Genomic DNA, 56,750 nt, shown 5'->3' on the forward strand with positions numbered 1-56,750 from the left:
CTGGCTGCGCAGGATCTCGCGGGTCGGCGGGGCGATCTCGCCCTCGGACAGGATGCCCGTGGCCACCTGGTAGAGCAGCGGCTGGAACAGGTGGTGGGTGGTCTTGGCCACCATGGTGACGTCGGCGTCGGCGCGCTTGAGGGCCTTGGTGCCGAAGAGACCACCGAAGCCGGAGCCGATCACCACCACCTGGTGGCGCGCGGAGGCGGCGGGAGTGTTGCTCGGGGTCGTGGACGACATCTGGCGCTCCATCAGGAAGGGGACTGCCTGTCGGTACCCATTCTCGCCCGTGTCGCCGTACGGCGACCAATGGACGGGCGCGTCTGCTGCATCACAGGCCATCCGGTGACAGAATCTTCACTCGCTCGTGTTTGCCCCGGACTCGGTCGGGTACACCAGCCCGGAATGGCCTGCGACGGGCCCTTCCGCTCCTCGCCCCGACCGCTTCTCGCCAGACGTCCGGAGACCATCCCGTGCCGCTGAACAGGCCCGCCCTCGCGCTGGGTGCCGGTCCGCGTGGCGTCCAGGACGCCCGGCGGTGGGTCGTCGGGACGTTCCTCGACATCGGGCGCGACGACCTCGTCGAGTGCGCCGAGATGGCGGTCTCCGAGCTCGTCACCAACGCGCTGCTGCACGGGACGCCCCCCATCCAGGTCCGGATCCGCGGCACGCAGGAGCACCCCCGGGTCGAGGTGAGCGACGGGTCCCAGGAGCCGCCGGCCATGCCGTCCGCGAGCCTCGACCTCGACGCCATCGACGACTTCGACCTCGACGGGCTCGACGACCTGCTCCTCACGTTCGGCCGTGGGCTCAGCATCGTCGCCCGCGCGTCCGACGCCTGGGGTGCCGACATCGAGGACGACGGCAAGACGGTCTGGTTCACCCCGGCGGCCGAGTTCTCCGACGACGCAGGCTCCGAGGGCCTGGTCACCGGCGCCCCCGGTGACACGACCGGCGAGCACCCGGCCGACCCGACCAGGTTCCACCTGCTCGGCGTCCCCGTGCGTGACTACGTCTCCTTCCACAACCACTTCCGCGAGTTGCGGCGCGAGGTCCGGCTGCTGGCCATGGCCAACGAGGCCGACTACCCGCTGGCTCGAGACCTCGCCGAGGTCTTCGACCGTCTGGGACGGCCGCTGACCAAGGACACCGTGCGTCGCGAGGTCGACCTGGCCCAGGCCGCCGGTGAGAGCGCGATCGACCTCGAGGTGCTGATGGGCCGCGGCGAGGCCCGCGACGTCGCCCGCTTCGTCGAGCTCCTCGCGCTGACCGACGCCTTCGCCCGCGAGGAGAAGATGCTCGCGCTGGCCCGCACACCCCGCCAGGTCGCCTTCCAGACCTGGTTCCTCGGCGAGCTGGTCCACCAGGCCGACGGCGACGAGCCCCGGCGCTGGACCGAGCCCGCCGGGTCCAACGGCAACGGCGCACGCCACTCCAGCGTCTCGTGACCCCCACGCCCCGGCTCCTCGGGTGCGTCGCCGCGGGTGGGGCGGTGGGCGCCGTGCTGCGCTGGTCGACCGGGGAGCTGGTGCCCGACGGGTCCGGCTTCGCGTGGACGACGTTCGCGATCAACGTGACCGGCTCGTTCCTGCTGGCCCTGCTGCCCGCACTGGCCGTCGTACGCCGGTCACCGGCCTGGGCGGCCGCCCTCGGCCCGGGCGTGCTCGGCGGGTTCACCACGCTGTCGGCCTACTCCGAGCGGACCCGCGCACTGCTCGCCGACGACCGGGTCGCCGTCGCCGCGGGGTACGCCGCCGGCACTCTGGTCGCCTGCCTGGCGGTCATCGCCCTGGCCGACGCCCTGGCCTCGGCCTGGACGCGGGACCCGGAGTCCGGCAGGTGACGGTCCTGCTGGTCGCGCTCGGCGGCGCCGTCGGCGCACCGCTGCGGTTCCTCGTGTCGTCGCGGCTCGACGACGCGGTGCCGTGGGGCACGCTCGCGGTCAACGTCGTGGGCTCGTTCGTGCTCGGTCTGCTCGTGTCGCTGTCGGTCGACGGACACACCTACGCGCTGCTCGGGGTCGGCTTCTGCGGCGGGCTGACCACCTACTCGTCGTTCGCGGTGCAGACCGCCCGGCTCGGCTGGCGCGGGACGGCGTACGCCGCGACCACGATCGTGCTCTCGGTCGGAGCCGCGGCGCTGGGCTACCTGCTCGGCCGGGCCTGAGCGGACCGGTCGGTCCCTCGGTCGGTCTCAGCCGTAGCCGAGCTCGTGGAGCCGGTCGTCGTCGATGCCGAAGTGGTGCGCGACCTCGTGCACGACGGTGATCCGCACCTCCTCCTCGAGCTGGGCCGCGTCGTCGCAGTAGTCGAGGAGCGGGTTGCGGAACACGAAGATCCGGTCGGGCAGCCCGCCGCCGTCCATGTCGCTGCGCTCGGTCAGGGCGACCCCGTCGTAGAGCCCGAGCAGGTCGTCGGGCTCGTCCTCGGGCGGCTCGTCCTCGACCAGCACGACCACGTTGCGCACCAGCGACGCGAGCTGGTCGGGGATCTGGTCGAGGGCGCGGTCGACCAGGGACTCGAAGGCGTCGCGGTCCATCTGCATGGGCACGACGCCATGGTGCCTGACGTGTCCTGGGGTCGGGTTGGGGGCGTGGGCCGCCCGTGGCAGGAATCCCCGGGTACCCGGGTACTCCTGCACTTCTGGGGCGTTGCAACGGGCCCGAAGTGCAGGAATCACCGGGTACCCGGTGATTCCTGCTCGCCGCCAGGCCCCTCCGTCAGGAGACGAGGACGTGGATCCAGGCCTGGCTGTTGCTCACGCCGGCAGCGGTCGGGTCGCCGACCACGCGCAGGGTGCGGTCGCCGGTGTGGCCCAGGACGACGCGCACGCGGTAGGTGCCGTCGCTGCGGGTGTCGACGACGGCGCCGTTCACGGCCTTCCAGGTCGACCCCTCCCGGGTCTGTACGCGCACGACGCCCGGGGTCGAGAGCCGACCGCTCAGCACGAACTGCTCGCCCGACGACACCGAGGAGTCGGACGTGGTGACGGTGATCCGCGAGGCCGTGGCGGCGTCGGCGGTCGAGGCGAGGCCGAGTGCGCCCACCGGGACGAGGGTGGCGACGAGGGTGGCGGCGGCGAGACGACGAGGAGCGGTGCGGGGGGTCATGGGTGTGCCTTCCGGGACTGGTGCTGCTGTGGGATGCCCGCGCGTTCGGCGGACACCACGAAGACGCGGCGTGTGCCCAGGAAGTTGCCTGCGACGACGAAGGAAAAACTCGAAGGGCCCTGGCTCGGCTTGCGCCGGGCCAGGGCCCTTCGTGGTGGTGCTTGTCGTGCGACCCCGACGGGACTCGAACCCGCGGCCTCCGCCGTGACAGGGCGGCGCGCTAACCAACTGCGCTACGGGGCCAACGATCGTGCTGTGCTCCACGAGTGGAGCGCTCGGAACTCTAGCCCACGTCTCCCGCGACGACCCAATCGGTTGCCCGTCTGGTGCCGATGACGGGCCGATCGGGGTCGGTGGGCCGAGGACGTGGTACCCCCAACGGGATTCGAACCCGTGCTACCGCCGTGAAAGGGCGGGGTCCTGGGCCGCTAGACGATGGGGGCCGGACTGCCGGACCATCGTAGTGGGCGAGCCCGGTGCCCCTCACACACGTGCACCCATCGCGGGTAGGTTGCTGCCCAGCCAGCCGCACCCACTCGAGCGAGGACCACGCACGCATGATCCAGCTGACCAAGGGCACCAACGCACCGCTCGACGCGACCCAGGTGACGGTGACGGTCGACATCAACGCCACCGCCGACCTCTCGGCGATCCTGCTCGCCACCGGCGGCAAGGTGCGCAGCGAGGACGACTTCGTCTTCTACAACGCCCCCCACGGGCCCGGCGTGCAGTGCAAGGCACCCGCGGGCGGCGCGGGCTGGCAGGTCACCGTCGACCTCGCGGCCGTCCCGGCCGACGTCGAGATCGTGCGCCTGGTGACCTCGCTCGACGACGGCGGCAAGACCTTCGGCCAGGTCGGTCAGCCGGTCGCCCGCGTCACCGACGCCTCCGGCACCCCGCTCGTCGAGTTCTCGATGACCGACCTGTCGTCCGAGACGATCGTGATGCCGCTGGAGATCTATCGCCGCCAGGGTGCGTGGAAGGTCCGGGCCGTGGGCCAGGGGTACGCCGGCGGCCTGGCCGCCCTGCTCAAGGACCACGGCATCGACGCCACCGACGAGCCCACCCCGGGCGCGAGCACCCCCGCCCCGCCGCGGCCCGCCGCGGTCCCGCCGCCGCCTGCGATGTCGACCCCGACGCCGGCGCCGGCCTCGACCCCCGTGCCGCCTCCGCCGCCGGCCTCGTCGACCCCCAGCACGCCGACCTACCCCAGCGCGCCGCCGACCCCGCCGTCGTCGCCGACGCCTCCCCCTCCGCCGCCGCCGTCGTACGCCGGCCCGACGTCGACGCCCGCTCCGCCTCCCCCGGCCGCCTCGTCCGGTGGTGGTGTCAACCTCACCAAGGGCCGCCCGGTCACCCTGACCAAGGGCCAGAGCGTCAACCTCGTCAAGGACGGCGGCACCAAGCTCACGATGGTCCGGATGGGCCTGGGCTGGGACGCCATCAAGAAGGGCGGCTTCTTCGGCAGCCGCGAGGTCGACGTCGACCTCGACGCCTCCGCGGTGCTGTTCGCCGGGGGCCAGGTCGCCGACCTGGCGTTCTACAACAACCTCACCACCAAGGACGGCTCCATCCAGCACATGGGTGACAACCGCACCGGTGAGGGTGACGGCGACGACGAGGTCGTCGCGGTCGACCTCACCCGCGTGCCGGTGCACGTCGACACGGTGTTCTTCATCGTCACCAGCTACCAGGGCCAGACGTTCGAGCAGATCCAGAACGCCTTCTGCCGCCTGATCGACCACCAGGACGGCGAGCTCGCCCGCTACACGCTCACCGGGGGGACCGCCTCGACCGGCATGGTGATGGCCAAGATCTCCCGCAGCGGCGGCGACTGGACGTTCACCGCCATCGGCGACGGCATCAACGCCAAGACGCCCCTCGACGCGCTGCCGCAGCTCACCAAGTACCTCGCCAAGTAGCCGGACCGCCCGGTGACCGAGCTGCGCAGCGGTGAGAACCGCCCCTGGACCGACGCGCGGGTGACGGTCTACGTCGCCGGCGCGCAGGTCGGCGCACTGCTGCTCGGCGCCGACGGCCGCGCCCTCGGGGCGTCGGCGTGGGTCGACGAGCACCGGCCGGCCGCCGGGGCCGTCGAGCACGTGCCCGGGTCGGTGCAGGGCGTGACGGTGCTGCTCGCCGACGTCGACCCCGCGGTCGCCAAGGTCCTCGTGGTCGCCAGCGCGTACGCCGCCGCGCCGACCGCCCAGCTGCTCACCACCGACGGCACCGTCGCCTTCACCGTCACCCCGGCCGCCCTGGCGGGCGAGCAGGCGCTGGTGATGGCCGAGGTCTACCGCCGCGAGGGCGCCTGGAAGGTCCGTGCCGTCGCCCAGGGGTACGCCGGCGGGCTGCCTCAGTTGGGGGCGACCTACGGGGTCTCGACAGGCTCGACCACCGAGCCGACCGGCCCGACCACCGAGCCGACCGGCGCAGTCCCACCGGCGCTGGGCGACCCGGTCCGCCAGATCGCGATGATCCTCGACGACGCCTCCCGCACGACCGCGTCCTTCGAGTCGTCCGCGGCGTTCGCCGAGCAGCGCCTCGAGCAGGACCTCGAGCAGCTGGTCGGCGACCCGTCGCTGCGCATCGGGCCGGCCGGCGACGCCGCCCGCGCCCGGGCCGAGCAGCGCCGCGACCAGCTCGTCGGCGAGGCCCGCGCCCGGCACGCCGCCGACCTGGCGCAGCTCACGGCCGAGCTCGGGGGGCTCGCGCGGGTGCTGCCGCCGTCGCTCGCGCCCTGGTCGGCCCCCGGCTGGCACGAGCAGCGGCCCGGCGCCGAGGCGGCCTGGGCGTTCCGGCTCGGCGAGATCGCCCCAGAGTCGGCCCCCGCCTTCCGGCTGCCGATGGTGCGCACGCTGCCGCTGCACCCCGCCCTGTGGGTCGAGACCGACGACGGCGGTGAGGTCGTCGCGGCCCGGATGCTGGCGGCGCTGGCCACCCGGCTCGTGGTCGCTCTCCCCCGAGCGCCGCGGCTGAGCGTCGTCGACGTCGGCGACCGCGCGCGGCTCGGCCACCTGCCGCTCTCCGAGCCACCCGCCACCGATCCCGGCACCGCGGCCCGGGTGCTCCAGGAGCACGTCGAGCACCTCGGCATGGTCTCGATGGCCCGTCGCTCCCAGGCCCTCGACGACCTGCCGCCCCAGCACCGGCCCGGACGCCTGCTGCTCCTGCCCGACTTCCCGGGCGCGCTCGACGACTCCTCGGTCGCCGCGGTGCACCAGCTCGTCACCCACGGCGCCGACTGCGGGGTGAGCGTGGTGCTCTCGGGACGTCGTACCGAGAGCCTCGGCATCCCCGTCCTCGACCTGGTCCGCGACCTGTGCCTGCGCGTGCCGAGCGCACCGGGGGGCGACCTGGTCGACTCCTACGGTGGCGTCAGCTGGACCTTCCACCCCGACCTGGGCCCCGACGACCCGTTCGTGGCCGAGCGCGTGCAGGACGCCGTACGACGCAGGGTGGCCGAGCGCGACGCTCTCTGACACCGATTCGATCGGCTCCGACGGACTCCGGTAGGGTTCTCGTCGTTCGGGGCAGGTAGCTCAGTTGGTACGAGCGATCGCCTGAAAAGTGATAGGTCGGCGGTTCGACCCCGCCCCTGCCCACCGAGCACGGCAGGTCTCACCTGCTGGAACGCCCCCGCTGCGGCGGGGGCGTTCCGTCGTTCGCGCCCCTCGCCGAGGTACGAGGGGCACGACCACCTCAAGAAGCCGGGGCCACCGACCGACAAGGTCTGCATGCTTCCGAGTCGACCCCCCGGTCCCCCCACCGTTCGCCCCCGCTCGACCACCCGCTCGACCACCCGCCCGCTCGCCCGCCTGGCCCTCGCACTGTCCGCCGTCCTCGTGCTCGGCCCGCTCGCGGTGATGTCAGGCGCCCATGCCGCCGATCCCGCAGCTCCCACGTCCGGGGTCGACCTGGGGTCCGCCGAGGCCTTCTCGGTGCTGGGCGGCGCGGGCGTCACCAGCACCGGCCCGAGCACCGTGCTCGCCGAGGACCTCGGGCTCAGCCCCACGGGCACCATCGCCGGGTTCCCCCCGGGCGTCGTGCTCGGCGCGACCCACGACAAGGACCCCGCCGCCGAGGCCGCCCAGGAGGACCGGCAGGCGGCGTACGACGCCGCGGCGGCGCTGCCGAGCACCGCGGCGTTCGCCGGGGACCAGGGCGGCCAGACCTTCAAGCCCGGGGTCCACACCACGTCCGCGGCCTTCACCAACACCGGGACGATGACCCTCGACGCCGACGGCGACCCCGGCGCGGTCTTCGTGTTCCAGGTCGGGGCGGCGCTCAGCTCGGCCGCGTCCAGCAAGGTGGTGCTGACCGACGGCGCCCTGGCCACCAACGTCTACTGGCAGGTCCTCGGCGCGGTCTCGATGGGCGCGGGCGCCAAGACCGTCGGGACCTTCCTCGCGGCCGGCGCGGTCGCGTTCGGCGAGGGGGCCTCGCTCAAGGGTCGGATCCTGACTCCCGGCACGGTGACGCTGGCCAACACCCCGGTCACCCAGCCCAAGGACGACCTCACTGCGCCCGTGGTGACGATCGACGCCGGTGCGGACCGCTCCACCAACGACACGACGCCGATGATCTCGGGCACCACCGACGAGCCGGTCGGACGGCCGGTCAGCGTCACGATCGACGGGCCCACCGGGCAGGTCCTGAGCACGAGCGTCCGCGAGGGCGGCGCCTGGGCCGTCAGTGCGACCACGCTCGCGGAGGGCCCGCACGACGTGGTCGCCACGGTCGTCGACGCCTCCCGGAACGCCGGCTCCGCGACCCAGGTCCTCACCGTCGACCTCACCGCCCCGACCGTGACCGTCACCGGCGGCGCGCTGCGGGCCACCAACGACATCACTCCTACGATCCTCGGCACGACGGACGCACCGGAGGGCACCCAGGTCACCGTCACGGTCGACGAGGTCGCGCTCGCCGCCGTGGTGGCCAGCGACGGGTCGTGGACCGTGGACGCCGGCCCGCTGAGCGAGACCGCGCACTCCGTGGTCGCCTCGGTCGACGACCTCGCTGGAAGCACCGGCTCCGCCACCCAGATCCTGGTCGTCGACGTGACGCCGCCCGTCATCGCCATCGACGGCGGCGACGAGCGGTGGACCGGCGACACGTCGCCGTGGACCTACGGGACCACCGGCGAGCAGGCCGGGTCCGTCGTGCACCTCAGCGTCGAGGGCCAGGAGCTGACCGCCGTCGTGCGCAGCGACGGCACCTGGAGCGTGAGCGCGACCGACGTGCCGCCCGGGGTCTACCCGGTCGTCGCCTCGATCACCGACGCCGCCCAGAACACCAGCACCGCGGAGCAGACCCTCACGGTCGGTGGCCCGCCGCCGGCCTCGAGCCTCGAGATCGACGGTGGCACGACCCGCGTCACGAACGACGCGACCCCGACGATCTCCGGCACCACGCAGGAGACGTCGGACGCGTCGGTGACCGTGAGCGTCGCCGGGCAGAGCCTGACGACCGAGGTGGGCCCCGACGGCTCGTGGAGCGTCGAGGCCGCCACCCTGACCGAGGGGTGCCACGCCGTCACGGCCAGGATCGAGACCGTCTCCGGTAGCACCGGCAGCGCCACCCAGGCCCTCACCGTGGACCTCACCGCTCCGGTGATCGACCTCGCGGGCGGCGCCACCCGCTCGACCGACGACCGCACCCCGCAGGTGTCCGGGACCACCGGCGAGCAGACCGGGACGACCGTGCACGTCACCGTCGACGATCGGTCACTGACCACCACGGTCCGGACCGGAGGAGCGTGGAGCGTGACCACGCCCACCCTCACGGTGGGCTCGCACCCGGTCACGGCGTCGGTCACCGACGCCGCCCAGAACACCACGACGGCGCGGCAGACGCTCGTGGTGACGGCCGAGCCGGCCACCCCGCCGGCCGTCTACCGACCGGACGCGGCGATCCGTCGTACCGGCGGGGCCTTCGTCGGCAACCAGACCTACGGCACCGGCCAGCAGGTCACCCAGCTGGTCCGGGCACGGGGCACGGTCACCTACGAGGTGCGCCTGACCAACCGCGGCGACACCAGCGAGATCCTCTCGGCCGTGGCCACCAGGTCGAGCAGCACGTTCACCGTCGTCTACCTGGTGGGCGGCAAGAGCGTGTCCCGGGCGGTCGTCGACGGCACCTACCGCACCCCGTGGCTGGCGCCGGGCCGCTCGGTGAGCCTGGTCGTCAGGGTCACCGCCACCGGCACCGCCAAGGCTGGGGAGAGCCGCGCGTTCACCGTGCGCACCGCCTCGACCCACACGACGAGCATCCGCGACAGCGTGCTCGCCGTGGCCAAGGTGACCCGCTGACCCCACGAGGGCAGCACGGAGCACGCCGGCCGGCCCCTCCCTGTCATCGCCGTCGTCCCAGTCGGCGCCGACGCGACGGTCAGGCGACCAGGCGTCTCAGCTCGTCGGTCGCGCGCCGCATCAGCTGGCTGACGCGCGACTCGCTGACCTCCAGCACCTGGCCGATCTCGGCGAGGGACATGCGCTCCCAGTAGTAGAGCGCCATCACGACCCGGTCGCGCTCGGGCAGGCCGTGGACGGCGTGGAGGAGGCCCTCGGGCAGGTCGTCGGAGGCTCCGGGGACGCCTTCGGTCGACCGGGGGGTGATCGCGTGCTCCATCAGGTGGACCTCCACCGCGCACAACGCGGCGTGGGCACCCTGGCTCGAGCGCCTGCTCAGCTCGCGCCCGGAGATGCCCAGCTCCGCGGCCACCTCGGCCTCACCAGGTCGGCGCTGCAGGCGGTGCTCGAGGTCCGCCGTCGCCGCGTGGGTGTCGCGCATCTGCTCCCGGACCAGGCGCGGCACCCAGTCCGAGGCTCGCAGGCCGTCGATGATCGCGCCGCGGATCCGCGGCTGGGCGAAGGTCCGGAACTGCAGGCCGCGGTCGAGGTCGAAGTTGTCCATCGCGCCCATCAGGCCCATCACGCCGTCGGAGATGAGGTCGTCCTGGTCCACCCCGGCCGGCAGCCCGGCCCACACCCGTCCGGCGACGTACTTGACCAGCGGGGCGTAGTGGACGATCAGCCGGTCCCGAGCGGTCCGGTCACCGGTGGCCCTGAACTCGCGCCACAGCTCCTCGACGAACGGTGAGACGTCCATGGATCTCCCTGGCTCCGGGTGGGGCGTGATCGGCTCCTCGACCGTAGCAACGAAGGTCCCAGGACATCGGCACTTTCACCTCACCCACCGGGGCCTGCGGCGTAGCGTGAGCTCCACTGCCCCTGCCGTCGCGGGAGGACCTGCCATGACCGACAAGCGACTCTCGACCCGGCGAGCCTCCGTCAGGTTCGCCGAGGCTGCCCCCGAGCTGTCGGGACTCACCCTCGACGAGCTGCGCGCCTACCGCGCCGACCTCGAGTCCGAGGAGGAGCGGGTGTGCTACTGGCGCCGTCTGCTGGAGGGGCGGGTCGACCTGCTCGAGGCGCGCGCCACCCTCGGCACGCTGGTGAGCCTGCCCGACCTGGTACGCGTCCTCGGCGACACGGGTTCGGGTCGGTCCCGACGCGCGCTGCTGCGGGTCGTGTCCCCCGAGCACCTTCCCGACCTCCCCCACCTCGACGAGCTGGGGGAGCTGTGGACGGCCGAGCCCCGGGACGACGAGGAGATCACCGATCTCGTGGCCCGCCTGCGCGACCGTACGGAGACGCTCACCGCCTACCGTGACGCCCTGCACGAGCGGATCGACGCCGCCACGGGCGAGCTGATCGTGCGCTACCGCGCCGACCCGCGGGCCGCCCTGGCCCTCATCCCACCGGAGTGACGGTGCCGGGACCGGCCGTGCTCGAGTCGGCCACGGCGGGCCCGGCCGCGCCGGGGCTCCCGTCGCCGGCCTTGCGGCCCGAGCGCCACCGCTCCCAGGCCGACGCGATCACCATCACCACGATCGCCAGCAGCCCACCGGCGAGCTCGTCGATCACGTAGTGCTCGGCGAAGTAGACGAGCGCCACCCCCATCGCCAACGGGTAGGCCAGCAGCAGCCAACGCCACCGGGTGCGCAGCCGCCAGATGCCGTACGCCGCCACGAGGACGGCCGTGCCGGTGTGGAGCGACGGCATCGCCGCGACCGGGTTGCCGACGCCGTTGAGCACGACGTTGGCCCGGTGGAGGCCGAGCTCGCCCCAGCCCCGGGAGGTGATCCGGGCCAGCGTCTCGCCCTGGTGGAGATAGCCCTCGTTGGCGGCCATCCACGGCGGCGCCATCGGGTAGAGGATGTAGATCGCCAGGCCGGCGAAGTTGAGCCCGAGGTAGCGGCGCATCCAGACCAGCCACTCGGCGCGGTCGCGGGTCCACAGGAACACCGCGAGGGTCAGGCCGACCACGAAGTGGGTGGCGTAGACGGTGGTGAAGAGCGGGTCGAACCACTGGACCGGGCCGTCGACCCGGCAGGGGTCGCTGCCGCACCATGCCTGCTGCAGCGTGGTCGAGGGCAGCTCGCCGCCGAACATCCAGCGGTCGACGTCGATCGGCATCGTCCAGTGCACGGTGACGTCGAACTCGTCGACCCAGCCCCGGCTGTAGAAGTAGACCGCGAGCAGGAGCGCCGGGATGGTCCAGTCGCGCAGGAAGCCGAGGTGGTGGCGCCACGGCGCCTCGACGTTCCAGGCGATCGTCAGCAGCCACAGGGTGATGAGCACGGCCCACGGGTCGTTGGGGATGCCGATGGTGGCCGACCAGGCGACCAGGGCGAGCACCCAGACGCCGACGGCGACCGCACGAGCACCCCGGCGGGTGACGACCGCAGAGGGAGCCGGCTCGGTGTGGGAGACCCCCGGGGCCGGTGGCGCTGTCGTCATGGACGAACTGTAATCGCCCGGTGAACGGCAGATGACCAGCCGGCCGACGAACCGGGCGAACCCTGCACGGGAGGCGCTCGGGGCGGCCATCATGTGACGATGGACACCCCGAACCCCCCTGCGTACTCGGCCGACCGGCTGACCGGGCGGACCGTGATCGTCACCGGCGCCGGCTCCGGCATCGGCCGTGCCACCGCCCTCCGGCTGGCGCGCGAGGGCGCTCGGGTCGCCGCGCTGGACGTCGTACCGGTCGGGCTCGAGGGGCTCGCCGCCGCGGCCGCCGCGGACGACACCGTCGGCGGCCGGATCACCACCGGACCCGTCGACATCTCCGACGAGCAGTCGGTCGTCGCCGCCGTCGGGGGCGCCGTCGCGGCACTCGGCGGGCTCGACGCCGTCGTCAACGCCGCCGCGATCCACTACGGCGACCACACGCACGAGGCGACGCTGGCGCGCTGGCAGCGGCTGATCGACGTCAACCTCACCGGCACGTTCCTGATGACCCGGGAGTCGATCCCGCCGCTGCTGGAGTCGGAGCACGGTGGCGTGGTCGTCAACTTCAGCTCGACCTCGGCGTTCTTCGCCCACCCCTACATGGCGGCGTACTCGGCGACCAAGGGCGCGATCATGTCCTTCACCCACGCCATCGCCCTCGAGTACGCCGACCGCGGGCTGCGCGCGGTGAGCCTGGTCCCCGGGGGCATCGAGACCGCGATCACCGGGGCGACGCCGCAGAACCTGCCCGCCGACGTCGACTGGAACAAGTTCGCCAAGCTGATGCCGACCCTGGGGCGCGGCAGGTTCGGCGGTCCCGAGGACATCGCCGGCGTGGTCGCGATGCTCGTCAGCGACGACGGCCGCTACATCACCGGCACCGAGATCCGCGTCGACGGCGGCACCCACATGTGACGTCCGCGCGACGCTGCGGGGGTCTCGAGGCTCGGGCCTGGCGACCTGCGCACCTCGACCGACGTGGGGTGGTGACTAGCCCATGACCCCGAGCGGCGTCGACGCGGCGGCCAGGCCGGGGAACACCGACGTACGGCGCCCCGAGATGGTCGGGAAGCGGTCGGAGACGACCTCCCAGAGGACCTGGCGGAAGTCGTTGCGCATGGCGAGGTCGCCGTCGAGGAGGTCCTGCTCGCGCAGGCCGGGCCAGGCGCCGTGCACGGCGCCGCCGGACACGCCGGCGCCGAGGAGCAGCATCGCGTTGGCGTAGCCGTGGTCGACGCCGCCGCTGCCGTTCTCGCCGACGCGTCGGCCGAACTCGCTGAGGGTCACGACGGTGACGCGCGAGGCGGCGCTGCCGAGGTCGGTGAAGAAGGCGGCCAGCGCGCGGGCGAAGTGGTCGAGGTGGCTGTTCATCCAGTCCGTCGCACCGAGCTTGCCGAGACCCTCGTGCATGTCCCAGTCGCCGTAGTCGATGGTGATCATCGAGGTACCGAGGTCCTCGCGGATCAGGGCGGCGGTGTTGGCGAGCACGCCGCGCAGCGGGCCCTCGGGGTAGGCCTTCTCGTGCACCTTGTCGGCGGCGCCGGCCACCAGCGGCTCGAACGCCTGCGCGGCGCCGAGCGCGAGACGGACCCCGCCCCCGAGCGGGGTGCGGCTCGACGTCCACATGGTGTCGATCGAGGACCGGCGGGTGGGGCCCGCCACGCCGAGGTCGGCGACCGCGAGATCGCCGACCTGCCCGGCCCCCAGGGCCGCGGCGGGGCCGACCAGCGAGGTCGGCAGCAGCGTGCTGCCGAGGGAGACGGCGGTCTGGGGGGCGGCGGTCTCGTCGAGGTTGATCACCCGGTTGATCCAGCCGACGCGGGCCGAGGTGCCGGGGTCGGCCTCCTCGACCTCCTCCATCGCGTCGAAGTGGCTGCGGTTGGGCTCGTGCATCCCGACGGCGTGGACCGCGCCCATCGTGCCGGCGCTCCACATCGGCAGCAGCGGCGCGAGCGCCGGGTGCAGCCCGAAGCGGGGGTCGGAGCCGAGCAGCTTGCTCTCGGGCACCACGATGTTGCGTCGGTACGACGCCAGCCGCGCGTGGTCCTCACCGCGCGGCACCACGACCGACAGGCCGTCGGACCCGCCACGCAGGCTGAGCACCACCACGACGTTGCCGCCGCGCTCGGCGCCGTACGACACCTGGCGGAAGGCGTCGCCGAACATCTGGCCGGCGGCGAGCGCGCCGCTGGCGGCCATCGAGGTGCCGAGCATCCGGCGACGGCTCATCCGGAACGAGGGGCAGCCGCAGCCGCGGGCGGTGGGGCCGGCGGGCGGAGTCGGGTCGGGTCGCGTCATCGTCGCTGTCCTCAGCGGTGCATGTGGATCGGGGAGTCGAGCAGGGAGGTCTGGATGCGCCGCAGCAACCAGTAGTCGCGCCGGCCGTCGACGTCCTCACGGGTCAGCCGGCGCCACAGGCTCATGCCGAGCAGGTGCGCGATGCCCTGGCTGATGTGGGTCCCGGGCCGCTGGCCGAGCATGCGCAGCGCGAGGTGGTCGATGAGCTGCTGCAGGGTCGCCGGCATCGGGGGCAGCAGGGAGCCCTCGGAGGGGAACGACGCCTGGTCGATCGGCCACCAGCGGCACGCGAGGTCCTGGTGCTGACCGAAGCTGGTGAGCACCCGGCCGGCGCTCGCCCACGCCGCGCTGACCTCGGGGTAGCCGTTGGGCGCGGGCCACTCGAACGGGGCCTGGCCGGCCTGGGCGGAGTGCCAGTAGAGCGCCCGGGCGAAGGACCGGTCGGTCGTCGGCTTCTGCAGCCGGATCTCGAGCGCGCGGACCGACGCGACGTAGTCCTCGATCGGCATCCGCACCTTGCCGAGCGGCGCGTTGTCGAAGTCGGGGTGGGCGACCATGGCCCGCAGCGTCGGCTTGATCGCCGTCTTGTTCGCAAGGTAGGCCTTCGCGACCGCGCTGACGATCGCCGACGACGGCGTGTCCGACACGAACTTGACGCACAGCCGACGGGCCAGCCGCTGCGCCGTCTGGGGGTGGTTGGCCAGGTAGCTGAGGTACGCCGACGTCGCGGCCCGGCCGTCGGCCGCGCTGTTGGCGTGGCGGAAGCCCATCACCCGCAGCGGTCCGACGTGGTGGTCGGTCGGGCTGTAGTAGGCCTTGAACTCGGGCCACCACAGGTCGACCCGGTAGCCGGTGAGCATCCGCGCCGACGCCTTGACGTCGTCCTCGGTGTAGTTGCCGACCCCGACGGTGTGCAGCTCGAGGAGCTCACGACCGAGGTTCTCGTTGGGGGCGGCCTTGGTCGAGAAGGCGTTGTCGAGGTAGAGACCCATCGCCGGGTGGGTGATCGTCGCCCGCAGCAGGGAGTCGAAGCTGGTCAGGGCCCGGGCCCGGATGGTCCGGTCGTAGTCCATCCGCCAGAAGACGGCGTCGTCGTGGAAGAGCGAGACGTTGAGCAGGTTGGACCAGAAGTCGGTCATCACCTCGTGGACCTGGCGGCGACTGTGGATGCGCCGGCTCGTGGTCCAGCGGCTGAGGTCCTGGGCGACCTCCCAGGAGCCCTGCACCTCGTCGCGCTGGTTGGTGAAGATCTTCTCGGGGGTCTGCAGGATCGTCGGGAACCAGCCGTCGACGGAGACCCCCGACGGATCGGAGACCGAGCCGTGCGCGAGCTGCTGCTCGAACCACTTCCGGGCACCGCCGGCCCGGAGCACGTCGGCGGCCAGGGCCGGGTTGAGGCCCCAGCTGAAGCGCCGGACGAGGTGTCGGTCGCTGCTCGACAGGGTCTTGACGGCCGGCGCGGTGTAGGCGGTGACCGTCCCGCCGCGGCGGCGTACGACAGGGGCTGTGACGGGGGCTCGGGTCACGGGCAGGCTCCAGGGGCAGGCGTCGGGTCGTGGGGGGCGATCCGACGTGGAGAGCCCACGCTAGGACAACGGGCCGTCCGGCGACAGGGGTCGGTGTCAATTCTGGCTGAACGGTCAGTCACGAGTGGTCACACCGGGCCATGGCGCCCGCCGCCCGCCGCCCATCGACCGGCCGGCCGACGCACGCCGGTTCGACGGCAGCGCCAACGGAAAATGAACACACGACACACGAGGACCTAAACTGGGCGTCACCTGACTGCCGCACTGCCGCGGCCCAGTCGCACCCACCAGCCGCGGAAGCAGGGTCCACGCGTGTCAGAGCAGCTCCCCGACGCTCCGGTCGAACCGACCCAGGACCTCGGCGAGCGCCCGGCCCGCACCCCCTGGCAGGCGATGCTCTGGGCCCAGCGCGTCTCCTGGCTCGGCGCGATGGCCTGCGCCCTGGTGCTCGAGATCTCGGGTCTCTACGACGAGAGCCGCGCCTGGTGGGAGTCGACCTTCGTCGACGGCCTGAGCTACGTCGCCGACAGCCTGGTGATCTGGCTGATCCTCGTGGTGCTGATCGGCCTGACCAACCGGGTGGTCCTGTCCCTGGGCATCGTCGTCGCCTTCACCGTGGTGATCGCCGTCGCCAACCGGGTCAAGCTCGGGCTCCGCTCCGAGCCGATCTATCCCAGCGACGTCGACTTCCTCAAGCAGCGCGAGTTCCTGCTGTCCATGGTCTCGCCCCACATGCTGGTCGTCGCCGGCGTGGGGCTGGTCGCGATCGTGCTGGCCGCGTGGTTCCTCGGCCGCAAGTTCGAGCCCCGGATGATGTCGATCTGGCCCTCCCACCTGCCCGTACGCCGCCAGCTCGGCGCCGTGGTCTTCCGCGCCGCCGTCGTCACCCTCGCCTTGGCGCTGCTCGCCGACACCGCCCACTTCAACAACCCGGGCAACCCGTGGCGCGGCATCTACGAGGTCGGCGACCAGCGCAAGTGGCGCTACTGGAACCAGAAGACCAACTACGCCGCCAACGGCTTCGTCGGCGGGTTCCTCTACAACATGCCGACCGTGGCGATGAAGACTCCCCCGGGCTACAGCCAGGAGACGATGGACGACCTGACCCAGCGCTACGAGCGCGCGGCCGCGCAGGTCAACCGCAAGCGCACCGGGTCGCTCGACGACGTCAACGTCGTCCTCGTCCTCAGCGAGTCGTTCTCCGACCCGACCAAGCTGCAGGGCTTCCAGCTCGACCAGGACCCGATCCCCAAGACCCGGGCCCTCCTGGAGTCCGGCACCTCCGGCACGATGATGGCCCAGCTCCTCGGCGGCGGCACCGCCAACATGGAGTTCGAGATGCTCACCGGCCAGTCCATCGGCCTGTTCGCGCCCCAGCTGAGCTCGCCGTACCAGATGCTCGTCCCCGACTACGACGACTACCCCTCGGCCGTCGGGTGGTTCGGCTCCCACGGGCACAAGCCGATCGCCATCCACCCCTACATCACGAGCTTCTACAAGCGTGACCAGGTCTACAAGGTCTTCGGCTTCGACAACTTCGTGCACGACACGACGATGGCCGAGCAGGACCGCATCGACGACAACGAGTTCATCTCCGACAAGTCCGCCTTCGACGAGGTCCAGCGCCAGATCGCGGCGTCCGACGACCCGCTGATGGTCAACCTGGTCACGATGCAGAACCACATCCCGGTCGACGGCAACTACCACGACCCCATCGGGGTCCAGGGCGTCGGCGGCGACGAGGCCGACCGCATCGGCAACTACGCCCGCGGCCTGGCCCACACCGACGACGCCCTGGCCGGATTCCTCGACGGCATCAAGCGGTCGGGCGAGAAGACCGTCGTCGTCTTCTACGGCGACCACCTGCCCGGCATCTACAGCGCCGACACGATCGGCAAGAACCCCGGCCTCGGCATGTACACCACGCCGTTCTTCATCTGGAGCAGCGAGGGCAACGCGAAGCGCACCCTCCCCCAGAGCAGCCCCACCCAGTTCCTGCCGATGCTCTACGAGACCGCCGACGCGCCGATCCCGCCCTACTTCGCGATGCTCGACCGGCTCCGCAAGCGCGTCACCGCGCTCGAGCAGGGCCGGATGCTCGACCCCCAGGGCCAGGAGATCACCGAGGACGACCTCGACCCGGCGGGCCAGCGCGCGCTGGCCGACGCCCGGCTGGTCCAGTACGACTTCTCCATCGGCAAGCGCTACTCCGTCGACCGGATGTGGCCCGGATCGCTGCGCTGACCGGTCGCTGACCGGTCGCTGACCGGTCGCTGACGGGGCACGGATCGGGGTGGCGACGGGGCGCCGTACGGGTGCCGGCGCCGCGCCACGGCGGGGCTCACGTGGGATCTGGCGGCCTCCTGCGCTACGGTCGGCAGCCGGCGGCCCGTCGTGGCCGCCTCCCTGACCACCACCGAGAGGACACGTCATCCCCATGAACCGCACCGAGCTGCGCGAGGCCATCGCGACCGAGACCGGTCTCAGCGGCGCCCAAGCCGACCAGGCCCTCACCGCCGTGCTCGACGCCATCACCGGCGCCCTGGCCAAGGGCGACAAGGTCACCCTGCCGGGCTTCGGCACGTTCGAGACCCGTGAGCGCTCCGCGCGCCAGGGCCGCAACCCCCAGACCGGCGAGGCCATCGACATCGCCGCGAGCACCGCGCCCGCGTTCAAGGCCGGCTCCGCGCTCAAGAAGGCCGTCTCCTCCAGCTGACGTCCCACCGCACCACGACAGAGCCGGCCGCGCGTCACGCGCGGCCGGCTCTGTGCGTCTCACGCCCCTGACCCGGGGCGTACCTGTCAAAGACGGGTACGCCGGAGCGCTCCAGGGGTCATGATGGCGACGACGGGAGGTGCACGATGGCGTACGACGACACGTTGCTGCGCCGCCTCTTCGACGCGACTCCTGACGCCCTGTGGCTGATCGGTCTCGACGGTCGGACGCTGATGGGCAACCGCCGCTTCGCCGAGCTGACCGGCTATCCCCTCGAGGACCTCACCTCGGTGACCGGGTTCATGCTGGCCGACGAGCAGGGCCGCGCCGACTTCGCCGCCCACCTCGAGCTGATGCGGTCCGGCCACCACGGCGTGGACAACGAGGACGTCCTGCTCGTCCGCCGCGACGGGACCCAGATCTGGACCCTGGCCAGCTGGGCACCGGTTCCCGACGCCGACGGCACCGGGGTGATCGGCTACCTGCACCGGATGACCGAGCAGACCGAGCGACGTCGGCTCCTCGACGAGCTCCAGGACCGCGAGGTCCAGCTCGCGACCGCGCAGCGCATCGCCAAGCTCGGCAGCTGGACGTGGGACCTCGCGACCGACGTCGTGTGGTGGTCGCCCGAGCTCTACGAGATCTACGGCGTCAGCCGCGACGAGTTCACCTGCGACTACGCCGGGTTCGTCGCGCTGATCCACCCCGACGACCGCGCCGGCTTCGGTGCCTCGGTCCTCAGCGCGATCAACCAGCAGGACCGCTTCGAGTCCGAGGGCCGCACCATCACACCGTCCGGCGAGCTCCGGTGGATCCGGGGCGTCGGCGAGGTCGAGCGCGACGACGACGGGACCGTCGTACGGCTCAGTGGCACCGGCCAGGACGTCACCGAGCGTCGCCTGGCCCTCGACGCGGCCACGACGGCCACCCAGCGGCTGTTCCTGCTGCAACAGCTCGCCGAGGCCGCCAACCGCTCGACGACGCTGGCCGACGCCCTGGTCCGCTCGGCCCAGCTGCTCGACGCCGAGAGCGGCTGGGTCCCCCTGTGCGCCGTCACGCGCGCCGAGCGTGGCGGACCCCTGTCGGCGCTGGAGCTGCCCGAGCCCGTGGCCGCCGACCTCCCGCCACCCGACCTCGAGGCCGCCGCGGAGTGCTGGCGCACCCGCGAGAAGGTGCTCACCGCCCTCCCCGGGCGACCCGGGAGCACCCTGTTGAGCCTGCCGGTGATGGCCGGGCGCTCGATGGCACTGGTCGTGCAGGTGATCGACGAGACATCCACCGACCCCGACGACGACTTCGCGTGGTCGTTGATGGACCAGGTCAGCGCCCAGCTGAGCAGCGTGGCCGAGCGCGAGAGGGCCGCCGAGGCGCTGGCCGAGGCCCGCGACCAGGCCATGGACGCCTCGCGCCACAAGTCCGACTTCCTGGCGACGATGAGCCACGAGATCCGCACGCCCATGAACGGCGTCATCGGCCTCACCGACCTGCTGCTGCGCACCGACCTCGACGACCGCCAGCAACGCCTGGCCGAGGGCCTGCGCGGCGCCGGGCTCACCCTGCTCGCCCTCATCAACGACATCCTCGACCTGTCCAAGATCGAGTCGGGGAAGCTCGAGCTCGAGGCGATCGACTTCGACGTGCGCCACGTCGTCGACGAGACCGCCACCATCCTCGCCGGACCGGCCGTCGACAAGGGCCTCGAGCTCGTCGTCGGGTGCGCCCCCGAGGTGCCCCGGCTGGTGCGCGGCGACCCGGTGCGCCTGGGTCAGGTGCTCACCAACCTCGGCAGCAACGCGGTGAAGTTCACCGAGGCCGGCGAGGTCGTCATCGACGTGCACCTGGCGCCCGACGGGCCCGGTGGAGCCGAGGACGGGACCGTCCTGCTGCGCGTCGAGGTGCGCGACACCGGCATCGGCATCGACCTCGGCGAGGACGCTGCGGGGCTCTTCGAGGCCTTCACGCAGGCCGACCGCTCCACGACCCGCCAGCACGGGGGCACCGGGCTCGGCCTGGCCATCTCGCGCCAGCTGGCCGAGGGGATGGGCGGGGAGATCGGGGTGCACAGCACTCCGGGGGCGGGCAGCACCTTCTGGTTCACCGCACGCCTCGGGGCCGTCGACGCCGATGCCCCGGCCGACGACGGAGGCCTCCCGGCCGACACCGTCGGCCGCCGGGCCGACACCGACGGCCCGCCCCTGCCACGTCGGCGGGTCCTCGTCGCGGCCGACCATCCCTCGACGACCGCGTTCCTCGTGCGGCAGCTCGCGGCCTGGCAGCTCGACGTCGGGCAGGTCGGTTCGGCCGACGCGGCCTTCACCGCCCTGACCGACGCGGCGGCCGCAGGCACGCCGTACGACGTCGCGCTGGTCGACCTCACGCCCACCGGGGTCGTCAGCCTCGAGCTGGGTCAGCGGCTGCGTGCCGAACCCGGCCTGGCGGCCCTCCAGCTCGTGCTCGTCGCGGGGGAGGGCGCGATGACCGACGTCGAGCTTGCCGCGGCCGGCTACCAGGCCCGGGTCACCAAGCCGGTGCGCACCTCCGAGCTCCACCCGGCGCTGTTCGGCGCCGGGGGCCGCGGCACGGTCGCCTCCGCGCCGGACCATCCCCGGCCCGCCGACCGCCCGTCGCTGGGGCTCCGGGTGCTCGTGGTCGAGGACAACGCCGTCAACCAGCTCGTGGCGACCGGACTGCTCGAGAGCCTCGGCTGCACCGTCGTCGCGGTCGGCAACGGCCTCGAGGCCGTCGACGCGCTGGGCGAGGGCCACGGCTTCGACGTGGTGCTGATGGACTGCCGGATGCCGCGGATGGACGGCTTCGACGCCACCCGGGCGATCCGGGCCCGCGAACGCGGCACCCGGGTCCCGATCATCGCGATGACCGCCTCGGCGACCGAGGGCGAGCGGCAGCGCTGCCTCGAGGCCGGCATGGACGACTTCCTCACCAAGCCCGTCGACCCCACCCAGCTCGCGGCGGCCGTCGCGCGTGCACCCCGGGGGGCACGCGACACCCCGAGCCTCGTCGTGGAGTCGTCTCGCCCGTTCGTCGCGGAGGGCGCGCTCGACCCGGAGCGGGTCGCCCTGCTGAGCGAGCTGGTCAAGGACGGGGTGTCGTTCTTCGCGCGGACCCGGACGTCGTTCCTGGCCCGCATCGACGGCGCGCTCGCCCAGATCAGCATCGCGGTCGCCGACGGCGACCTGGAGCGGTCCGTGGCCGACGCACACCAGCTGCGGGGCAGCGCCCTCAACCTCGGGCTCACCCGCGTCGGAGCGGCGGCCGGGGCCATCGAGGAGCTCGCCCGCACCGGCGACCTCAGCGGCGCCGACGAGCTCGTCGCCGTCCTGCGCGAGGCGGTCACCGAGGGCGTCGAGGCCCTCGTCGCCGTCGATGCTCCCTGACCGACCCCTGACCGACCTCGGCCGACCCCCGGCCGACCACCCGAGCCCGCTCGTCCGCCGCTGTCCTATCCTGGATGTGGCTCGCGTCACCCCTGCGGTCCACCTCCAGACCACCCACCCCGTGGTCGACCCCTCACCCCGAACGGACGCCATCCATGTCTCTCGATACCGACGTCTTCGACCTGGGCTCCGAGCACGAGCAGGTCGTGTTCGCCAACGATCCCGCCACCGGACTGCGCGCGATCGTCGCCATCCACTCGACCGCCCTGGGCCCCGCGCTCGGCGGCACCCGCTTCCACCCCTACGCCTCGACGTCCGACGCCCTCGCCGACGTGCTCGACCTGTCGCGCGGGATGTCCTACAAGGCGGCGCTCGCCGGCCTCGACCTCGGCGGCGGCAAGGCCGTCATCATCGGCGACCCCGCGACGCTGAAGTCCGAGGCCCTGCTGCGTGCCTACGGCCGCTTCGTGCAGTCCCTCTCGGGGCGCTACCTCACCGCCTGCGACGTCGGCACCTACTCCGAGGACATGGACCACGTGGCGCGCGAGTGCGCCTACGTCACCGGCCGCACGGTCGCCCACGGCGGCGCCGGCGACAGCTCGGTGCTCACGGCGTACGGCGTCTTCCGCGGCATGCTCGCCGCCGCCGAGTCCGCCTGGGGCAGGACCGCCGACGGCGGCGTGCTCGAGGGACGCACCGTCGGGGTCGCCGGCGTCGGCAAGGTCGGACGCCACCTGGTCGGCCACCTCGTCGAGGCCGGTGCCCGGGTCGTCGTCACCGACGTCTGGCAGCCCGCCGTCGACCGGGTCCGCGACGAGCACCCCTCGGTCCTGGCCGTCGACTCCACCGAGGCGCTGGTCGCCTCCGCCCTCGACGTCTACGCCCCGTGCGCCCTCGGCCATGCCCTGACCGACGAGGTCGTCGAGGTCCTCTCGGCCCGCGTCGTCTGCGGCGCCGCCAACAACCAGCTCGCCCACCCCGGCGTCGAGAAGGCCCTGGCCGACCGCGGCATCGTCTACGCCCCCGACTACTGCGTCAACGCCGGGGGCCTGATCCAGGTCGCGGACGAGCTCGAGGGGTTCTCCTTCGACCGCGCCCAGCAGCGCGCCACCACCATCTACGACACCACCCGCGCCGTCCTCGACCTCGCCGCCTCCGACGGCGTACCCCCCGCCACTGCCGCCGACCGGCTCGCCGAGCGGCGGATGCGCGAGGTCGGGCGGCTGCGCGGCATCTGGCTGGCCTGAGGTCGCGTACGTCGGTCGGTGCACGCCGGTCGAGGTGCGGGACCCGACGTCGGTCGAGGTGCGAAGGCCGCCAGGCCTGAGCCTCGAGACCCCCGCAGCCGACGCACCTGACCTGATCGAGGACTTGGCGGATCGGGACTCTCGACGGCGTCGGTCACACGGGGTCGGGGTGTCCGCGCGCCTAGCATTCCGGGTCTCGCCGTCAAGGACGTCGCTTCGCTCCGCCGCTGCGCGGTCGCCTTCGGCGATCCTTGACCGCGAGCCTCTCCCGGAATGCTTCATGGCGCAGACAAGGGCGGGCTCCGCCGCGCCCTCGTCCAGCGCGGACACCCCGACAGCCGGAGATCTGGACTGGAGCGAATCCCGTGAACCTGGTTCAGGGGAATCTCTCCGGTCGACCCGCCCGCCAGGTCAGCGGTGCGACCGCGACCGAATCCCGACAGAGAACGGTCGCCAGCCCACCGCCCGCCCCGGACGACGCATGACCTACGACGACAAGACGTCGCTGCGGTCGACGTACGCCTGCGGGGTCTCGAGGCTCAGCGCTAGCGCGCTTCGCACCTCGACCGGCGTGAAGGGCTCGGCGCCAGGGCGCCCGCACCTCGACCGGCGTGTAGCAGCGTCAGTCTCGAGGACGGTCGGCGTAGTCCGACCATTCCTCGGGGAGCTCGTCGGCAGCGACGGGCTCGGATGGTGTGTTCTCACCACCGTGCAGCTCTTTGGCGAGCGAATCGAAGTCCGTCTCGTGAGTACGGTACTTCAGGTCGCGCGCGACCTTCGTCTGCTTGGCTTTCGCTCGGCCGCGGCCCATAGGGTCCAGCCCCCTCGCACACTTGGGCCGGGCGCGCAGGGCGTCCCGGGCTCTCTCAACAGGATCTCGTGGGCCTAACGCTACCTGCTGCTCGTCTGTTCCGGCGCGCGGGCTCCCCCTTTGGTCCAAAAAAGGTCGGAACCCCTCACCACTCGGGGTGCTGGCCCGCCATCCGCACGGTCGCGGCCCGGTCCGGGTCGACGTCGACCTGGCCGGCGACCCAGGCCTTCAGGCCCAGGCCCTCGGCCAGGTGGAGGGCGGGGTCGACCGAGTCGGGCGGGCAGAGCACGACCATCCCGACCCCGCAGTTGAGGGTCGACTCGAGGTCGGCCTGGGTCAGGCTGCCGACGCGGCGTACGAGGTCGAAGACCGGCTGGGGGTTCCAGGTGGCGCGCTCGAGGGTGGCGCGCAGCTCCACCGGCAGCACCCGGGCCAGGTTGGCCGCGAGGCCGCCGCCGGTGACGTGGGCCATCGCGTGGATCTCGGTGTGGTCGGCCAGGGCCAGGCACGCCTTGGCGTAGATCGTGGTGGGCTCGAGCAGCTCCTCGCCCAGGGTGCGGCCGAGGTCGGGCACGTCGCGGTCCAGCGACCAGCCGGCCTCCTGCAGGAGCACGTGGCGCACCAACGAGTAGCCGTTGGAGTGCAGGCCGGACGACGCCAGCGCGATGACGGCGTCGCCGGGGCGGACCCGACCGGGTCCGAGCAGGCGGTCGGCCTCGACGACGCCGGTGGCGGCGCCGGCGACGTCGTAGTCGTCGGGCCCGAGCAGGCCCGGGTGCTCGGCGGTCTCGCCGCCGACGAGGGCGCAGCCGGCCTCGACACAGGCCTCGGCGATGCCCTTGACGATCGCGGCGATCCGCTCGGGCACGACGCGGCCGGTGGCGATGTAGTCGGTCATGAAGAGCGGCTCGGCGCCGCACACGACGAGGTCGTCGACCACCATGCCGACCAGGTCGAAGCCGATGGTGTCGTGCTTGTCCATCGCCTGGGCGATGGCGACCTTGGTGCCGACCCCGTCGGTGGACGTCGCCAGGAGGGGTCGCTCGAACCTCGTCAGCGCGCTGGCGTCGAAGAGGCCGGCGAAACCGCCGAGCCCGCCGATCACCTCGGGCCGGTTGGCCTTGGCGACCCAGCCCTTCATCAGCTCGATCGCGGTGTCGGCCGCGTCGATGTCGACGCCGGCACGGGCGTAGGCGTTCTGCGTCTCGGTCACGGGAGGGTCCTCACGGGTTGTTGAGCACCGGCAGGGCCTTGCCGTGCGTCGGCGACTGGATCGAGGTCTCGAGCAGGTGCTTGCCGAGCTGGCTCTCGTCGGGCAGCGGCACGGGGTACTCGCCGGTGAAGCAGGCCTGGCACAGCGAGCCGGTCGACTGCTTCGTCGCGCCGATCATGCCCTCGAGGGAGATGTAGCCGAGGCTGTCGGCGCCGACGCTCGCGGCGATCTCGGCGGGGCTCAGCCCGTTGGCGATCAGCTCGGCCCGGGTGGCGAAGTCGATGCCGTAGAAGCACGGCCACTTCACCGGCGGGCTGGAGATGCGCACGTGCACCTCGAGGGCACCGGCCTCCCGCAGCATCCGGACCTGCGCGCGCTGGGTGTTGCCGCGCACGATCGAGTCGTCGACCACGACGATGCGCTTGCCGCGGATCATGTGGTCGAGCGCGTTGAGCTTGAGGCGGATGCCGAGCTGGCGCAGGGTCTGGCTGGGCTGGATGAAGGTACGGCCGACGTAGGCGTTCTTGACGAAGCCCTGACCGAACGGGATGCCGGACTCCTCGGCGTAGCCGGCCGCGGCGGGGGTGCCGGACTCGGGCACGGGGATCACCAGGTCGGCGTCGACCGGGAACTCCCGGGCGAGCTGGCGACCCATCTCGACCCGCGACTCGTGCACGCTGCGGCCGCTGATGGTGGCGTCGGGCCGGGCGAGGTAGACGTACTCGAAGACGCAGCCCTTGCGGTCGGGCTCGGCGAAGTGGTGGGAGCGCAGGCCGTTCTCGTCGATCACGATCATCTCGCCGGGCTCGACCTCGCGCACGACGCTGGCCCCGATGGTCGCCAGCGCGGCGTCCTCGCTCGCCACGACCCAGCCGCGGTCGAGCCGACCGAGCACGAGGGGACGGATGCCCTGGGGGTCGCGGGCGGCGTACAGGGTGTTCTCGTTCATCCACACGAAGCAGTAGGCGCCGCGCAGCAGCGGGAGCACCTCGAGGGCACGCTGCTCGAGGGTGGTGTCGGGGTGGTGGGCCAGCAGGGCCGTGACCAGGCTGGTGTCGTTGGTCGAGTCGTTGCCCGGGCGGGTGTGCAGCTCGAGCTCGTCCTCGGGCCCCGGCAGCTCGGCGACCAGCTCGCGCAGCTCGTGGGTGTTGATCAGGTTGCCGTTGTGACCCAGGGCGATCGAGCCGTCGAACGTCGGGCGGAACGTCGGCTGGGCGTTCTCCCACGTGCTGGCCCCCGTCGTGGAGTAGCGCGCGTGGCCGATCGCGAGGTGGCCCTTGAGGGAGTTGAGCGTCGTCTCGTCGAAGACCTGCGAGACCAGCCCCATGTCCTTGTAGACGAGGATCTGGCGACCGTTGCTGACCGCGATGCCGGCCGACTCCTGGCCGCGGTGCTGAAGCGCGTAGAGACCGAAGTAGGTCAGCTTGGCGACGTCCTCGCCCGGCGCCCAGACCCCGAAGACACCACAGGCGTCCTGGGGTCCCTGGTCGTGCGGGTCGAGTGCTGCGGTCAGCCGACCGTCGCCACCGGGCCGGGAGCCACTGCTCTGGAAGGGCACCCGACCATCGTAGGGGCCCGCCGCGGATCCGCCGCGATCCCGGGGTCCGTGGACGTTCTGCTCCCTCGATCAGGGGGTGGCCCCTACCCTGGGGGTCTCCCCCGAACCAACGAGGTCACCGGCTTGACCGACGGCTCACCGCGCGTGCGCTCCCACATCGACGTCACCACCTGGTCCGACGCCGGGTCTCGCGATGCCCTCGACCTGGTGGCGTCCTCGGTGGCCGAGATGGTCGGGTTCGAGATCGCCATCATCAGCGTGGTCCGAGGGGACCACATGTACGCCGTCTCGGTCGAGGGCAGCAACGGGGCCACGGACGCGATGCTCGGGCTGGCGACACCCATCTCGATGGTGCACACCGAGCTCGCGCGGGCCGACGACTGGGGCCGCTTCCAGTTCGTGCCCCACGACCGGGTCGAGCTCGACGTCCAGGCCGTGGGCTGGGTCCCCGACCTCGAGCCGATCGACGCGCCCGACGCGTGGCATCCGCTCGACCTCCTCATCGCTCCCCTGCACGACGAGGCCGGGGTGATGATCGGCCTGCTCTCGATCGACGTGCCGATGACCGGACGACGGCCGGACCCCACCCAGCGTCACCTGCTGGAGCGCTACGTGCTCCAGGCCGAGCGGGCGCTGCGGATGGCGGTCGAGCGCGACGACCTCGCCGAGCGGATCCGGCTCGCCGAGGCCGCCCGGCGCGTGGTGCGGTTCGCCACGTCCCAGGACGACCTCGAGAGCGTGATCGACGACTGCCGCCACCCGCTCATCGAGGGCTTCCGAGCCGACTTCCTCGCCATCCGGATCTATCCCAGCCGTAGCGTCCCGGCCGCCGGCAGCCCTCCCACGGATCTCCCCGACGACGTGATCGAGCTCATCCGCGCCGGGACCCGCCGGGCCTGGACCGAGCAGCAGGTGGTGGTCACCGGTCCGTTCGTCGAACGCGCCGGGGTGTTCACCGACGCGGAGTGGACCGCCTCCGAGCACGCGCTCGAGATCCTCGGGCTCGGCTCCTCGATGATCGTCCCGCTGGGCGCCGGCCGCGAGAGCCTGGGCCACGTCATCCTGGGCCGCAAGGACCCCGGGCTGCGGTGGAGCCCCGACGAGCAGGCGAGCGCGCTCGACATCGCGCGCGACATCGGCCAGGCCGTGGTCAACTCGCGCAACCTGGCCAAGGAGCAGAACCTCGTCGGCGAGCTCCGCCGCCTGGCGACCTACAAGTCCGAGGTGCTCAGCACCGTCTCGCACGAGCTCAAGAACCCGCTGAGCGCCATCACCGGCCACCTGGAGCTGCTCGACTCCGACCCGACGATCACCGGCGACGCCCGGCGCTCGATCGAGGCCCTCGACCGCGCCGCCCGGCGGATGGGCCGGGTCGTCGACGACCTGCTCCTGCTCGCCGAGGTGGAGGACCCCGAGGGCGGCCGTGCGTCCGAGCCGATGGACGCCGTACCCGTCCTGCGCGATGCGCTCGAGCTCACCCGGGTCGCCGCCACGCGGCGGCGGCTGACCTTCGAGATCACCACGCCAGAGGACGAGGTGCTGGTGTGCTGCGACGCGGTCGACCTCGACCGGGTGGTGACCAACCTGGTCAGCAACGCCGTCAAGTACACCCCCCGCGGCGGCCGCATCTGGCTCACCCTCGTCACGCACGAGCGCGAGATCGAGCTGACCGTCGCCGACGAGGGCATCGGCATCTCGGCCGCCGACCAGGCCCGGCTGTTCACCGAGTTCTTCCGCTCGACCAACCCGCAGGCGGTCGCCCAGCCCGGCACCGGGCTCGGGCTGACCATCTGCCGGCGGATCGTCGAGCGGCACGGCGGCCGGATCACCGTCGAGTCGGAGCTGGGCGTCGGGAGCGCGTTCCGGGTGTTCCTGCCCCGGCCCGCCTGACCGCCGCCACCCGCTCCCGGCCCGCGGGCTCAGGCAGGCGCGAGGGCGGCCCGGGTGATGATGCCGTCGGCCACCGCGGCGGCCTGTCCGCGGATCTCGGGGATGGCGGTCGACTCCCACAGGGTGCCCTTGCGGGGCGGACCGACCGCGAAGAGGCCCGGCACCGCCCGGCCGTCGTCGCCGACGAGCTCGCCGCCGTCGAGGGTGTCGATGCCGAGCCGCAGCGGGTCGGGGGTCACCAGCCCCCGCTCGCGCAGCGCGAGCAGGAGGGGGTCGTCGCTGCGGGTGATGTCGGTCGCCGGCCCGGTGCAGTTGACCAGGGCCTGCGCCGTGACCGTCTCGGCGGCACCGAGCCCGACGAGGCAGACGTCTCCACGGTCGGCGACCGAGACGAGCCCACCGGGCAGCACGCGGAGCCGGCCGTCGTCCTGGTAGGACCGCACCCGCGCGGCCACGTCGGGAGCCATCCGGTGCCGGCGTACCTCCCAGTCACGGGCGTGGACCTCGAGGAACCGGCGCCGCTCGTCGAGCGGGAGCCGCTTCCACAGCGGCGTGGTGGCGGCCCGCAGGCCGTCGACGACCGCGCGCCAGCCGACACCCTGGGCCGCCGCTGCGCGCACCTGCTCGCGGACGTGCTCGGCCAGCAGGTCGGCGGTCAGCGGCCCCTCGGGCACGGGCTGCACCCACGCGGTCGAGAGCTGGGCGACGTGGGCCTCGGGCAGCCGGCCCCGGCGGCTGACCATCACGACGCGACGCCGCGGACCCTCGTCGAGCAGGGTGATGACGGTGTCGACGGCGGTCAGCCCGGAGCCGACGACGACGACCGTCGCGTCGGCGGGGAGCACCCGGAGGGCACCGAGGTCCCAGGGGTCCGGGAGGTACCAGGACGCCGCGGGCAGCTCGTCACCGTCGACCACCAGGGGCCGGGGACGCTGGTTGCCGTAGGCGAGGACCACGCTGTCGGCGGTGCTGGTGACGTCGCGGGTGCGGATCTCGAAGCGACCGCCCACGGGGACGACGTCGTCGACGCGCCCGGCGCAGATCGTCAGCCGGTGGTCGGCGACCTGCGCCAGCCGGTCCTGGAGGTAGGCCGCGAAGTCGAGGCGCGGCAGGAAGGCCTGCGGGTCGTGGCTGCGCCCGGTGCGCCGCGCCCACTCGATGAGGTCGGACGGGATGTCGGGGAACGCGCTCATGTGGCGCGAGCGCACGTTGAGCAGGTGCCGGGCGTCGTTGGTGGAGTAGGCGATGCCGCGGCCCACGATGCCCGTCGCCTCGTGGATCTCGACCCGTAGGCCCGGGTCGGCACTGCGCCCGAGGAGGTTGATCGCGGTGAGCACCCCGCTGGCGCCCCCGCCGATGACGGCGACCCGGTGGCGCGCGTCCGGGGCGTACGCCGCCGCGGCGGGGGTGGGCAGGTGGGTGACGACCATCGTCAAAGTCTACTGACTCTGTCGACTCAGGGGGATCATGTCCGGGTTTCGGCAGGGCCCGGGAGATCTCGAGACACGAAGGGCACCCGGCGAGCAAGCTCACGGGTGCCCTTCGTTCCTCGATCTGATGGCGCCACGGCCGCCGCGACTGCGTCGCGTCGACCTGCGTCATCACATGCGTCGTGCCCCCGCCTCGATGGCCTCGCGGATGCGGACGTAGGTGCCGCAGCGGCAGATGTTGCGGATCCGGTCGAGGTCGGAGTCGCGGATCTCGCGCCCCTCCCGGCGTACGCGCTTGACGAGCGCGACCGCCTCCATGATCTGGCCGGGCTGGCAGTAGCCGCACTGCGCGACGTCGTGGTCGATCCAGGCCTGCTGCATCGGGTGCAGGTCGCCGGGGGTCGTGGCGGCCAGGCCCTCGATGGTCGTGACGCGGTCCTTCGGCTTGAGGTCGCCGACCTTGACCGAGCAGGGGTTGAAGGCCTTGCCGTTGATGTGGGACGTGCACGCCTTGCACACGTTGATGCCACAGCCGTACTTGGGACCGGTGACCTTGAGCAGGTCGCGCAGCACCCAGAGCACGCGGACGTCGTCGTTGACGTCGACGGTGACGGTCTTGCCGTTGAGGATGAAGGTCTGCTTGGGCATGGTGTGTCCTTCTCCCTCAGCGGGTGAGCTTGAGGCCGTTGGTGGGCGACTGCGGGACGGGCGGCACGAACGACTTCGGGGTGAAGTCGATGTCGTCGTGGTTGATCGGGAAGAACGTCGGGACCTTCTTGGTGGCCCGGGCGTAGGCGCACGCGACGGCGGCGGCGGTCGAGCCGACCGCGGCCTCGCCGACGCCTCCGGGGGTGTCGGAGTCGCTGGGCATGATGTGCACCTCGACGGTCGGCGGCACGTTCCACTGACGCGTGTAGAAGTAGTTGTCCCAGCTGGCCTCGAGGAAGCGGCCGTTCTGCAGGTGGCAGCTGCTGGTGAGGGTGAGCGCGATGCCGTCCATGGCGCCGCCCTGCATCTGCGCCTCGACGCCGCGTGGGTTGATCACCAGCCCGGCGTCGACCACGATGACGACCTTGATGACCCGCGGACCGGTGACGGTCTCGGGACCCAGATCGCGCTCGACCGTCTTGGGCCGGGTGTCGATCTCGACGAGCACGGCCGTGCAGCCCTTGTACTCCTTGTGGATCGCGACGCCCTGCGCGACCCCGGCGGGCAGGGTACGACCCCACCGTCCCTCCTCCGCGACCTTCTCCAGCGCCGCCTTGACCCGGTCGTTCTTGAGCATCGAGAGACGGAACGCGACCGGGTCCTTGCCGACCTTCTTGGCGAGCTGGTCGATCGTCAGCTCGGCTGCGACGCAGACGTCGGGTGAGTAGATGTTGCGCATCGAGCCGGTGCTGAACGTGTCCTCGAACTGCAGCGGCTCGTTGAGCAGCTGCGTCACGACCCCGAAGTCGTAGGGCAGCTCCTGGGTGAGGGTGAATATCGTCTCGGCGAACCCGAGCCCGCCGACCCCGATCGGGTCGAGCTCGTCGGCCTGCGAGGTGATCATCTCGCCCAGACCGTGGCTGAAGTCGGTGGTGACGCTGGTGTGCCGCTGCTCGAAGCTGAGCACCTGGCCGGCGAGGACCGTGGCCCGGACGCGCGAGGTGGCCATCGGGTGCAGGCGGCCCTGGCGCGGCTCGTCGGCGCGGTGCCACATGAGCTTGACCGGCGCCTTCATCGCCTTCGAGATCACCGCTGCCTCGATCGCGTGGTCGCCGAACAGCTTGTGGCCGAACGACCCGCCGCCGGTCACGACGTGAACCTTGACCTTGTCCTGGGGCAGACCGATCGCCTCGGCGACCCGCTGCTGCGCCAGGATCGGCACCTTGAGCCCGGCCCAGATCGTCGCCCGGTCGCTGCGCACGTCGGCGATCGCCGAGTAGGTCTCCAGGGCCGCACTGCTGCGGAAGGCGAACGCGACGTCGGTCTCGACCGTCTGCGCGAGCACCGGCACGTCGGGCACCACCAGCGGCAGCTCGTTGGCCCGCAATGTCTTCAGCACCGTGGCGTCGGACATGCCGTGCACGGGTCCGGGGTTCCACGACACCTTCATCGCCCGGATCGCGTCGATGCACTGGCCGAAAGTCTTGGCCCGGACCGCGATCCCGGTGGGCACCTGGGCGACGTGGGTGACCCCGGGCATCTTCAGGATCGCGGCCTTGTTGGTCAGGCTCCGCGGGGTGCCTCCGTGCTCCGGCGCACGGCAGACCATCGTCGGCCGCGCGTTCGGGACGTCGAGGTCGGTCGTGAAGTCCTTGGCCCCGGTGACCGCGGCACGCGCGTCGTCGCGGTTGCGCGGGCGGCCGATGACCTTGAACTCCTTCTTCGGCCGCAGCAGCACCTCGACCGCCTCGACCACCTGGCTGGCGGCGCTCTCGGCGAGGTCGCCGTAGGTGGCCCGGTTGCCCACGGTGTCGCTGATGACACCGCCGGTCGTGGTGAGCCGGTCGGCCGTGGTGCCGAACAGGATGGCGGCGGCCTCCAGGAGGCGCTGTCGCGCGATCGCCGCCGCCACGCGGATCGGCGTGTACGTCGAGAAGGTGGTGTTGGAGCCGCCGGTGAGCTGGTTGAGCAGCAGCTCGGGGCGGGCCGGCGCGAGCGTGACGTCGACCCTGTCGACCGGCAGGTCGAGCTCCTCGGCGAGGATCATCGCGGTGGAGGTCAGGATGCCCTGACCGACCTCGGTCCGCGGGAGGGCGAACGACGCGCGGCCGGCCTTGGTGATGGTCACCGTGATCAGCTGCGAGGTGGGCAGCGCCGAGTCGGTCTGCAGGTCCTCCAGGTCGTAGAGCTCGGGGACCTGCGGCCCCGACGGTACGGCGGCGCGCGCCGGCCGGGCGCTCACGAGGTCGGCGGCCACCACGAGGGTGCTGCCGGCCATGACGTAGCCGATGAACCTGCGGCGGTCGAGCCCCGCGAAGGGGTCCTCGTTGTGCAGTTCGCTGGACGGACTGCTGGAGCCGTGACGGGACGTGGAAGCCATCGATGAATCCCCATGGATTGCGAGCGACCCGAACCTGACGTCCGAGAGAGCGGCGCTCGTGGCTCCACTGTGACAGCCGCCACTCCGCCACACCATGCGCCGCGTGCCCACCATCGTCCGGCGTGAGTTGTGCAGAGTGCACAGGATCTCACCCGCCGGGGTGGCCCAGGCCCATCCGTCGCGCCCGCAGCGCGAGGTCGAGCTCGACCGGGGGCGCCTCGTCGGCCAGCGGCTGCCCGGTCAGGTCGGCGACCCGGCGGAGCCGGTTGACGACCGTGTTGCGGTGGCAGTGCACGGACGCCGCGGTGCGCGTGGCCGAGCCCCCGTGGGCCACCCACGCGGTGAGGGTGTCGACCAGGGCACGCTGCTCCGGACCGGACAGCACGTCGAGCGGCTCGAGCCAGCGGGCGACGAGCCGGTCGGCGGTCTCGGGCGAGGCCAGCAGCAGCACCTCCGGCAGCCGCTCGTCGAGCGCGGCGAGCCCGGGCGTCGTACCCTGCGCCCGAAGGGCGAGCGAGGCCTGGCGGTGACCCTCGCCGACCGCGGCGAGGCCGGGCAGCACGGTCGAGACGCCCAGCGCGACCCGGTCCGCACGCGCCACGGACTCGAGCGCGGCGCAGGCCTCCGTCGGGCTGTCGTCGCGCAGGGCCACCAGGCCCACGACCCCCTCGGTACGGCGTACCCAGGCGGTCGCGTGCGGCGCCAGCCGCTCCTCCGCGCCCCGACGGTCGAGGTCGGCGGCCACCACGACCAGCAGGTCGCCGGACTCGGGCAGGTCGAGACGTACGGCGGCGTCGCGGGCGAACGCCACGTCGCGGGCCCGACCCGTCAGCAGGCCCTCCCACAGCTCGGCCCGCTGCTGCTCGTCGGCGCGGACCGCGGCGCGCTCGTGGCCGTGATAGGCCGTCGCGACCTGGGCGGAGGTCGCGTCGACGACCTCCCACAGCTGGGTGCCGATGTCGCGCAGCGCGGCCGCGTCGAGCACGTCCTCACCGCGCTCGACGAGGTCCTCCCAGATCAGCCGGCCGCCCACCCGGAACGAGCGCAGCACGTCGTCGAGCGGCATGCCCTGCTCGGCCCGTCGCTGCCCGGTCGCCCGCGCGGCGTCGTACGCCGGGTCCTGGTCGTTCTGGTGCGGCCGCACCCCCGAGCGCACGGCGTCGGCCAGCAGCCCCAGGACCCGGTCGACGTTGGTGACGCACGAGTGGCGCAGGTCGGCCCGCGAGACCACGTCGAGGCGGTACGACGGGTTCTCGCCCAGGATGGTGGCGACCAGTCGGTCGGTGATCGGGTCGAGACGCTCACGGCGGTGCCGGGACAGGAAGTCCAGCATCGCCGCGCGCATCACTGAGCTCCGAGCCCACCCAGGTTGCGCAGCAGGAGGGCCTCGGCGAGCACGACCTTCTCGAACTCGGCGAGGTGGAGCCCCTCGTTGGCGCCGTGCGCGCGGGTGTCGGGGTCCTCGACCCCGGTGACCAGCACGCTGGCCTCGGGGAAGGCCTCGAGGAACTCGGCGATGAAGGGGATCGAGCCGCCGACGCCCATGTCGACCGGGGCGGTGCCGTCCCACGCCTCGGCGAAGGCGGCGCGGGCGGCCTCGTAGGCCGGGCCGGTGGCGTCGATCGCGGTCGGCTCACCGGTGTCGACGACGGTGAAGGTCAGCTCGGCACCCCAGGGCACGTGCTTCTCGACGTGGGCGCGCAGGCACGCCAGCGCGTTGGCCGTGGTGTCGCCGGGGGCCACGCGCAGGCTGATCTTGGCCCGGGCCGCCGCCACGAGGGTGTTGCTGGCGCCGTCGACCTTGGGTGCGTCGAGACCGGTGATGCTCAGGGCGGGCTTGGTCCACAGCCGCTCGACGGCGGAGCCGGTACCGATCCACTCGATGCCGGGCACGGCACCGGACTCGGCGCGCAGTCGCTCCTCGGGGTAGACCACGTCGGCAGCCGGGCCGGCGTGGAGGCCCTCGATCGCGACGTCGCCCGCGTCGTCGTGCAGGCTGGCGATGACCCGGCTCAGCGCGATGAGCGAGTCGGGCACCAGACCGCCCCACATGCCGGAGTGAACGGCGTGGGTGAGGGTGCGCACCTCGATGTCGGCGCGGACCAGGCCGCGCAGGCTCGTGGTCAGGGCGGGCTCGCCGATGTCCCAGTTGCCGGAGTCGGCGATGACGATGACGTCGGCGCGCAGGGCCTCCTGGTGCTCGGCGAGCAGGGCCGGGAGGGTGTCGGAGCCGACCTCCTCCTCGCCCTCGATGAACATGGTCACGCTGACCGGGAGCTCGTCGCCGAACACCCGCAGGGCTCCGAGGTGGGCGGCGATGCCGGCCTTGTCGTCGGCGGCGCCGCGCCCGTAGAGCCGGTCACCGCGCTCGGTGGGCTCGAACGGCGGGCTGTCCCACTCGGCGTGGTCGTTCTCGGGCTGCACGTCGTGGTGGGCGTAGAGCAGCACGGTCGGCGCCCCCGCGGGCCCGGGCTTGTGGGCGATCACGGCGGGCGCGCCACCCTCCGCCGAGACGATGTCGACGCTCGCGAACCCCTCGGCCCGGAACAGCTCGGCCACGGCCTCGGCGCTGCGCTGCACCTCGCTCGCGCGGGCCGGGTCGGCGCTCACGGACTCGATGCGGACCAGGTCCTCGAGGTCCTTCCTGATGCCGGGAAGCAGCTCGGTCACTCGGGTGCGGATGGCGTCGCTCATGGCACCCAACCTAACCGGGCCCCGACGCCGAGACAGTCGTGGACCGTGCGCACGCGTGCGGAAGGTCCACGACTATCCCAGCGGCAGGTAGACCGAGAGGTCGGTGCGCTCGCCGGAGGCGACGACCTTGGCGTCGGTGAGGGCGTCGACCCAGGCCATCGAGCCGGTGGCCAGGGCGATCCAGGTCTCGGCGTCGGTCTCGACGACCGCCGGTGGGGTGCCGCGGGTGTGGCGGACGCCGGGCACCACCTGGACGGCGGCGTACGGCGGGACCCGGACCTCGACGGAGGCGCCGGGCGCCTTGTCCTCGAGCAGCGCGAGGAAGTGCTTGACCAGCAGCCGCAGGTCGGCCCGCTCGGCCGTGCCCGCGCTCAGCCGGTCGATCGCCGCGGCGACCGCGAGCGGGTCGGCGGGACGCAGTCGGGAGGGCACCTCTCGAGACTAGTGAGGTAGTCGGCCATCAGTCCGGCCGGCTGCCACCCCGTCGCGCGGGCGCGGGTCGTGTCGAGGCAGAAGGGGTGCGCCAGCGTGTCGACGGCGTACGGCGTCAGCAGCGGCTCGCGCCGGGTCACCCGGGCCAGCGCGTCGAGACCCCGCGCGGCCGCGCGGGCGACGGGCAGCGGGAGGTGGCCGACGGCCACCGGTCGGGCGAGGGCCGCCCCGAGCACCCGGGCGAGGGTCTCGTCGCGGCGTACGGGCGCCCCGTCGGCGACGTTGTAGGGCCCGGGCGACCAGCCCAGTGCCGCGACGCAGGCGGTGGCGAGGTTGTCGACGTGGGTCAGCGTCAGCTCGACGTCGGCGCCGGGGAGCAGGACGCGGCCACGGCGTACGGCGCGGAGCAGGCGCGGCAGCAGGTGCGGGTCACCGGGCCCGTAGACCGCACGCGGTCGGAGCACCACCGCGCCGGCGTCGAGGGCGAGCCGGTCGCCGCGGGCCTTGGTACGGCCGTAGGCGTTGAGGTGACCGCCGTCGGTGGGGTGGTCCTCGGTGACCAGGCGGCGGTCGGGGCGCGGGTCGTAGACGCTGGAGGAGCTGACCCACACCACCGGGCGGCGCCCCGCCGCCGACAGCAGCCGGCGCGCGCCGTCGACGTTGACCCGCTCGAACTCGCGGGCGTCGAGACCGGGGCGCGGGTCGCCGACGGCGGCGGCGAGGTGGATGACGGCGTCGACGTCGGCCAGGTCGGGCGCGTCGGTCGCGGCCTCCCAGCGCCGCCACTCCCCCACGCCAGCCGGCCGACGACCGAGGGTCACGACGTGGTGCCCCTCGGCGTCGAGCAGCCGGGCGACGGCGCCGCCGCAGAAGCCGCTGGCCCCCGTCACCGCGATCCTCGTCGCGACCGTCACCGCGCCACGACCACGAGCTCGCGCCAGGCCGGCAGGGCCGCACGCCGGTCGGCCCGGGAGCGTACGACGCGGGGCCGGACGTCGGACAGCGCGGCGAGCACGTCGTCGAGCTGGGCGCGGGCGAGGCCGGCGCCGGGACAGGCGTGCGGGCCGGCGCCGAAGACGAGCCGGGACACGGCCGCGGGCGCCGGGTCGTCGACGGACGGGTCGCGCCGGTGGGCGTCGACCGCGTGGCGCACCATCAGCAGCAGCTGGTCGTCGGGCGTCACCCGGCGTCCGCCCACGGTCGCCGGCGAGGCGGCCACCCGCGGCAGCAGCGGCGTCGGCGCGAGCACCCGGAGCAGCTCACCGACCAGCACCGCCCGCCGCTGCGCGTCGCGGCAGTCGTCCCACCACCCTTCGTCGGCGACCCACGCGACCGCACGCGGGATCGCGGCGTACGTCGTGGTGACGGCCGCGAGCGCGAGCATCTTGCCGAGCGGGTCGACCCGCCCGCCGAACGCCTCGGCCAGGTGGTCGCGATAGGCCGCGCGGCGCCAGGACGGCAGCTCGGCGGCCGCCGCGTCGGACGCCGTACGACGGGCGGCCCGGGCCAGCTCGGCGTGCTCGCCGGAAGCGAGGTCGAGGTCGAGCAGCGCGGCGGTAGTGCGTCCGGAGACCTCGTCGGCGAGCCGGCAGACGTCGAGCTGCCCTCCCGCGCGGAGCAGGGCGACGGCGTCGTCGAGGACGGTGGCCCACCGCGGTCGCAGTGCCGCGACGCCGCGCGAGTCGAGCCGTGCGGCGAGGCTCCGGCGCGAGGCGCGGTGCTCGTCGCCGGACTGGTCGAACAGCGCTCCCTCGCCCTCGTGGCGACGGATGGCACCGCCGGTCGTGCGGTCGTCGGTGCGGTCGAGCGGCACGTCGGTGAGCACTGCTCTCACTTCGTCGTGGCCGCTGACGATGATGCGGGAGCCCAGGCGGCGCAGGGGTGTGCGGCGCGCGCCGGCCATCAGGGCGAACAGGACGGGATGCGACGCGGTGTAGACCCGCCGGTCCCGCCTACGAGCGGGCGTCACCTGACGTGCACCTCCTCCGAGGTGGGCGGAGTCCAACGCCGGTCCCAGTACCAGAGCAACGTACGGCGCACGCCCCAGTCGCGCAGCCGGCGCAGGCTGGTCTCGACGACCACCTCGTCCGCGCGCACGACGTGGGCCGTGACGCGGCGGGCGCGGTTGAGCAGCTCGACGTCCTCGGAGCCCTCCTCGAGCCGCTGGCGCACGGCGCCGCCGGCCCGGAGGTAGACGTCGGCCGTGATGGCGAACGAGTGGCCGTGGGTCAGCACGTAGGGGGCCAGGTAGTCGGGCCCACGGTGCGCGCCGCGGTGGCGTCCGTAGACCGCGAGGAGCCGCTGCACCGCGGGCAGCACGAACCGCTCCGCGAAGGTCGGGTGCTCGTCGCGACGCGGCACGCTCGCCCCGGCCACCACCTCGGCGCCGCGGGCGAAGCGGTCGCGGATGCGCCGTACCCAGTCCGGTCGGGGCAGGGCGTCGGCGTCGGTGCGCGCGACCAGCCGTGCCCCGCGGTCGACCGCGAACCGCACACCCGTGTCGACGGCCGACCCGACACCGCGCTCGGTCTCGACGACCACGTGCACGGGGAACGGGGCGGTCACGGCGAACGCCTCGACGACGGCGACCGTGTCGTCGGTCGAGGCGTTGTCGACGACGACGAGCTCGAAGGCGGTGTCGTCCTGGGCCGCCAGCGCGCGCAGGGTCGCTCCGATGCCGGTCGCCTCCTGGTAGGCCGGCACGACGACCCACAGCGACCGGTCGTCGGACGGCGCCGGGCGCGACCACTCCTCCACCACCGAGGCGATGGACAGCGCCCGCAGGACGGCGCGGACCGACAGCGCAACCCAGAGCGCGGTCGCCACGAGCGTCGCGACCGCGCCGAAGACGGCGGTGCGTCCGGGCATGGTGTGCTCGAGGTAGGCGCCACCGAGGGTGCCGAGCAGCAGCACCACGACGGTCGCGCCGGCCGCGGCCCAGGCGGTGCGGGCCGGTGACGGTCGGCGCTCGTCGGGCCAGGGCAGCAGCCACATCAACCCGCCCACCAGGCCGCCGAGCAGGAGCGCCCCAGCGACCTCACCGGCGAGTCGCGACGGGAGCGACGCGACGACGGCGACGGAGGCGGTCGCGGCGGCGTACAGGGCGGCGGCGAGCCAGACGTCGCGCAGGTTGTCCAGGACGGGGTTGCCCGAGCCGTTGTCCTGCCCGCAGACCGCACGGAACGCCGTACGCAGGGCCCGGACCGAGCGGACCGACAGCCACAGCACGATCGCCGCCGACACCCAGGTCAGGCTGCGGTCGAGGTCGGCCGTCGCGGTCGTCACGACACCGGCGACCTCCCGCGGCAGGGTCCGGTCGGCGGCGCGGCGTACGCCGTCGGCGACGGTGGAGTCGTCGGTCCCGGCCCAACCGAGGACCGTGCCGACGAGCAGCAGCACCGGCACCAGCCCGACGAGCAGGGAGTAGGTCGCCGAACCGGCGAGGGCGTCGCCGTTGGCACGGGTGTAGCGCCGGTGCGAGGCCATCAGCAGCTCGCGCCACCGTCTGCTCGTAGCGCTCACGTCAGCATCCTGACGGTCGCGGCGCGGTCGGGCTTGCGCGACCGGCCGCTGGTCGGGATCGGGGCGACGACGACCTCGTCGGGACGGGCGCGACCCAGCGCGGCGACCGGGGCCCGCAGCAGCCGGCGCACGTCGGCCTCGGTGACGCCGGGCTCGGGCTCGACCACCAGCACCAGCCGTTCGTCGAGGTCGTGGCCGGGCACCCCGACCAGGAGGGCCTGGGCGACGCCGGGCACCTGGAGGGAGGGCTCGTGCAGACCGGGATAGATGTTCTCGGCGCCGCGCAGCACCATGTCCTTGAGCCGCCCGTGCAGGACGACGCGGCGACCGGAGACGGTGCCGCGGTCGCCGGTGGCCACCTCGTCGAGCGGCGGCCCGCCGAGGTAGCGGGCCGCCGTACCGGCACCCGCCACGACGACCTGGCCGTCGGCGTCGGCTCGCGCCGTCATGCCGGGCACGAGGTCGCCGACGAGGTCGCCGGGGCCGCCCTCGCGCACGTACGCCGCCTTGGCCCGGGAGTCGACCGCGGCCACCGGGAACGCCTCGGTCATCGCGTAGACACCCCACGCCTGCTGGGCTCCCGCGTCGGTGAGCCGTTCGAGCAGCCGGGCGGACACGGGTGCGGAGCCGGCGAAGACGCGCCCGGTGAGGCGCGTGCCATCGGCGAGCAGGTCACGCGCCTGGGGTGGCGTCACGTAGGTGAGCTGAGGGGCCAGCGCCTCGATCGTCCGGCGGCGGGCCCGGGTCGCGACCGGCGCACCGGCGAGCAGGGCCGGGGCCATCGCGAAGAACGTGCTGCCGACGACCGGCCGGCCCGCAGTGACGTCGGCCAGCTCGGTGACCGACGCCAGCCCGGCGGAGAGCGACGCGGTCGTGTGGACGACGGCGCGCGGGTCGCCGGTCGTGCCGGAGGTGAAGATGACCAGCGCCTCGGCGGCACCCCCGGAGCGGTCGGGCGACGTACCGTCCGGGAGCCGGCGGGGCAGCACGGCGACCGGGGCGATCGCGTCGAGCGGCGCGATGCGCAGCCCGGCGCGGCGGGCGACCGGCGCGCCCCAGCCGGCGGCGGCGCGCACCCACGGGTCGGCCACGACGAGCAGGGCGTCGGCGGCCCGGAGCCGTGCGGTCAGCAGGTCGGGCGGGACGGCGGGGTCGACCAGCGCGACCCGCACCCGCAGACGCAGGCAGGCCAGCACGACGGCCAGCGCCGCCGGCCCGGGGCGTACGGCGAGAGCCACCGTGTCGCCGTCCCCCAGCCCCCGGCGATGCAGGTCGGCCGCGACGGCGAGCGCCCGGGCGGCCAGGGCGCCCCGGGTGACGCGGGTGCGTCGCGCCGACACGAACGCCGGCTCGTGCGGGGTCGCCAGCAGCCGCGGCAGCAGGTCGTCGATCATCGGGTCCGGCATCGCGGTCAGCGCGGGTCGGGCGTCAGCCGGCCCGGCCCCTGGTCGAGGTACCAGCGCGCGGCGCCCACGACGCCGTACGCATCGATACGGCGCATGGAGTTCTCGGAGACCATCGTGCGGCGCTGCTGGATCGCCGTCGTGCAACGGCGGACGCGGTTGAGGAAGGTGCGGTCGGTGGGCGAGGGCAGCCTCGGCATCCCGCCGCACCGCTCGTAGAGGTCGGCGGTGACGGCCATGTTGTTGCCCGCGTGCATCTGGTAGGGCACGAGGTAGTCGGCACCCCGGTTCTTGGCGCGGTAGCGGCCGAACAGCGCGGCCCCGACGACCATGCCGCGGAAGGCCGCGCGGGCCAGCACGCCGTTCTCGTCGCGCCGGGCGACGAGGTGACCGCAGACGAGCTCGGCCCCGTCGGCGAACCCGGCCCTGACCTCGGCGACCCAGTCGCGACGCGGCAGGCAGTCGGCGTCGGTGCGGGCCAGGTGGGTGGCGCCACCGGCGATCGCCGCACGGAAGCCGGTGTCGACGGCGCACCCCACCCCCTTCTCGGGCTCCTCGAGCACGTGCACGACGAACGGGACGGTCCGTGCGAACTCGCGCGCGATCGCACCGGTGCGGTCACGCGAGCCGTTGTCGACGACGACCAGGGTGACGTCGACGTCGGTCTGGGCGGCGAGCGCGGCGAGCGTCTGCGGGAGCGTCGCCTCCTCGTCGTACGCCGGGACGATGATCCAGAGGTCCATGTCGGGCCCCGGCATGAATCCCCGGGTACCCGGGGATTCCTGCACTCCGGGGGCGTTGCAACGCCCCAGAAGCGGATGAGCAGGGCCCGAGGTCCGGCGGCTCACGACTTGGTCCAGAGCGTCGACATCACCGACACCCCGCCGCCCAGGCCGAGCAGCAGGGTGGTGTCGCCGGGCTGCAGGCGGTCCCACTGGCGGCTGAGCTGGAGCGGCAGGGTGGCCGAGGCGACGTTGCCGTGGGTCTCGACGGTGACGTCGAGCAGGCGGCGCGGCACGCCGGTCACCTCGCAGAAGCGGTCGACGTACGGCGTCGTCACCTGGTGCACGAGCACGGCGGCGAGGTCGTCGATCTCCAGTCCGGCATGGGCGAGCGTGGAGTCGAGGATAGCGGGGCCGATCTTCTCGAAGACCCGCTTGAGCTCCCGGCCGGCCCCGGTGAAGTAGAGCTTGTCGTAGTCGCGCGGGTAGCGGCTGCCGCCGCCGAAGATGCCGCCGACCTCCCAGTGCTCGCTGTGGGTCTCGGTCTCGGTGCGCCCGAAGCCGCCGGTCTCTACCGGCTCGAGGACGACGGCCGCGCCCGCGTCGCCGAAGGTGTAGCCGGCCACGTGCTGCGCGGCGTGCCGCACGTCGTCGACGGCCCAGCGGGTCGAGAGCGAGGGCGTCTCGCCGGTCACGACGAGAGCAGTGCTCGCGCGGCCGGTCTCGATCATCGCGCGGGCCAGGTCGAGACCGTTGAGGAAGGAGTTGCACGCGTTGGTGACGTCGAGGCAGTGGGCGCCGGCGCCCAGGGCGTGGTTGACGACGTGGGCGGTGGCGGGCTCGACGAAGTCCCGGGTCGCGCTGGCGAACAGCAGCAGGTCGACCTCCTCGGGCTCGCGGCCCGCCATGGCCAGCGCAGCGCGACCGGCCTCGATCGCGAGCGACGAGGCCCACTGCTCGCCCTCGACGACGACGTGGCGCTCGCGGATGCCCGTGATCCGCTCGAGCAGACCGGCCGGGAGCGCGAAGCCGGACGCGGCCTCGACCCGGGCCTGGAGGTCGGCGGTGCTCAGCAGGGTCGGCGGCAGGACGTGGGCGGCGGCCGTGATGCCGACCCGGGGCGCAGGGACACGAGGGGGGTGGTTCGGGGAGCCGGCCATGGGGCGAGGCTAGGTGAGCGACGCCCCCGACCGTGTGAGTACGGCTACTCCCCGGGCTCCGTGCCGCCTCCCGGACCGCCGCGACCCGGGTGGGGCTGGAGCGCGGAGAAGTAGAGATAGGTACGGCGCCCCTCGCCGTCGCCGCCCCGGGTCCGCCGCGACCAGCGGTCGACCACGTCGAGCAGCTCGTCGTTGAGGGCGCGGGCCTCGTCCTTGGTCAGGCGCAGCGTGGACTCGCCGACGCTGCGCATGCCGTCGTCGCCGCGCTCACCCAGGTGGGCCTGCTGGACGACGTACTGCGCCCAGGCCACGGCGTTGCGCTGGTAGACGTCGAGCGCGGCCGCGCCGCCGGGCTGGTCGGTGAAGTCGTCGTAGCTGATCGACAGGCCTCCCTCGTGGGCCACCCGCCAGACCCGGTCGCGCTTGTCGCGCGCGGCCTCGGGGTCCTCGACCACGAGGCCGTACTTGGCGAGCTGGCGCAGGTGGAAGCTCGCCTGGTTGGCGGGGATGTCGAGCTCGCGGGCGATGTCGGCGGCCCGCATCGACCCCTGGGCAGCGAGCTCGTCGAGGATCCGGTTGCGGACCGGGTGGGCGATGGCGCGCAGCACCAGGGGGTCGTGCAGGACCGTGGGCTCGGGCATGGGCGCACGCTACCAAGATGCGCACCACTAAGTGCGCACCATGTATTGCGCATTAACTAATGCGCACCATATGGTGCGGACATGCCGTCGTACCGCCACCTCGCGCGCAACCGCGACTTCACCGCGCTGTGGGTCAGCCAGACCGTCTCCAGCCTGGGCAGCCGGATGAGCATGTTCGTGTTCCCGCTGCTCGCCTACGCGCTGACCGGGTCGACCGTCATGGCCGCGCTCGCCGAGACGGTGCACCTGCTCGGTCTCGCCGGGACCCTGCTCCCGGCGGGCGTGCTGGCCGACCGCGTCGACCGGCTGCGCGTGATGCGGTTCTCCAGCGGCACCGGCGTGCTCCTCTACGCCTCGCTCGCCGTGGCCGGGGTCGCGGGCCACCTCGGGCTGGCCCACCTGCTCGTCGTGTCGTTCCTGACCGGGGCGTGCGCCGGGCTCTTCGCGCCGGCCGAGACCTCCGCGGTCCGCAGCGTCGTCGACACCGAGGACCTCACGACCGCGCTGTCGCAGAACCAGGCCCGCGAGCACGTCGCCGGACTCCTCGGCGCCCCCGTCGGCGGTGCGCTGTACGCCGTGGCGCGCTGGCTGCCGTTCGCGGCCGACGCCGCGTCGTACGCCGTGTCGTGGCTGCTGCTCGGCCGGATCCGGACCGACCTCTCCCCGGTCCCCCTGGCGCCGGGCGAGGCACGGCCCCGCGTGCGCGACGACCTGAGGGCGGGCGCCGGCTTCGTGCTGAGCCGACCGTTCTTCCGCACCATGCTGGTCTGGTCGGCGCTGACCAACCTCGCCGTCAACGCACTCTTCTTCGTCGCGGTCCTGCGCCTCATCGCCGCCGGGGTCGACCCCGTCCACCTCGGTCTGGTCGAGACCGCCGCCGGGGCCGCCGGGATCCTGGGCGCGATCATCGCGCCCTGGATCATCGAGGGCGTCGCGACCGGGCGGCTCACCGTGGTGATCGCCTGGAGCTTCCTGCCGCTGCTGGTGCCGATGGCGCTGTGGAACAGCCCGGTGGTGGTGGCCGGTGCCCTGGCGATCGTGCTGCTGCTCAACCCCGCCGGTAACGCCGGCATCGGCGCCTACCGGATCGCCGTCACCCCCCGCGACCTGCTGGGCCGCACCCAGTCGTTCTCGCAGTTCGCCTCGATGTCGGTGATGCCGCTGGCCCCGGTGCTCGCCGGGCTGGCGCTGACGCTGCTGGGCGGGGAGGGCGCCGTGCTGGCGCTCGGTGTCCTGGTCGCCGTGGTCGCCCTGGTCCCGACCCTGAGCCGCACCGTGCGCTCGGTGCCGCGACCCGCGGTCTGGCGGGCCGAGCTGGCCGACGCCGAGGCCGACGCCCTGGTCACCGTGTAGACAGGGCGCGTGGACGCCACCGTCGCCGGCCGCACGGCCCGCACCCTCGAGACCCTGCACGCGCTCTGCTACTTCGCCCCCGAGGTGAACGACGAGCTGGTCGCGCTCGGGGTGCGCACCGGCCGGGCGACGTACTTCGCCTCCCGCTCGGCGGCGATGGGGGCCGTCGGGGGTGGCACGGTCGCGGCGACCTTCTTCGTCTTCAGCCCGTCGCTCGTGGCCAAGTTCGTCCCTGCGGTCTGGTCCGCCGCCTCGCCGGAGGCCGTGGTCGCCGCGCGGCGGCGCGCTGTCGACGCGGCGTACCGGCGGCTACTGGGCGACGAAGCGCTCGGCTCGCCCGAGGTCGCCGAGGCCGCCGAGCTCACCCGCGCGGCCGTGGCCGGCGCCGACCCCGCCGGTCGCCCGCTGTACGCCGCCCATGCCGACCTCGACTGGCCCACCGAGCCCCACCTGGCGCTGTGGCACGGGCTCACGCTGCTGCGCGAGTACCGCGGCGACGGCCACGTCGCTGCTCTCCTCGCCCACGGCCTCACCGGCCTCGAGGCCCTGGTCACCCACACGGCGACGGGCACGGGCTTCACGCAGCCGGCCGCGCAGCTCACCCGCGGGTGGTCCGAGGAGCAGTGGGCCGGTGCGGTCGCCTCCCTCGCGGCGCGCGGCCTGATGACCGACGACGGCACGCTCACGGAGGCCGGGGCGGCGCTGCGCACCTCCGTCGAGGCTGCGACCGACGAGATGGCCGTCGGCCCGTGGGCGACCCTCGGCGAGGACGGCCGCGCCCGGCTGAAGGAGATCGGCAAGCCGCTGGTGATGCGGGCCGTCGCCGCCGGCGCTTTCCCGGAGGGTGTCTTCGCCTGAGGCGTCGCCCGGCATGATCGAGGCATGCCGGAGGGGGACAGCGTCTACAAGCTCGCGCGCCGGCTCGACCGGTCGCTGCCGGGCCGCGCCGTGGTGCGCTCGGACCTGCGGGTCCCCCGGCTGGCCACTCGCGACCTGGCCGGGCGGACCGTGCTCGAGCACGCGACGTACGGCAAGCACCTGCTGACGCGGTTCTCGGCTCCGGCCGGCCCGGGCAGCGCGGGCGGCTCGGCCGACGGCGTCCCGGTCACCCTGCACAGCCACCTGCGGATGGACGGCGAGTGGTCGGTCACCGGGCCGGGCAAGGTGCTGCCGCGGCGGATGATGGACGGCGTCCGGCTGGTGCTCGAGCTCGACTCCGGCTCCACCGCCTGGGGCCTGCGGCTGCACGACCTCGACCTAGCGGCGACCAGCGACGAGTCGCGCTGGGTCGGCCACCTGGGGCCCGACCCGCTGCGCGACGACTGGGACCCCGCCGACGCCGTACGACGCCTGCGCGCGACGCCCTCCACGCCGTTCGTCTCGGTCCTGCTTGACCAGACGCGGGTCTGCGGGCTCGGCAACCTCTGGGTCAACGAGCTGGCGTTCGTCATGGGCGTCAGCCCGTGGACCCCGATCGGCGAGGTCGACGTCGAACGGCTCGTGACCCGCGCCGCGACCGCGCTGAAGCACTCGGCGACGGTGCCCGGCGCCTACCAGGTCACCACGGGGCTCTCGCGGCGCGGCCAGGACCACTGGGTCGCCGGGCGCGCCGGACGGCCCTGCCTGCGCTGCGGCACCGAGGTGCAGGTCGTGGCCGAGCTGCCGAACGACGCGGCCCACCGGCGTACGTGGTGGTGCCCGCACTGCCAGCCGGGCGTGGGTCCCGAGACGCGGGTGCCGACCTCCCGGCCGGGATAGTCCCTGACGTAGATCAAGGTCCGGTGGCAGAAATCCTTGATTTACGTCAGGGACTATCCCGCCGAGGCGGCCATCACGGAGGCGACGCGGGCGACCTCGGCGCGCAGGTCGTCGGGCGAGTCGATCTCGAACGGCGCGCCGACCTGGGCGAGCACCATCACCGGCCAGGCCAGCGAGTCGACCTTCATCGCCAGCACGCAGGCGTCGTCGCCGGTCTGCGTCACCTCGCCCCAGCGACCGACCGCCCCGCGCACCTGGGGCGCCGGGGCGGCGACCCGGACCCGGACGTCGTAGCGCTGCGGGATCCGCCGGAAGCCGGCCTCGACGAAGGCGAGCGCGTCGCCGCCGGGCAGCTCGCGCGGGCGGAACCGCTGGCCGGTGGCCACGGGCGCGGAGATGCGGTCGACCCGGAAGGAGCGCCAGTCCTGGCGGTCGCGGTCGTGGGCGACGAGGTACCAGCGCCGCCCGAGCGAGACGAGGCGGTGCGGCTCGACCCGGCGGTGGGTCACCTCGGCGCCACGAGCCGCGTAGTCGAAGGTCAGCGGCTCGTCGTCGCGGCACGCCTGGGCGAGCGTGGTGAGGATCGTGGCGTCGACGGTGGGCCCTCCCCCGCCCCACGGGCCGGGGGTGTCGGTGACGGCCTTGAGCGCGTCCATCCGGCGGCGCAGCGGCGCCGGCATCAGCGCGACCACCTTGGTCAGCGCCTGCACCGAGGTCTCCTCGAGTCCGCCGACCGAGCCGGCCGCGGCGGTGCGCAGGCCGACCGCGATCGCGACGGCCTCGTCGTCCTCGAGCAGCAGCGGCGGCAGCTGGCCGCCCGCCCGCAGCTGGTAGCCGCCGGCGACGCCGCGACTCGCGTCGACGACGTACCCCAGGTCGCGCAGGCGCTCGATGTCGCGGCGAAGCGTGCGACCGCTGACCTCGAGACGGGTGGCCAGCTCGTCGCCCGGCCAGTAGCGGTGGGTCTGCAGCAGGGACAGCAGCGAGAGCATCCGGGCGCTGGTGGACATGGCGCCACACTAGATCGGATTGAGGCCACAACCTGACCTAAGCCGGTCCTAGCGTCGACGGCATGACCCAGCCAACAACTCCCGTGATCCGCACCCGGGGACTGACCAAGACCTTCACCCGTCACCAGCAGGTCGTCGCGGCCGTCCGCGACCTCGACCTCACCGTCGAGGACGGCGAGCTCGTCGCCTTCCTCGGCCCCAACGGCGCCGGCAAGTCGACCACGCTCAAGATGCTCACCACGCTGATCGCGCCGACCTCCGGCACCGCCGAGGTCGCCGGGCACGACGTGGTGCGCGAGCAGCGCGCCGTACGCCGCTCGCTCGGATACGTCGGCCAGGGCAACGCCGCAGGACACCAGCAGCGCGGGCGCGACGAGGTCGTCAGCCAGGCCCGCGCGCACGGCCTGTCCCGCTCGGCCGCCGCCACCCGCGCCGACGAGCTGCTCGCGGCGTTCGACCTGACCGAGCACGCCGGCCGGCCGGTCTCGACGCTGTCGGGCGGGCAGCGCCGCCGCCTCGACGTCGCGATCGGGCTGGTGCACCAGCCACGGCTGATGTTCCTCGACGAGCCGTCGACCGGCCTCGACCCGCAGAACCGCGTCAACCTGCAGGAGCAGGTGCAGCGGCTCAACCGCGAGCTCGGCACCACGATCGTGCTGACGACCCACTACCTCGAGGAGGCCGACGCGATCGCCGACCGGGTGGTCGTCATCGACCACGGCCGGATGATCGCCGACGACAGCGCGACCCGGCTCAAGTCCGGGCTCGGCGACCTCGTCTCGCTCGGGTTCGCCGGGCCCGACGACGCCGCCCGGGCCGCGGAGCGTGCCCGCCGGATCGACGGCGCGAGCGTCTGCGTGGACGGGTCGGCGGTGCGGGTGCGCGTGGCCCACGGCCGCGACCTGGCACCCGGCCTGGTCACCGACCTGGCCGCCGCGGGCACGCCCGCGACCCGCCTCGAGGTCGTCGGCGCCACCCTCGACGACGTGTTCCTGCACCTGACCGGGCGCAGCCTGCGCGAGACCGACTCCACCACCCCCACCCAGACCGAAGGAGCCGCAGCATGACGACCACCGACCTGACCCCCGCGTCCACGACCACTCCCCTGCCGTCGTACGACGGACCCGACGTCGAGCCGGGCTTCCTGGCCGACACCTGGAACGTGATGACCCGCGAGCTCAAGCCGATGCTGCGCGAGCCGGCGTCGGTGCTGTTCGCGATGGTGCAGCCGCTGGTGTTCCTCGCCCTGTTCGCGCCGCTGCTGCCCGACTCGAGCGCGTTCGGCGGCTCGGCGCTGCAGTGGTTCGTGCCCGGCATCATCGCGATGACGGCGCTGATGGGCGCGTCGATGACGGGATCCAACCTGACGCTCGAGATCAACACCGGCTCGCACGAGCGGCTGCTGGTCTCGCCGCTGCGGCGCTCGTCGCTGCTGGTCGGCCGGGCGCTCAAGGAGGTCGTGCCGATGCTGGCGCAAGGCGTGCTGATCGTGGCCGTCGTGACGCCGTTCGACTTCGACCTGCACCTCGGCGGCGTGCTCGTCGGGCTCGCGGTCCTGGCACTGTTCAGCGTCGGGATCGGCGCGCTGTCGTTCGCGCTGGCGATCGTCTCGGAGGGCCAGGACTGGCTGTTCTGGACCGTGCAGCAGACGTTGATCTTCCCGCTGCTGCTGCTCGCCGGCGTCCTGCTGCCGCTCGACGGGGCGCCCGGCTGGCTCCGCTTCCTCGCCGACCTCAACCCGCTCGGCTACATCATCGAGGCCGAGCGCGCCCTGTTCGCCGGGTCGTTCCCCGTCGACACCGTCGGGTACGGCGTCCTCGCGGCCGCCGCCGTCGCCGTCCTGGGTCTGGTGGTCGGCCTGCGCACCATGCGCCGTTCCAGCTGACCCGTCGCCCATGGTCGACGGGTCAGCGAGGAATCCACGTCGACCCGTCGCCCATGGGCGACGGGTCGGCCTTGGGTCGGGCTGCTCGGTCAGTGCTCGGTCAGTAGGTGCCACCACCACAAGTGCACCCCGGGCAGGCGTTGTGACGGCGGGACACCGGGCGCAGGCTGCACGCATGGGAGTACACCGAGGGAGCAAGCAGGACCTGCGGGCACGGTGCAGGGCCACGGACGTCGGCGCGCACGGGGCGGGCCGATGAGCACGCTGCGGCTCCTCGTCTGGCACGAGTGTCGACTCACGGCGGAGGTGATCGCGGAGTCGTTGCGGGCGGCCACCGCGGCGACGTCGATCCTGGTCCTGAGCGACCTGCACGACCTGGGCCGCGAGGCGGCCCGGCTGGGCCGGTGCGTGGCCGTGGTGGCCGGCGACATCGGGGCCGCCGTCCTCGACGTCGCCGAGAACCTGTCGAGCGAGGCGCCGGGCTGCAACGTCGTCCTCGTCGCCACGCAGCCGACCCCGGCCCTCATCGACCAGGCCACCCGCGGCGGCTCGATCAGCATCGTCAGCCACAACGCCGGCATGGCCCACCTCGTCCACGCGGTGCGCGGTGCGGCGGCCGGGTGCCCGACGATCGACGTCGCCGTCGTCCGGCCGCGCGCCGCGGCGGAGGCCTCGCCGCTCAGCCGGCGCGAGCGCGACGTGATGATCCTGACCTCCACCGGCTGCCCCATCAAGGAGATCGCGGCCAAGCTGTTCCTGACCCCCGGGACCGTGCGCAACGTCAGCTCCTCGGCCATCCGCAAGGCCTCGGCCCGCAACCGCTTCGAGGCCGCGCGAGTCGCGAGCAGCCACGGCTGGCTCTAGGCGGTGACGGCGAGCGGCGCTGGGACCGGGCCCACGACCGAGGCTCTCGACGACGTCCTGGTCCTCGGTGCGGGCATCGCCGGACTCGTGCTCGCCGGGGCCTGGGCGCTGCGGGGTGGCCGGGCCACCGTGCTCGACGCCGCGGCCTCGGCCCCGGCAGCGGGTGGCGGACTCCAGCTCGCCCCGCCGAGCGTCGCGGTCCTGCGTGGCCTGGGCGTCGACCTGGCCGGCGCGGTCACGATCCACACCCAGCAGACCCGCGACCGCGACGGTCGGCTCCTCGGGAGCACCCCGCTGCACGGGTGCGCCGGACGGTACGCCGCGCCGTACCTCACGGTGCGTCGCGCAGACCTGCACGCGGCCCTGCTCGAGCGCGTCGGCGACCTGACCGACGTACGTCCCGGGACCGCGGTCACGGCGGTCGACGACCCGGACGACCCGGTCGTCACCCTGGCCGACGGACGGCGGCTCGTGGCACCGGTGGTGGTCGGGGCCGACGGCATCCGCTCGGTCGCCCGGGCCGCGCTGGCCCGTGACGCACCGGTCTACTCCGGGCTGTGGGCGCACCGTGCCCTGGTCCCGGTCGCCGACCTGCCCGTCGCCGTGCGCGAGCACCTGCGCGAACCGGTCGTCCGGTTGTGGGTGGGGCCCGGGGCGCACGTGGTGACCTATCCCGTCGCCGGTGGCCGCGAGCTCAACCTGGTGGTGGTCACGGGTGGCGACGACGACGCCGCGGACGCGCCGGCCTGGACGGCGAAAACCGACCCCGACGCCCTGCGTCACCGGCTCGCCGGCTGGGCGCCCGACGTGCGTGCCGTCCTGGACGCCGTCGGGGTGCTGCGCGGTCACGCCGTGCACGACCGTCCGCCGCTCGCGCGCCTGGCCCGTGGCCGGCTCGCGCTCGTCGGCGACGCCGCGCACCCGATGGCGCCGTTCCTGGCGCAGGGGGCCAACCAGGCCGTCGAGGGCGCGGTCGAGCTCGCCGCCGCGCTGCGCGCGGAGGACCGGGCGGCCGGGCTGGCGGCGTACGGACGACGACGTGCCGTCCGCGCCGGGGGCATGCAGCGCGGGTCGCGGGAGGCCGTCGACCTGCTGCACCTGTCCGACGGGCCGGCGCGCGACGAGCGCGACCGGGCCTGGGCCGACGAGACCGGCCTGGCCCACCGCGACGGGCTCTACGGCTACCCGGTGGCCACGCTGCTCGGGAACGCCCGGGCGAGCAGCGCGTAGGTCCGCAGCTCGTCGAGGATGCCGAGGCCCAGCCGGTTGTGGGTCATGTGGACCTGCGACGACACGATCTCACCGGGGTGCCGCTCGGGAGCGGTGGTCAGCACGTCGTCGACCAGGCCGGCGACCGCCTCGTGCCAGGGGGCGAACGGGCCGTGGTCGCGCGGGTGGACGGGTACGCCGCCGAGGGCCTCGGGCGTGACGGACGACGCCGCGCCCACGACCTCGGCGGGGTAGCCGAACTGCTCGGCCCACCGGCGCCAGGCGCCCTGGCCGATGCCGTAGAACACGGCGTGGTCGGCGGCGTCGCCGAGCGTGGTCGCGGCGGCCACGGTGGCCCGGAGCGCGGCCGCGGCCCGCTGTCCCCGGCTCGGCGAGGAGCGCAGGACCGCGGCGACCATCTGGCTGGACAGCTCGAAGAGCTCCTCGTTGGCCACCATCAGGGCGGGGCCGCCGTAGCGCTGGAGCTCGGGCTCGTAGGTGCTGGGGTGCACGCCGGGGGCCAGTACGTCGCCGGCGACCCGGTCCGACCCGGTCTCGGCGGCGGCGTGGCGGGCGGCCTCGGCGCTGAAGGCCGCGGCGTCGAGCGGGGCCTCGCCGTCGCGCAGCGTCCCCGAGGACCGCAACGACTCCTCGAGCCGTGCCGTCGTCGTCGCCACCTCCGGGGCCGTGAGACCCGCGACCCGCAGGCGCAGGTGCGGCCCGCCCTGCCAGTAGCGGATGAAGAACCACGGGCGGCCGAGCGCGACGACCGCGGGCTCGATCGTCTCGCGCAGCACCCGGTCGCCGGCGCTGGTCGCGGCCGTGCCGAGGTGGAGGTGCCAGGCGGCCCAGGCGCCGACGTACGGCGCGGGGCTCGGGTCGCTGTGGTGGGTGGTCGTCATGTCGTCTCCCTAGTGGCGCAGGTCGAGCTGGAGGCCGCCGGTCGGCGGATCGGTGCCGACGCAGACGGCGATCGAGACCATCTCGTCGGGGTCGAGGCCGAGGACGTCGGCGACGCCGGCCTCGGGGAAGGCACGCATCGGACGCGCCACGAGGCCGTGCGCGGCGGCGGCGAGGCAGAGCCCCTGGGTGATCCAGCCGGCGGAGACCTGGGCGGCGGTCCAGGCCGCCGGACCGTGCCGCCGGACCAGGTCCCGCGGGCGCACCGTGAGGAACCACAGGGCCGTCGCCGAGCCGATGCCGCACCCGACGCCGGGGCTGCGCGGATAGCCGTAGACCGCCTCGACGGCCGCAGCGAGGTGGGCCCCGTCCTGGTGTCCACCGGAGCGCTCGAGGTCGCCACCTGCGGTGAGGCGGTGCAGGCCATCGGCGAGACCGTCGACGTCCTGCAGGACGACCCGGGCGGTGGTCGCCGCGTGCACGTCGGCGAGAAGGCCGGCCGGCGGCGGGTGCCGCAGCCAGGCCACCGCGTCCCGGACGGCGGCGGCCGGCACCCGTCGGGGCAGGAGGCTGAACCCGTGCAGCCCCCGCGGCATCCGTCCGGACCCGCGCCGCCACATCGTCTCGGCCCAGGTGGTCGCGGAAGCCGGCGGCACCAGGTCGTCGGGCACGCCGGCGGGCAACGGCACGGTCGGTCCGGTCACCGGGTGCTCGGCGAGGGCGGCCGCGAGGTCGCGCAGGCACGGGTCGTCCGTGCGCGGCGGCGGTCGTCGTACGGCGGGGGCGAGGGGCGCGGGGGCCGGCACGGCACCCGCGGTCACCGTCCACGCCGGGCTCCACGAGCCCGGGTCGTCGAGATCGACGTCGGCGAGCGGGTCGGCGTCGCCCGGCGGCGTCACCCGCAGCGGTACGCCGTGCAGGGTCGCGGCGACGGCGAGCTGGCGCAGCACGATGCCGAGCTCGAGGCCGACGAGGCTGCCGCGCATCCAGCCGTAGGACTCGGGGATCGCGGTGTAGCGACCGCTCAGTGTCAGGCTCGGCGCGTCGACCGGACCTCTGGCGACCGGCCCCAGGTCGAGGGTCGTCCGGCTCTCCGGGTGCAGGAGCCCGAGCCGGCCCCCGGCCCGCTCGACGGCGCGGACGGGGAACAGGCACCGCGCACTGGGGTAGGCGCGGTGGTCGTTGTAGGGGTTGTCGGGGTCGCGCCGGACGGGGCCGAAGGTGGTGACGACGACGTGTCCCCACGCATCGAGAGGACCGGCGTCGCCTCCACCTCCGACCCCGCCTGCGTAGGGGCGCTCCGCGAGCCGCGCCGTGGCGCCCGTCGGCCAGGGCCGGCCGGGCCCGGCCGGCGTACCCCCGGCGAGGTCGCGCCCGAGGTCGTCCTCGACCGGCGCTCCGTCCTGCGGCACCGCCCAGGCCGGGGTGTCCGGGGCGACGTCACCGAGCGCCGTACGCCACCACCAGCGGTCCTGGAGGATCGGTCCGGCGTCGGCTCGACCAGTGACAAGAGCAGTGCTCTCGAGAGCGGTGCTCACGGGAACGGGTGGGGGTCGAGGAGCCCGGAGCCGAGGTCGGACGGCGGCGCGTCGGCCAGGACGGCGTCGAGGCGCGCGATGCCCTCGAGTCGCTGGTGGGCCTGGCCGAAGCACATCGGCACGGTGCCCGGTACGACGGCACGGACGGCGGCGATGCCCTGGTCGCGGTGCTCGCGGGAGGACTGGTCGACCAGCACGACCTCGGGGCAGCCGGCCGCGGCGAAGCGGTCGCCGACGAGGTGGAGCAGCCCGCGGACGTCGCCGCCGGCCTCGCGGGCGACGGCGTCGGGCCAGCCGGGGAAGGCCTCGGCCAGGGTGGTCGTGGGACCGCCGAGGCAGGCCGCGGCCCGGGGCGCGGTCTCGGGCACGGAGTAGTAGCGGACGTGGTCCTCGAGCTCGAGGACCTGCCACGGGTCGGCCAGCATCGGGGCCACGGTGTCGGGCGTCCAGTCGACCGGGTTGGTCACCAGCTGGGCGACCTCGCGCAGCGCGCTGCGCACCGCGGCGACGGGGTCGATGCCCGACCCGGCCGAGGAGTACGACGCCGGGAAGGTGCCGTCGGGTCGCAGCGCGAGCACCCAGACGACGGGGACGGCGACGTCCTGGGTGGCGACGAGCACGTGCACGTCGTAGCCGCGGCCGTTGACCAGCCGGGTCATCGCGCGCACGGCGTCGTCGTCGATGCTCGCGACCGGGACGCTCGGCAACGGGCGGCGCCGGTGCCAGGCGAGCTGGAAGGCGTCGCGCTCGGCCACCTCGAACAGGGCGTGCACCGCGGCCTCCTCCACCGACGAGCCCACGGCGCAGCCGCTGGACGACTCCAGGAAGCAGCGCCGCGGGCGCCGGTCGTCGGCCCGCGAGGCGCGGACGTCGTGACGGTGGCGGTAGTCGTACTGGTAGAACGCCAGGTCGGCCGGCACGAGGCGCGGGCGACCGGTGGCGAGGTCGTGGCCCCAGACCCAGTCGATCGGCAGGTCGGGGTCGAACGGCTCGACCCGGCTGGTCGGGTGGGCCAGCTGGGCGGCGGAGTAGCGCCCGAGACGACGCGGGTCGACGGCGTGCGCCTCGACCTCGGTGAGGCTGCGGTCGGTGACGGTGGCGACGTCGTACGGGAAGCCGGCGAGCCGCTCGTAGGCCTCCAGCACCGCCACCGAGCGGGTGCCGGCGAAGCGCAGGGACCGGCCGTGGCCCATCACCGGGGACCCCGCGACGACGGCCATGCTCATCGCGAAGGGGGCGTGGGACTCGCGCAGCACCCGGCGCACCGGGCCGAAGCGGTCGTCGACCACGCGGGCCTCGAGCGTCGTCTCGTCGAGCAGGTGGCTGGGGTGCGCGCCCCGTGAGGCGTCGGCAGGGTCGGCGGGGACCGCGGCCAGCTCGAGCGGGGACGGTACGACGACGTCGGGCGACTCCGCGGGCGGGGCGTGGCAGATCGCGCAGGCGACGCTGCGGGCGATCCGGTGGCGGCGCAGCCCGTCGAGGCCGACGGCGAGCAGCTCGCCCGGGCGCAGCGGGTCGGTCGCGAGCAGCAGGGCGGCGCCGGCGAGCAGGTCGGGCAGGGCCGGGTGGGTCGGTGCGTCCGCGGCGGTCCTCGAGACGCCGGCGTGGGCCTCGAGCGGGTGGTCGAGGACCTGGCGCAGCCGGGCCTCGGCGCACCCGGCGCAGGCGGTGCACCCGGCGTCCGTGTCGGGCTCGTGGTGCGGGCCGACCAGGACCTCGTCGGCGGCGACGCGCACGGAGACGTGAGGACGGCCGGTCCGGCGCGAGACGTCGTGGGCGGCGCGCTCGGCGGCGAGGTCGAACCCGTGGTGGACCGTGACGTCGGCGTCGCCGTGGGTCGCGACGGCGGCGGTCAGGTCCGCCAGCGCCTCGGCCAGCGCGTCGGTGCGCCCATCGGTGCGCGCATCGGCACGCACGGCCAGGGTGGTCATCGCGCACCTGCGTCGAGGCGGACAGGCCCGGACCAGAGCGCGACGTCGTCGGGGCCGGGAAGCACGGGATCGTCCACCGCGCGCACGCCGAGCACCGACAGGCCCTCGGCGTCGCAGAGCGCGAGCACCTCGTCGGCCAGCGCGACGACCTGGTCGTCGGTGGCGCGGGACAGGGCGTCGGTGCCGAGCGGGGCGACGTACGACGGCTCGCTCGCCCGGGCAGCCCCGGCTGCCGCGGCGGCCTCGGTGGCCTCGGTGGCGGCCTGGACGAGGGCGCCGACGTCGTCCGCGGCCTCGTCCGCGCTGGGCGCCCAGGCGGCGTGGTCGTCCCGGGTCGCCAGCGTCCAGCCCGTGCCGGGGGCGGCCCGCTCGCCCAGGGCCCGGAGGGCGCCGTCGAGGAGCCAGCGGAGCCGGGTGGTCCCGGCGGCGCCGGCCTCGCCACCGGCGTCCCGGCGCATCTGCAGCGCGAGAGCGAGGGCGACCTGCTCCTGGTCGGCGCCGGCGACCACCCGGGCCGGGCCCTCGTGGGCGACGGCGACGCCGTGGCGCAGGGCGGTCGGCAGCTGCGGCAGGTCGAGGCCGCCGCGGGCGTCGTGGCCGCCGGTCCAGGGGGCGGCGGTGCTCTCGACGAGGGCGCGAAGCGTCGCGGGGTCGGGTGCGGTCTCGGGGACGGCGTCCCGCTCGAGCCGGTGCAGGTCACCGGCGGGGC

General features: G+C 73.8%; 48 protein-coding genes and 3 tRNA genes (2 of these 51 running past the window's edge). 21 read left to right on the forward strand and 30 right to left on the reverse strand.

What is annotated here, in order from left to right; translation table 11 throughout:
- Nucleotides 1-240: the 5' portion of an NAD(P)/FAD-dependent oxidoreductase gene (locus FJQ56_RS06930; RefSeq protein WP_140008400.1), read on the reverse strand. 1,251 nt of this gene lie to the left of the window's left edge; only the first 240 of its 1,491 coding nucleotides appear in the window; it begins with the start codon at nt 238-240; its stop codon lies beyond the left edge, outside the window.
- A 233-nt stretch (nt 241-473) separates the two neighbouring features.
- Between FJQ56_RS06930 and FJQ56_RS06935 the strand changes: the two genes are divergently transcribed.
- Genes FJQ56_RS06935 through FJQ56_RS06945 form a run of 3 tightly spaced genes read left to right on the forward strand, consistent with a single transcriptional unit; the run spans nt 474 to nt 2,166 of the window.
- Entirely contained in the window at nt 474-1,448 is a 975-nt protein-coding gene (locus FJQ56_RS06935; RefSeq protein WP_140008401.1) for an ATP-binding protein, read from the forward strand.
- Nucleotides 1,445-1,843 (forward strand): fluoride efflux transporter FluC, encoded by a 399-nt coding sequence (locus tag FJQ56_RS06940; protein ID WP_170215298.1) that lies wholly within the window; start codon nt 1,445-1,447, stop codon nt 1,841-1,843. Before FJQ56_RS06935 ends, FJQ56_RS06940 begins: the two co-directional genes overlap by 4 nt.
- The gene (locus FJQ56_RS06945; protein WP_140008403.1) at nt 1,840-2,166 is read left to right on the forward strand and encodes a fluoride efflux transporter FluC; all 327 of its coding nucleotides are present in this window, start codon (nt 1,840-1,842) and stop codon (nt 2,164-2,166) included. The genes FJQ56_RS06940 and FJQ56_RS06945 overlap by 4 nt, the downstream gene beginning before the upstream one ends.
- Before the next feature lie 27 nt (nt 2,167-2,193).
- Here FJQ56_RS06945 and FJQ56_RS06950 read toward each other — a convergent pair whose 3' ends face one another.
- The 4 genes from FJQ56_RS06950 to FJQ56_RS06965 form a co-directional block, all read right to left on the reverse strand.
- Nucleotides 2,194-2,544, reverse strand: coding sequence for a metallopeptidase family protein (locus FJQ56_RS06950; protein ID WP_211350889.1), 351 nt, complete (start codon nt 2,542-2,544; stop codon nt 2,194-2,196).
- A 175-nt stretch (nt 2,545-2,719) separates the two neighbouring features.
- Nucleotides 2,720-3,109 carry a hypothetical protein gene (locus FJQ56_RS06955; protein ID WP_140008405.1) on the reverse strand — a complete coding sequence of 130 codons (390 nt, stop codon included), beginning with the start codon at nt 3,107-3,109 and terminating at the stop codon, nt 2,720-2,722.
- A gap of 169 nt (nt 3,110-3,278) precedes the next feature.
- Nucleotides 3,279-3,352, reverse strand: a tRNA-Asp gene (locus tag FJQ56_RS06960).
- 124 nt (nt 3,353-3,476) lie between these two features.
- Nucleotides 3,477-3,552, reverse strand: a tRNA-Glu gene (locus FJQ56_RS06965).
- A gap of 114 nt (nt 3,553-3,666) precedes the next feature.
- Here FJQ56_RS06965 and FJQ56_RS06970 point away from each other — a divergent pair.
- The 4 genes from FJQ56_RS06970 (at nt 3,667) to FJQ56_RS06985 (ending at nt 9,420) form a co-directional block, all read left to right on the forward strand.
- Nucleotides 3,667-5,031: a TerD family protein gene (locus tag FJQ56_RS06970; protein ID WP_140008406.1), complete on the forward strand. Its 1,365-nt coding sequence runs from the start codon at nt 3,667-3,669 to the stop codon at nt 5,029-5,031.
- 12 nt (nt 5,032-5,043) lie between these two features.
- On the forward strand, nt 5,044-6,591 hold the full coding sequence (locus tag FJQ56_RS06975) for a TerD family protein (RefSeq protein ID WP_140008407.1): 1,548 nt from the start codon (nt 5,044-5,046) through the stop codon (nt 6,589-6,591).
- 49 nt (nt 6,592-6,640) lie between these two features.
- Nucleotides 6,641-6,714 (forward strand) — tRNA-Phe (locus FJQ56_RS06980).
- Nucleotides 6,715-6,846: 132 nt separating this feature from the next.
- Nucleotides 6,847-9,420, forward strand: a complete 2,574-nt coding sequence (locus FJQ56_RS06985; protein WP_140008409.1) for an ice-binding family protein — start codon at nt 6,847-6,849, stop codon at nt 9,418-9,420.
- A gap of 79 nt (nt 9,421-9,499) precedes the next feature.
- On the opposite strand, the gene FJQ56_RS06990 is transcribed toward FJQ56_RS06985, so the two are convergent.
- Complete coding sequence (locus FJQ56_RS06990; RefSeq protein WP_140008411.1) at nt 9,500-10,219, reverse strand: FliA/WhiG family RNA polymerase sigma factor; 720 nt, start codon at nt 10,217-10,219, stop codon at nt 9,500-9,502.
- Nucleotides 10,220-10,364: 145 nt separating this feature from the next.
- On the opposite strand from FJQ56_RS06990, the gene FJQ56_RS06995 reads away from it, so the two are divergent.
- On the forward strand, nt 10,365-10,880 hold the full coding sequence (locus FJQ56_RS06995; RefSeq protein WP_140008412.1) for an RsiG family protein: 516 nt from the start codon (nt 10,365-10,367) through the stop codon (nt 10,878-10,880).
- Here the strand turns inward: FJQ56_RS06995 and FJQ56_RS07000 are convergent.
- Complete coding sequence (locus FJQ56_RS07000) at nt 10,864-11,913, reverse strand: phosphatase PAP2 family protein (RefSeq protein ID WP_170215299.1); 1,050 nt, start codon at nt 11,911-11,913, stop codon at nt 10,864-10,866. The genes FJQ56_RS06995 and FJQ56_RS07000 overlap by 17 nt on opposite strands.
- Nucleotides 11,914-12,012: 99 nt before the next feature.
- Between FJQ56_RS07000 and FJQ56_RS07005 the strand changes: the two genes are divergently transcribed.
- On the forward strand, nt 12,013-12,822 hold the full coding sequence (locus FJQ56_RS07005) for an SDR family NAD(P)-dependent oxidoreductase (RefSeq protein ID WP_140008415.1): 810 nt from the start codon (nt 12,013-12,015) through the stop codon (nt 12,820-12,822).
- Nucleotides 12,823-12,897: 75 nt separating this feature from the next.
- Here FJQ56_RS07005 and FJQ56_RS07010 read toward each other — a convergent pair whose 3' ends face one another.
- The gene (locus FJQ56_RS07010) at nt 12,898-14,205 is read right to left on the reverse strand and encodes a DUF1501 domain-containing protein (RefSeq protein ID WP_140008417.1); all 1,308 of its coding nucleotides are present in this window, start codon (nt 14,203-14,205) and stop codon (nt 12,898-12,900) included.
- Between the two features lie 11 nt (nt 14,206-14,216).
- Entirely contained in the window at nt 14,217-15,731 is a 1,515-nt protein-coding gene (locus FJQ56_RS07015; RefSeq protein WP_170215300.1) for a DUF1800 domain-containing protein, read from the reverse strand.
- Between the two features lie 312 nt (nt 15,732-16,043).
- On the opposite strand from FJQ56_RS07015, the gene FJQ56_RS07020 reads away from it, so the two are divergent.
- The 4 genes from FJQ56_RS07020 (at nt 16,044) to FJQ56_RS07035 (ending at nt 23,089) form a co-directional block, all read left to right on the forward strand.
- Complete coding sequence (locus FJQ56_RS07020) at nt 16,044-17,975, forward strand: LTA synthase family protein (protein WP_140008421.1); 1,932 nt, start codon at nt 16,044-16,046, stop codon at nt 17,973-17,975.
- A 193-nt stretch (nt 17,976-18,168) separates the two neighbouring features.
- On the forward strand, nt 18,169-18,447 hold the full coding sequence (locus FJQ56_RS07025; RefSeq protein WP_140008423.1) for an HU family DNA-binding protein: 279 nt from the start codon (nt 18,169-18,171) through the stop codon (nt 18,445-18,447).
- Between the two features lie 146 nt (nt 18,448-18,593).
- Nucleotides 18,594-21,842 carry a hybrid sensor histidine kinase/response regulator gene (locus FJQ56_RS07030; protein ID WP_140008424.1) on the forward strand — a complete coding sequence of 1,083 codons (3,249 nt, stop codon included), beginning with the start codon at nt 18,594-18,596 and terminating at the stop codon, nt 21,840-21,842.
- 155 nt (nt 21,843-21,997) lie between these two features.
- A complete protein-coding gene (locus FJQ56_RS07035; RefSeq protein ID WP_140008426.1) occupies nt 21,998-23,089 on the forward strand; it encodes a Glu/Leu/Phe/Val family dehydrogenase in 1,092 nt (363 codons plus the stop codon).
- Nucleotides 23,090-23,711: 622 nt separating this feature from the next.
- Here FJQ56_RS07035 and FJQ56_RS07040 read toward each other — a convergent pair.
- From FJQ56_RS07040 to purF, 3 genes are all read right to left on the reverse strand, one after another.
- Nucleotides 23,712-23,900 (reverse strand): DUF3073 domain-containing protein, encoded by a 189-nt coding sequence (locus FJQ56_RS07040; RefSeq protein ID WP_140008428.1) that lies wholly within the window; start codon nt 23,898-23,900, stop codon nt 23,712-23,714.
- Nucleotides 23,901-24,045: 145 nt separating this feature from the next.
- Nucleotides 24,046-25,113, reverse strand: coding sequence for a phosphoribosylformylglycinamidine cyclo-ligase (purM, locus tag FJQ56_RS07045; protein ID WP_140008430.1), 1,068 nt, complete (start codon nt 25,111-25,113; stop codon nt 24,046-24,048).
- A 10-nt stretch (nt 25,114-25,123) separates the two neighbouring features.
- Nucleotides 25,124-26,671: an amidophosphoribosyltransferase gene (gene purF / locus FJQ56_RS07050; RefSeq protein ID WP_140008431.1), complete on the reverse strand. Its 1,548-nt coding sequence runs from the start codon at nt 26,669-26,671 to the stop codon at nt 25,124-25,126.
- A 123-nt stretch (nt 26,672-26,794) separates the two neighbouring features.
- Here purF and FJQ56_RS07055 point away from each other — a divergent pair, with 123 nt between their 5' ends.
- On the forward strand, nt 26,795-28,561 hold the full coding sequence (locus tag FJQ56_RS07055; RefSeq protein WP_140008433.1) for a sensor histidine kinase: 1,767 nt from the start codon (nt 26,795-26,797) through the stop codon (nt 28,559-28,561).
- A 29-nt stretch (nt 28,562-28,590) separates the two neighbouring features.
- Here the strand turns inward: FJQ56_RS07055 and FJQ56_RS07060 are convergent, their stop codons facing one another.
- From FJQ56_RS07060 to FJQ56_RS07120, 13 genes are all read right to left on the reverse strand, one after another.
- The gene (locus FJQ56_RS07060; protein WP_140008435.1) at nt 28,591-29,991 is read right to left on the reverse strand and encodes an FAD/NAD(P)-binding protein; all 1,401 of its coding nucleotides are present in this window, start codon (nt 29,989-29,991) and stop codon (nt 28,591-28,593) included.
- Nucleotides 29,992-30,162: 171 nt separating this feature from the next.
- Nucleotides 30,163-30,639, reverse strand: coding sequence for a (2Fe-2S)-binding protein (locus FJQ56_RS07065; protein WP_140008437.1), 477 nt, complete (start codon nt 30,637-30,639; stop codon nt 30,163-30,165).
- A 16-nt stretch (nt 30,640-30,655) separates the two neighbouring features.
- Nucleotides 30,656-33,019 (reverse strand): molybdopterin cofactor-binding domain-containing protein, encoded by a 2,364-nt coding sequence (locus FJQ56_RS07070; protein ID WP_140008439.1) that lies wholly within the window; start codon nt 33,017-33,019, stop codon nt 30,656-30,658.
- Between the two features lie 148 nt (nt 33,020-33,167).
- Complete coding sequence (locus FJQ56_RS07075; RefSeq protein ID WP_170215301.1) at nt 33,168-34,352, reverse strand: PucR family transcriptional regulator; 1,185 nt, start codon at nt 34,350-34,352, stop codon at nt 33,168-33,170.
- Nucleotides 34,353-34,363: 11 nt separating this feature from the next.
- Entirely contained in the window at nt 34,364-35,713 is a 1,350-nt protein-coding gene (locus FJQ56_RS07080; RefSeq protein WP_140008443.1) for a dipeptidase, read from the reverse strand.
- A 72-nt stretch (nt 35,714-35,785) separates the two neighbouring features.
- Nucleotides 35,786-36,145 carry a sterol carrier family protein gene (locus FJQ56_RS07085; RefSeq protein WP_140008445.1) on the reverse strand — a complete coding sequence of 120 codons (360 nt, stop codon included), beginning with the start codon at nt 36,143-36,145 and terminating at the stop codon, nt 35,786-35,788.
- Complete coding sequence (locus FJQ56_RS07090) at nt 36,085-37,035, reverse strand: NAD-dependent epimerase/dehydratase family protein (RefSeq protein WP_211350771.1); 951 nt, start codon at nt 37,033-37,035, stop codon at nt 36,085-36,087. The genes FJQ56_RS07085 and FJQ56_RS07090 overlap by 61 nt, the downstream gene beginning before the upstream one ends.
- A gap of 20 nt (nt 37,036-37,055) precedes the next feature.
- Nucleotides 37,056-38,114: a cytochrome P450 family protein gene (locus FJQ56_RS07095; RefSeq protein WP_140008449.1), complete on the reverse strand. Its 1,059-nt coding sequence runs from the start codon at nt 38,112-38,114 to the stop codon at nt 37,056-37,058.
- Nucleotides 38,111-39,667 (reverse strand): glycosyltransferase family 2 protein, encoded by a 1,557-nt coding sequence (locus FJQ56_RS22045; RefSeq protein ID WP_170215302.1) that lies wholly within the window; start codon nt 39,665-39,667, stop codon nt 38,111-38,113. Before FJQ56_RS22045 ends, FJQ56_RS07095 begins: the two co-directional genes overlap by 4 nt.
- A complete protein-coding gene (locus FJQ56_RS07105) occupies nt 39,664-41,073 on the reverse strand; it encodes an AMP-binding protein (protein ID WP_211350772.1) in 1,410 nt (469 codons plus the stop codon). Before FJQ56_RS07105 ends, FJQ56_RS22045 begins: the two co-directional genes overlap by 4 nt.
- 5 nt (nt 41,074-41,078) lie before the next feature.
- On the reverse strand, nt 41,079-41,813 hold the full coding sequence (locus FJQ56_RS07110) for a glycosyltransferase family 2 protein (protein WP_140008451.1): 735 nt from the start codon (nt 41,811-41,813) through the stop codon (nt 41,079-41,081).
- A gap of 101 nt (nt 41,814-41,914) precedes the next feature.
- The gene (locus FJQ56_RS07115) at nt 41,915-42,952 is read right to left on the reverse strand and encodes a 3-oxoacyl-ACP synthase III family protein (RefSeq protein ID WP_140008452.1); all 1,038 of its coding nucleotides are present in this window, start codon (nt 42,950-42,952) and stop codon (nt 41,915-41,917) included.
- A 44-nt stretch (nt 42,953-42,996) separates the two neighbouring features.
- Nucleotides 42,997-43,593 (reverse strand): winged helix-turn-helix domain-containing protein, encoded by a 597-nt coding sequence (locus tag FJQ56_RS07120; RefSeq protein ID WP_140008454.1) that lies wholly within the window; start codon nt 43,591-43,593, stop codon nt 42,997-42,999.
- An 81-nt stretch (nt 43,594-43,674) separates the two neighbouring features.
- Between FJQ56_RS07120 and FJQ56_RS07125 the strand changes: the two genes are divergently transcribed.
- From FJQ56_RS07125 to FJQ56_RS07135, 3 genes are read left to right on the forward strand one after another with little or no spacing between them, the layout of a single operon-like run.
- Nucleotides 43,675-44,946 (forward strand): MFS transporter, encoded by a 1,272-nt coding sequence (locus tag FJQ56_RS07125; protein ID WP_140008456.1) that lies wholly within the window; start codon nt 43,675-43,677, stop codon nt 44,944-44,946.
- 9 nt (nt 44,947-44,955) lie between these two features.
- Nucleotides 44,956-45,804 carry an SCO6745 family protein gene (locus tag FJQ56_RS07130; protein WP_140008458.1) on the forward strand — a complete coding sequence of 283 codons (849 nt, stop codon included), beginning with the start codon at nt 44,956-44,958 and terminating at the stop codon, nt 45,802-45,804.
- A gap of 24 nt (nt 45,805-45,828) precedes the next feature.
- Nucleotides 45,829-46,704, forward strand: a complete 876-nt coding sequence (locus FJQ56_RS07135) for a DNA-formamidopyrimidine glycosylase family protein (RefSeq protein ID WP_140008460.1) — start codon at nt 45,829-45,831, stop codon at nt 46,702-46,704.
- A gap of 53 nt (nt 46,705-46,757) precedes the next feature.
- Here the strand turns inward: FJQ56_RS07135 and FJQ56_RS07140 are convergent, their stop codons facing one another.
- On the reverse strand, nt 46,758-47,714 hold the full coding sequence (locus tag FJQ56_RS07140) for a helix-turn-helix transcriptional regulator (RefSeq protein ID WP_211350773.1): 957 nt from the start codon (nt 47,712-47,714) through the stop codon (nt 46,758-46,760).
- A gap of 62 nt (nt 47,715-47,776) precedes the next feature.
- Between FJQ56_RS07140 and FJQ56_RS07145 the strand changes: the two genes are divergently transcribed.
- The 4 genes from FJQ56_RS07145 (at nt 47,777) to FJQ56_RS07160 (ending at nt 51,693) form a co-directional block, all read left to right on the forward strand.
- Complete coding sequence (locus FJQ56_RS07145) at nt 47,777-48,781, forward strand: ABC transporter ATP-binding protein (RefSeq protein WP_140008461.1); 1,005 nt, start codon at nt 47,777-47,779, stop codon at nt 48,779-48,781.
- A complete protein-coding gene (locus FJQ56_RS07150) occupies nt 48,778-49,599 on the forward strand; it encodes an ABC transporter permease (RefSeq protein WP_140008463.1) in 822 nt (273 codons plus the stop codon). Before FJQ56_RS07145 ends, FJQ56_RS07150 begins: the two co-directional genes overlap by 4 nt.
- A gap of 255 nt (nt 49,600-49,854) precedes the next feature.
- A complete protein-coding gene (locus FJQ56_RS07155) occupies nt 49,855-50,463 on the forward strand; it encodes a response regulator transcription factor (RefSeq protein WP_140008465.1) in 609 nt (202 codons plus the stop codon).
- Between the two features lie 3 nt (nt 50,464-50,466).
- The gene (locus FJQ56_RS07160) at nt 50,467-51,693 is read left to right on the forward strand and encodes an FAD-dependent monooxygenase (protein WP_140008467.1); all 1,227 of its coding nucleotides are present in this window, start codon (nt 50,467-50,469) and stop codon (nt 51,691-51,693) included.
- Here FJQ56_RS07160 and FJQ56_RS07165 read toward each other — a convergent pair.
- The 4 genes in view from FJQ56_RS07165 to FJQ56_RS07180 are tightly spaced (at most 9 nt apart) and all read right to left on the reverse strand, a layout consistent with a single transcriptional unit that may run on beyond the window.
- The gene (locus FJQ56_RS07165; protein WP_140008468.1) at nt 51,645-52,574 is read right to left on the reverse strand and encodes a thiopeptide-type bacteriocin biosynthesis protein; all 930 of its coding nucleotides are present in this window, start codon (nt 52,572-52,574) and stop codon (nt 51,645-51,647) included. The genes FJQ56_RS07160 and FJQ56_RS07165 overlap by 49 nt on opposite strands.
- Nucleotides 52,575-52,583: 9 nt before the next feature.
- Entirely contained in the window at nt 52,584-54,110 is a 1,527-nt protein-coding gene (locus FJQ56_RS07170; RefSeq protein ID WP_211350774.1) for a nitroreductase family protein, read from the reverse strand.
- On the reverse strand, nt 54,107-56,041 hold the full coding sequence (locus tag FJQ56_RS07175; protein ID WP_140008470.1) for a TOMM precursor leader peptide-binding protein: 1,935 nt from the start codon (nt 56,039-56,041) through the stop codon (nt 54,107-54,109). The genes FJQ56_RS07170 and FJQ56_RS07175 overlap by 4 nt, the downstream gene beginning before the upstream one ends.
- Nucleotides 56,038-56,750, reverse strand: partial view of a hypothetical protein gene (locus FJQ56_RS07180; protein ID WP_140008472.1) — the 3' portion only. 784 nt of this gene lie beyond the right edge of the window; only the last 713 of its 1,497 coding nucleotides appear in the window; its start codon lies off the right edge, out of view; the stop codon is at nt 56,038-56,040. Before FJQ56_RS07180 ends, FJQ56_RS07175 begins: the two co-directional genes overlap by 4 nt.

The organism is Nocardioides plantarum (assembly GCF_006346395.1).
In the GTDB taxonomy this organism is placed as follows: domain Bacteria; phylum Actinomycetota; class Actinomycetes; order Propionibacteriales; family Nocardioidaceae; genus Nocardioides; species Nocardioides plantarum.

Excerpts from the sequence above, each read along its gene's own strand:
- FJQ56_RS06950 (WP_211350889.1), bottom strand. The coding sequence starts at position 2,544 with ATGCAGATGGACCGCGACGCCTTCGAGTCCCTGGTCGACCGCGCCCTC.
- FJQ56_RS06955 (WP_140008405.1), bottom strand. The coding sequence starts at position 3,109 with ATGACCCCCCGCACCGCTCCTCGTCGTCTCGCCGCCGCCACCCTCGTC.
- FJQ56_RS06970 (WP_140008406.1), top strand. The coding sequence starts at position 3,667 with ATGATCCAGCTGACCAAGGGCACCAACGCACCGCTCGACGCGACCCAG.
- FJQ56_RS06985 (WP_140008409.1), top strand. The coding sequence starts at position 6,847 with ATGCTTCCGAGTCGACCCCCCGGTCCCCCCACCGTTCGCCCCCGCTCG.
- FJQ56_RS06990 (WP_140008411.1), bottom strand. The coding sequence starts at position 10,219 with ATGGACGTCTCACCGTTCGTCGAGGAGCTGTGGCGCGAGTTCAGGGCC.
- FJQ56_RS06995 (WP_140008412.1), top strand. The coding sequence starts at position 10,365 with ATGACCGACAAGCGACTCTCGACCCGGCGAGCCTCCGTCAGGTTCGCC.
- FJQ56_RS07000 (WP_170215299.1), bottom strand. The coding sequence starts at position 11,913 with ATGACGACAGCGCCACCGGCCCCGGGGGTCTCCCACACCGAGCCGGCT.
- FJQ56_RS07005 (WP_140008415.1), top strand. The coding sequence starts at position 12,013 with ATGGACACCCCGAACCCCCCTGCGTACTCGGCCGACCGGCTGACCGGG.
- FJQ56_RS07010 (WP_140008417.1), bottom strand. The coding sequence starts at position 14,205 with ATGACGCGACCCGACCCGACTCCGCCCGCCGGCCCCACCGCCCGCGGC.
- FJQ56_RS07025 (WP_140008423.1), top strand. The coding sequence starts at position 18,169 with ATGAACCGCACCGAGCTGCGCGAGGCCATCGCGACCGAGACCGGTCTC.
- FJQ56_RS07030 (WP_140008424.1), top strand. The coding sequence starts at position 18,594 with ATGGCGTACGACGACACGTTGCTGCGCCGCCTCTTCGACGCGACTCCT.
- FJQ56_RS07035 (WP_140008426.1), top strand. The coding sequence starts at position 21,998 with ATGTCTCTCGATACCGACGTCTTCGACCTGGGCTCCGAGCACGAGCAG.
- FJQ56_RS07040 (WP_140008428.1), bottom strand. The coding sequence starts at position 23,900 with ATGGGCCGCGGCCGAGCGAAAGCCAAGCAGACGAAGGTCGCGCGCGAC.
- FJQ56_RS07060 (WP_140008435.1), bottom strand. The coding sequence starts at position 29,991 with ATGGTCGTCACCCACCTGCCCACCCCCGCCGCGGCGGCGTACGCCCCG.
- FJQ56_RS07065 (WP_140008437.1), bottom strand. The coding sequence starts at position 30,639 with ATGCCCAAGCAGACCTTCATCCTCAACGGCAAGACCGTCACCGTCGAC.
- FJQ56_RS07070 (WP_140008439.1), bottom strand. The coding sequence starts at position 33,019 with ATGGCTTCCACGTCCCGTCACGGCTCCAGCAGTCCGTCCAGCGAACTG.
- FJQ56_RS07075 (WP_170215301.1), bottom strand. The coding sequence starts at position 34,352 with ATGCTGGACTTCCTGTCCCGGCACCGCCGTGAGCGTCTCGACCCGATC.
- FJQ56_RS07080 (WP_140008443.1), bottom strand. The coding sequence starts at position 35,713 with ATGAGCGACGCCATCCGCACCCGAGTGACCGAGCTGCTTCCCGGCATC.
- FJQ56_RS07105 (WP_211350772.1), bottom strand. The coding sequence starts at position 41,073 with ATGCCGGACCCGATGATCGACGACCTGCTGCCGCGGCTGCTGGCGACC.
- FJQ56_RS07110 (WP_140008451.1), bottom strand. The coding sequence starts at position 41,813 with ATGGACCTCTGGATCATCGTCCCGGCGTACGACGAGGAGGCGACGCTC.
- FJQ56_RS07115 (WP_140008452.1), bottom strand. The coding sequence starts at position 42,952 with ATGGCCGGCTCCCCGAACCACCCCCCTCGTGTCCCTGCGCCCCGGGTC.
- FJQ56_RS07120 (WP_140008454.1), bottom strand. The coding sequence starts at position 43,593 with ATGCCCGAGCCCACGGTCCTGCACGACCCCCTGGTGCTGCGCGCCATC.
- FJQ56_RS07125 (WP_140008456.1), top strand. The coding sequence starts at position 43,675 with ATGCCGTCGTACCGCCACCTCGCGCGCAACCGCGACTTCACCGCGCTG.
- FJQ56_RS07135 (WP_140008460.1), top strand. The coding sequence starts at position 45,829 with ATGCCGGAGGGGGACAGCGTCTACAAGCTCGCGCGCCGGCTCGACCGG.
- FJQ56_RS07140 (WP_211350773.1), bottom strand. The coding sequence starts at position 47,714 with ATGTCCACCAGCGCCCGGATGCTCTCGCTGCTGTCCCTGCTGCAGACC.
- FJQ56_RS07145 (WP_140008461.1), top strand. The coding sequence starts at position 47,777 with ATGACCCAGCCAACAACTCCCGTGATCCGCACCCGGGGACTGACCAAG.
- FJQ56_RS07150 (WP_140008463.1), top strand. The coding sequence starts at position 48,778 with ATGACGACCACCGACCTGACCCCCGCGTCCACGACCACTCCCCTGCCG.
- FJQ56_RS07155 (WP_140008465.1), top strand. The coding sequence starts at position 49,855 with ATGAGCACGCTGCGGCTCCTCGTCTGGCACGAGTGTCGACTCACGGCG.
- FJQ56_RS07165 (WP_140008468.1), bottom strand. The coding sequence starts at position 52,574 with ATGACGACCACCCACCACAGCGACCCGAGCCCCGCGCCGTACGTCGGC.
- FJQ56_RS07175 (WP_140008470.1), bottom strand. The coding sequence starts at position 56,041 with ATGACCACCCTGGCCGTGCGTGCCGATGCGCGCACCGATGGGCGCACC.